Origin of the sequence: Congzhengia sp., assembly GCF_037235575.1 — a bacterium.
Classification (GTDB): Bacteria; Bacillota; Clostridia; order UBA1381; family UBA9506; genus Congzhengia; species Congzhengia minquanensis.
The window spans coordinates 1-56,864 of sequence record NZ_JAXUNN010000036.1; the positions used below are offsets into that span (position 1 = coordinate 1).

Here is a 56,864-nt window from a genome sequence, read left to right on the forward strand (position 1 = left end):
TGTGGAAATGGTAACCACCTGCCACGGAATAAATTTTCCGCTGTTTTGCAGCGCCGTCTTTGCAGCAAATTCCAGCCCGCCGCAGCAGGGCACCTCCATGCGGACAACCGTCACGCTTTTTATATTGTTTTCACGGATAATTTCCGTCAGTTTTTCGGCATAGTCGCCGTCGTCTAACTTCGGGCAGCCAATCAGCGTTACCTTGTTCTTCATAAAATCAGCGTGGAAATTACCATAGGCATATGCCGTGCAGTCCGCTGCTATCAAAAGATTTGCATTTTCAAAATAGGGCGCGTTTATAGGAACCAGCTTAATTTGAACCGGCCACTGGTTCAGCTGGGAACAAACAGCCTGGGCAGATGCGGCTTCAGCCTTGCGCTCCGGCGCTTCCCTGTTTAGCCGTTTCACCTGCGTGCCGGGACAGCCGCAGGCGAGCTTGTTTGCCTGTTCCTTGTTTTTCAAAACCGCCTGCTCATCATAAGCCGCCGCCTCACGCTCAACAAAAGAAATTGCGTCTGTTGGACAAACAGGAAGGCAGTCACCCAGCCCGTCGCAATAGTCATCCCGCAAAAGCTTCGCCTTGCCGTTTACCATGCCAATGGCTCCCTCGTGGCATGCCTGGGCACACAAGCCGCAGCCGTTGCATTTTTCTTCATCAATATGAATAATTTTTCGAATCATGTTTCATTCCTCCTGTAATTTCTTGACTTTTCAATCTGATTATACTATAATCAATTAAAAAAGTACGTTGTTAAAACAACGAAAAGAGGATTTTTATGATCAATTATTCTTTGCTTTCAAACACCATTTTATTTCGCGGAATTGCGCCGGAAGAAATTGCATCCATGCTCAAGTGTCTGGGCGGCAAAACAAAGCGTTTTCAAAAAGACAGCGTCATTTACCCGGCAGGCGGGTTTGCCAAGGCAATGGGCGTGGTGCTTTCGGGCGGCGTAAACATTGAGCAGGGAGATATTTGGGGCAACTGCGCCATCATCGGCAACATCGGCCCCTATGAAACCTTTGCCGAAACCTATGCCTGCCTGCAAAGCGAACCAATGCCCGTCAGCGTCACAGCCGCCGTGTCAACCGAAGTTTTGTTCTTAGAAATCAGAAAAATGATTGACACCTGCACCTCCGCCTGTCCTTTTCACAGCCGCTTGATTCACAATCTGCTGTGGGCCATGGCAGAAAAAAATTTAATGCTCACCCGCAAAATGAACCATATCACGCCCAAGTCCATCCGGGCGCGGCTGCTTTCATACCTGTCCGGCGAGGCGGTGCGCCGCGGGAGCTATCAGTTTAACATTCCCTTTAACCGCCAGCAGCTGGCAGACTACCTGTCTGTTGACCGCAGCGCCCTTTCAAACGAGCTGTCCAAATGCAAGCGCGACGGGCTGTTGGATTTTTATAAAAACTCCTTCAAATTAAAGGTTTAGTCTTGTTTCTTTTGCTGTCTTTCGTTCACCAGCGTCACATTCCCCTGCCCGTCGGTGATAAATTCCGCCGGCCCGGTTGTTTTCGGCAAGCTGCCCAAGGCCGCTGCGTCCAAGCGGGACAAAAGCTGTTTTACCACCTGTCTTTCGTGCCGCTCTCTTTCATAGTCAGCGGTTCTGTCCGCCATCGGGTCATAAACCTCGCTTGTAACGCAAACGCCGCAAATTGTGTGCCTGCTCAAAGGCAATCCCCCCTTTTTATTTAAAATATGAACGAAAAACGATAATAAGACGGCAGCGGAAAAAATAAAATGGATATATACCCAAAACGGAGGCCAAACCATGAAAAATGCCTGCGCATATATCCGTGTTTCCACAGAAGACCAAACGGAATATTCTCCCGACGCACAGCTCGCCGCAATTAAAGCCTACTGCAAAACAAACGGCTACCGCCTGCTGCCGGAATACATTTTTGCCGACGAGGGCAAAAGCGGCCGGGTAGCAAAAAAGCGGCCCGCATTTATGAAAATGATTGCCGCAGCCAAGTCCACCCCGAAGCCCTTTGACGTGATTTTGGTACACAAGTTCGACCGGTTTGCCCGAAACCGCACCGACAGCGTGGTTTACAAATCACTGCTGCAAAAAGAGTTCTCAATCAGCGTCATATCCGTCACCGAAACCATTGAAAACAACAAAATGTCCATCATTATGGAAAGCATGTTAGACGCCATGGCGGAATATTACTCCATTAATCTGGGTGAAGAGGTAAAAAAGGGCATGACGCAAAAGGCCGCCCGGGGCGAGCCGCTCACCACTGCCCCCTTTGGCTACCAAATGGTAAATAAGCGGCTGGTGCCTGTCAGCGCCGAGGCCGAGCTTGTAAAATTCATGTTCCGCACGTTTATAAAAACAAAAAACTACCGTGCCCTGGCAGAAACGCTGAACGAAAAAGGCGTTAAAACCCGCCGGGGCAACCGGTTCGAGTCCCGGGCGGTGGAATATATCTTAAAAAATCCTGTTTACTGCGGATATATCCGCTGGAACCCCGCCGGGCGCACCCGCCGAAACTACAGCCACCCAGACCTGATGGTAGTGAAAGGAACGCACGCCCCATTAGTGTCTGAAGATGTGTTCCGTGCCGCGCAGGACGCCATGTATGAAATTAAAAAACGGTATCCGCCTCACAGGGGCAAATCTGCGGAAGCCAAAACAAAATCTCACTGGCTTACAGGGCTGGTGCGCTGCGGCACATGCGGCGGCGCAATGGTAAACAGCAACGGTTACTTTGTTTGCAATGGCTATGTCCGCGGAAAATGCACAGAAAGAAACGCAATTCATAAAGATGTTCTAAGTGAAATCGTTTTAACCAAGCTAAAGCAGGACTTCCACAAAACCCACACCTTTGCGTATGCTCCGCCTAAAAAAAGCGCCACAGAAAATGTCGAAACCGGTATCAGCCATCTAACACTCCGGCTCGCCCGGGCAAAAGACGCATACCTTGCCGGCGTGGACACCTTAGAGGAATATACTGAAAATAAAACTTGGTTAACAGCCGCCCTTGAAACCGAAAAGAACCGGCTGTCACGCCTTAGCGGTGATGCGCCTGCCGTTTCGTTTTACGGTCAGTTTTCCTACCTGCACCCGCCGTTTGGCGGTGGAGCCAGCGCTGGGCTGTTTCTGAAATCTATCACCTACAGCAAGCAAAAATCGCAGCTTTCCATCGCTTATTTCTTGTATTAAGCTTTTTTTATATCAAACGCCGTCCGGCGGTCCTGACGGTGAAATGGGCGCATCCATGCGTTATCTTTCCCAGCGTTTTGCAATGCAGAACGACGAAGTGAAAGCCATTTTAAACGACATTGGCACAGAAGAATTGGCGCACCTTGAAATGGTGGGATCCCTCGTACATCAGCTGACAAAAAATGCAACTTCTTCTGAAATTGAAAACAGTCCCTTTGCAACCTATTTCATTGACCACGGCAAGGGCGTTTGGCCCACCTCTGCCGCAGGCCAGGCATTTACCTCAATGAGTTTTGCAGTAAAGGGCGACCCGATTACAGACCTTGTTGAAGATTTGGCAGCAGAACAAAAAGCAAGAACAACCTATGACAACATTTTAAGGGTTTCGGATGACCCCGACGTAAACCGCGTTATCTCCTATTTAAGAATGCGTGAAGTGGTTCATTTTCAAAGATTTGGCGAAGCGCTGGACATTGTTCAGTCTCAATGTAAAAAATAGAGAAACCAAAAAAGGGCAAGCCTCAGAAGTAAAAAATCACTGATTGAGGCCACGCCCTTTTTAACTTTTATTAAAAACAGATACAAAAATCCCCCTTACCGCGTTTATGCATTTCGTTTCGGGTTATCCGAACGGCCGACAAGGTAATCAAGAGATATGTCGTAAAAGTCAGCAAGCGCAATTATCGGTTCATGTTGGGGTTATTCGTTCTTCCGACAAGATAGTCGATTGAAACATCAAAATAATCAGCCAAAGCTATCAGCATTTCGTAATTTGGCTTTCGCTCATCTAATTCGTAATTCTGAATTCCGCGCTCACTCGCCCCAACCTCAATTCCAAGTTGCCTTTGGGTAAGATTATGAAACGCCCTTAACGACTTTAAATTTTCACTAAAAACAGACACAAAAAATCCCCCTTGCCGCGTTTATGCATTTCGTTTTGGGTTATCCGAACGGCCGACAAGGTAATCAAGAGAAATGTCGTAAAAATTGGCTATTGCAATTAATGCAGTGGCTGTCGGCACTACTTTTCCATATTCGTAATCCTGATAATTTCGAATTGAAATATGCGCGTTATCCGCAACTTCCTTTTGCGTGATATGTAACTCATTTCTAAACCGTTTTAACCCCTCTGACAAGTTCATCATAAACTCCCCTATCGGTAAATTTTTGGGTTGTCCGTTCTGCCGACAAGATAATCAATTGAAACGTTATAAAACTCGGCTATCGCGATCAGCACGGTGGCTGAGGGCACAATTTCGCCGTATTCATAATTTTGATACGTTCTTACATCAACATTTGCGTGTTCCGCTACCTCTTTTTGTGTTTGGCCAAACTCGTTGCGAAAGCGTCTAAGCGCTTTTGATAAATTCATCCTAAACTCCCCTATCGGTAAATTTTTGGGTTGTCCGTTCTGCCGACAAGATAATCAATTGAAACGTTATAAAACTCGGCTATCGCGATCAGCACGGTGGCTGAGGGCACAATTTCGCCGTATTCATAATTTTGATACGTTCTTACATCAACATTCGCATGCTCCGCTACCTCTTTTTGTGTTTGGCCAAATTCGTTGCGAAAACGTTTAAATGCACCTGATAAATCCATTAAAAACTCCCCTATCGATAAAATTTTGGGTTGTCTGTTCTGCCGACAAGATAATCAAGAGAAATGTTAAAAAAATCGGCAAGCGCAATTAAAACCTCAAATGCTGGGCGCTGCTCGTCTGCTTCATATCGCTGATAGTTCCGAACTGCTACGCCCACTGCGTCGGCAACTTGCTTTTGTGTGCTGTGCTTCCCTGCCCTAATTTCACGCAGGCGTCCGCCGAATGTCATAAAAAATTCCTCCGTGCAATTATCGGTTCATGTTGGGGTTGTTCGTTCTTCCGACAAGATAATCGATTGAAACATCGTAAAAGTTAGCAAGCGCGACTAATACGTCTGCTGTAGGTTGACGCTGACCATACTCATATCGCTGGTATGTGCGCAATGAAAGCCCTGCCGCAGCAGCTACTTCAGTTTGAGATATGAATATGGAGAAAGACAGCCAACGGCAGATGTGTTAGTCGCTCTTGCAGATTATTTTAATGTATCTATTGATTATATTGTAGGCCGGACAAATAATCCAAAAATTTACCGTTAATAGTTGGGGAGACATTAGATGATTGATTATGCAGACCGTTTAAAAAAAATAAGGTTAAAAATGGATTTGAAACAAATATGTACGCAATGGTATGCCAACTTCTTCAGCAATATCTTTTTGTCTTAAATTCTGTTCCTGTTTTAGTTGTTGCAAACGCTCACATAATTTTTTCATAATAATTCTCCTAAATCATAAAAAAACACTTGACATGCCCGATTGGTCGTGTTATAATATAAACATAATATGCCCATTCGGTCATATTTGTAATCAAAAAAAGTGCAGAAATGCAGACAGACCGGGGCCGTTTTCAATTGTTCGTGACAGTTCAATTATAACATCTGGCTCTTTGTTTGTCAATCTTTGATTGCGCCCGGGCGGCCCTCTGACGGGAAAAGCCGCCCAAACAAACTCAACTGAGTGCGGGGGACGGGTGCGTCCAAATTTGGATATGCTCAATAATTTATGTATCTGTGTGTGTGATTAAATATAAACATAAGACACGCCCGCCCCTTTGCGCGCGTTGTAAAACGCTAATCCCTAAATAATAATCCCCCTGAAAAGGCTGCTTCCTATCCTTTGGCGGCCTTTTCGTCCTGCTTTCATTTACGCGGTAAACACCACAAACTGCTGGCCGTCTTCATAAAAAATATGCTTTTTTACGCCGAAAACGTCCTCTAACACGCGCTGCTCTAAACACGCCTCAACGCTTCCGGAAAAGGCAACGGCGCCGCCGGAAAGCACCACCAAATTGTCGGCATGGCGTACCGCCTGCGACAGGTTGTGCATCACCACCATCAGCGTTTTTTTGTGTCTGGTTTTCAGCTCGGAAAGGGTTGTTAAAAACGACGTTTCATAGGCCAAGTCCAGATAGGTAGTAGGCTCGTCAAGCACAATGAGCCGCGTTTCCTGCGCCAAAATCATGGCAAGATAGGCCCGCTGCCGCTCGCCGCCGGATAGGCTGCTCACAAACCGCCCCGCCATATGCTCTAACTTCATGGCGGAAATTGCGTTTGCCACCGCCTCAGTGTCCTGCTTTTGGGGACGTTTGCCAAAATCGAGATAAGGCGCCCGGCCAAACATTACCAGCTCCTGCACCGTAATGCGGGGGCTGGTCAGCATTTGCGGCAAAATAGAAATTGCCTTTGCCCGCTCGCCCGGGTACATGAGCGTTATATTCTGCCCGCGGAACAAGATTTCGCCGGTATAGTGCAATTGCTGGCCGATTGCCGCGCACAGGGTAGATTTTCCGCATCCGTTTTTCCCCACAACCGCCGTAAGCTTGTGGGGCGTCAGCGAAAAGCTGACGTTTTTTAACACCTGATGTGCGCCGAATCCGGCGCATAAATTTTTCACTTCAAGCATAGTTCCCCCCACTTTTTTTCAGCAGCAGTCCAAAGAAAAACGGCGCGCCAATGGCCGACATAACAATTCCCACCGGAATTTCGGTTGGCGCCAAGGCCACGCGGCCCAGCAAATCGCCCAACAGCACCAGCACAGCGCCCAAAATGGGTGCAGCGGCCAAAAGGCGTTTTGTGTTCATGCCAAACAGCCTGCGGGCAATGTGCGGTACCACCAGCCCCACAAATCCCAAAAGGCCCGCAAAGCTTACCACCGCCCCGGCGGAAGCGCTGGCCAAAATGAGGCACACCGTGCGCAGCAGGCGCACCCGCACCCCCAAAGACGAGGCCAGTCCGTCGCCCAGGCACAGTAAATTAATTCTGCGCGCAAGGCACAAGCACAGCCCAATGCACACAAAAACCACTGCGCCGGGCACAATTAGGCTTTTTGCCTGCACACCGGAAAGGCCGCCCACACTGAAATAGTTATAAGCTGTGAGCACGTCGGCGTCTAACAGCGAAAGAAACGAAATGGCGGCGTTTAGAATTGCCGTAAACGCAATGCCCGCCAAAATGAACGTTTGTTTGCCGCCGCCGATTTTGTTTGCCGCCGTTAAAATGAGCAATGTGGTGCCAAACGCGCCGGCAAACGCCGCGGCAGGCACAAAAACAAACGCCGCCGGAAAAAAGCTAAGGCACAAAATTACCATAAAGCCCGCGCCGGAGCTAACGCCGATAATGCCTGGGCTTGCCAAATCGTTGCCCGTTACGCTTTGCAAAAGCACGCCGGAAACAGAAAGTCCCGCCCCGGCAAGCACCGCGGCGGTTAGGCGCGGCAGACGCACGGCATAGAGAATGAGCGTTTCGGTTTCAAACCCCTTTTGATGAAAAAGACCGCCGAAAAATGCGCTCCACGAAAGGTGTGCGCTGCCCAGCCGCAGGGACAGCACGGCCACAGCCAGCAAAATAGCCATAAGCGATGCCAGTTCCAGCGAAAAGGGCAGGCGTTTTTTTATTGCTTTCATCAGCTTAGTCCCGTGTAGAGCAGGTCGTAAAGATATTCATAGGCCTCGCCCCACCGCGCGTTGGGCTTAAACTGGAACAGGTCTTTGGGCAAAAAGTGCACCTGTCCGGTTTGCACGGCGGAAAGCCCCTGCCACAGGCCGCCGGCAAGCACACTTTCCATATAGGCCTTTGCCGCGGCTTCGTTTCCCATGGTGGAAACAAAAATGTGGGCCGGGTTTTCGGCCAGAATTTCTTCAATGCTTAAGCCGTCCAGCAGCACGGCGGCGTTTTCCGCTATGTTGCGTGTGCCCAGCTCGTTTAACATAACGCACACAAAATTGTCTTTTGCGGTTTTCGCCTTGGTGGCGCTGGCTGTGGAGCCTGCCCGCACAAACAAAATGCTGTCCTGCGGCACAGACATCGTATCTTCGGCCCTTTTTTTCACTTCGTTCACCTTTTCCTCCACATCTGTTCCATAGGTTTTATAGTTTTCAAAATTGCCTGTGATATCAGTGCAGATTTTCAGCATGTTCAGATAGTCGGAAAACGTTTCTACATGGAACACCGCCGCCGGAATGCCGGATTGGTTTAACAGCTTTGCCGCTTCTGCCTGGGCCGCTATGTCCGCCGAGCAGATAACAAAATCCGGCTTATAGGAAAGCAGCCGCTCGGTATCAATGGTTTTGCCTGCGCCGCCGTCAACCAACAGGGCAGTTTCGTCTGCAAACCCGCGTTCTACGCTTTCACCAACGGTGACGGCTGTTTCGCCTCCAGCCAGCTTCCACACCTCCGCGAAAGAGGAAAACAGCACCGCCGTCCGCTTCGGCGCTTCGTTTAACACAACTTTTGTGCCCGCATGGTCCACAAAGGTGTAATAGGCGCCACCACCGGAAAGCTCGGTTGTGGTTTTGCCTTTCCCACAGGCGGCAAGAGGCAAAGCCGCCACTGCCGCCATGAGCAGAATAAAACAGTTTTTTATAAATTTCATCAGCAAGTCGCCCCGCCTTTTAAGTGTTTTTGCGCCGAAATGTTTTCGGCCTTGCGCTGTAACAATTCGTCAGACAACAACTGCTCCTCCACAGTTTCAAACCCTAAGCGGGCCACCGTGTCGGAAAACCGCTCGCCGGTAATTCCCTGCTCGCGGAACAAAAGAATGGCCTTTTCCACAACGGAAAGCAATTCTTCTTCGTTTGTGAACACCTTGCCCAGCATCTGACCCCGGGCAATTTTTTTACCCCACCGTCCGCCGATGTAAACCCGGTAGCCGGTTTTCGCGCTGTCAAACGCGCCGAAAGGACATTTTTTCACGCATCTGCCGCAGTTGTTGCAGCTTTCAGAAAGGACAATTTTGCCGTCTGTAACTGCCGCCGCTTTCATAGGACAGACGTTTTCAACGCGGCAAACCTTACAGCCCCGGCATTTTTCCAGGTCGATTTGCGGCACGTTTGCACCCACAATGCCCAAATCGTTTAAATCGGGCTTTACGCAGTTGTTGGGACACCCGCCCACAGCGATTTTAAATTTGTGGGGGAGCTTTACCTCCCGGTAGCCCTGGTAAAACCGGCGGTGAATTTCGTCCGACAGGGCAAAGGTGTCGATGTTGCCATACTGGCACGTTGTCCCCTTACAAGACACCACAGGCCGCACCTTAGAGCCTGTTCCGCCGGTTTCTAAGCCTGCCCGGCTCAAAAATTCCCGCAGCGGTTCAATGTTTTCATAAGGCACGCCCTGAATTTCCATTGTCAGGCGGGTGGTCATGGTAATTTCGCCGCTGCCGTAAATTTTGGCCGCTTCTGCAATTGCCTGGCTCTCCTCCGCCGATATTTTTCCGTTCCGGGTAATTACCCGGCAGTTAAACTTGTTTTTTGTGGTTTTGTCCCGCAAGAAACCCAACCCTTTCACCCGGGTTACGTCTTCGGGGGAAACTTCCGCCTCGCCGTCTGTTTTTAGCACGTTAAAGCTGGTGGAGCCCTCTAACACCTTTGTGTTGGTGTAGCCAAAATGGCGCAGCCTGTTTTGCAGGAAATAGGCCCGTTTGCCCCTGGCACAAACCAGCAGCAGCTTGTCGTCTTTATTTAAACCCTCCACCTCGCCGTTTACTTTTGTCAGGTCTACAAACTTTGCGCCGGGAATGGCCGGCACGCCGGAGGCGTCAATCACGCGGTAACCCTCTGCCGCGCCCCGCATATATTCCGCCGGGGTAAAGCTCTTAAGTGCGCCGTTTAACTTGTTTTGCAAAACATACACCGCCTGCACAAAGGGGTGAATGGCAGTGGAAAACGGCGGCGCATAGGCGTAGTCTGCGTTTTCAAAGTCCTCAAGCCTTGCGCCCATATTCAGTCCCGTTACCGCAATGTCTATCATTTTGTCCACAGCGCCGGGGCCCAACACCTGCACGCCCAACAGCTTGTGGGTTTCCTTTTCAACAATGAGTTTGGTGGCAAAAAACGCCGCATCGGGATAGTAGTGCGCCTTGTCATCGGTTACGGCAACGGCGCAGACAGCGTTATACCCCAGCTCGCGTGCCTGGGCCTCTGTCAGCCCCGTTCTGCCGCAGTTTAAGTCCGGCAGTTTCACCACCGAGGTTCCTAAAACGCCGGGATAGGTTTTTGGCTCTCCATGGTCTTTTCCGCTTAAAATCTGGGCCAGGGTGCGGCCCTCCAGATTTGCCGAAGAACCCATGGGCGACCACTGGGGCGCGCCGGTCAGCCTGTTTTTCACCATTGCGCAGTCGCCGGCGGCATAAACGTCCGGCAAATTCGTTTCCATTTGCCCGTTCACCACAATGATTCCTTTCACCATTTCCATTCCCGTGCCGTTTAAAAACGCGGTGTTGGGACGCACGCCGGCAGCGGCAATCACAATTCCGCAGGAAAATTCTCCGGCTGAGGATTTCACGCCGGTAACGGAACCGCCGCCCAAAATCTCCTCCGCTTTGGTGCTCAAATATACGCGAATTCCCTTTTTCTCCAAATGACGATAGATAAAGTCTGCCATTTCAAAATCGAACACGCCGGGCATCACCTGGTCTGCAAACTCCAGCACCGTGACGGAAAGGCCCTGCTTCTGCAAATTTTCTGCAACTTCAAGGCCAATGAACCCCGCGCCAATTACCACCGCCTGCTTCACATTGTGTTTTTGAGCATAGTCACGGGCAGTTACAGCGTCTTCCGGGGTGCGCATTTTAAACACGCCGGGAATGTGAATGCCAGGGATTGGCGGAACAGCCGCCGACGCTCCTGTGGCAATGACCAGTTTGTCGTAGGAAAATTCCTCTTCGGCCCCTGTGTCTAAATTTTTTGCGGTAAGCACTTTTGCTTGTGCGTCGAGGCCGGTGGCCTCCATGCCCGTGATAACATCCGCTCCGGTAAGGGCGGCAAATTTTTGCGGAGTGTTTACCACCAGCTCTTCCTCGGTTTCAATCAGGCCGCCCACATAATAGGGCAGGCCGCAACCGGCATAGGAAATATCACGGTCTTTTGTTAAGAGGGTAACATTAATGCTTCTGTCTTCCCGTTTCAGCTTAGCCGCTGTTTTGGTTCCTGCGGCAACGCCGCCAACAATTACTACATTCATTTTGGTTTCTCCTTATTTTTGGTATCGGCGGCAGCAGTGCGCGGCGCCTGCACATTCAGGTTTTAATGCTGTGCAGACCGCTGCGTTGCCGCCCTTCACTTCGATTTGTTTTCCATTCATATTCTAATTTACAATTCGATATCTACATAATAACTTTCATCAATCAAAATGTAATCACAGTTGTGCTGTTTGCACATATCGCGATAATAAGCGTTTTCTTCAAGGACAGAATTCGTTGTACACCACGAATCATCAACGCGCTGCTCAACTGCATTGGCGTAATATTTAATATCCGAAAAGTGATTTTTTATATATTTTTCGCTCATCACGAGGCAGTAATATTGAATTTCTTTCACATATTCGCCAGTAAAATCATTTTTCCAGTCAAAGGGAATATAACCACCCTCTACCACAAGATTCTGTTTGTTTTCAATAGCAGTTTTCATCATTTCTCGAATGATCGGCCACATATAGGCTTCTAATTCTCTGTCATCTTCGGGAGTTAAATCTGTGTTGCCGCTTCGTATTAAGCCCATTTTCAAATGGTCGATAGAAAAATAAGGATATTTATATTTTTCAAGAATTTTCTGTGCCAGCAAAGTTTTCCCTGTATGAGAGGCACCTGTAATTAAAAGAATCATTTTGTCATCTCCAACAAACAAGGTTTTATATTATTTATTTGTGATTGTAATACAGATATGGGCATATGTCAATAACTCCAGCAAAAAAACCGCTTGTTTTTTTCCGTTTCATTTGATACAATGGCAGCGAGGTGAACAACTTATGCTAATTTGGATTAACGGCGCATGGGGCAGCGGAAAAACTCAGACAGCAGCGGAACTTTGCAGGCGGACGGAGCACTCATTCTTTTACGACCCGGAGGAGGTTGGATATTGCCTGCGCAAAACAACGCCGAAAGCACTGTGGCACGACGATTTTCAGGACAATCCCCTGTGGCGCGCCATGAATATTACCATGTTAAAAAAGCTGTGCCGCGACTATGACGGCGTGATTGTCGTTCCCATGACGGTGATGAACAAAGCTTATTTAAACGAAATTCTTAGCGCGCTCAGGGCGGATGGCGCAGCAGTGCAGCACTTTACGCTCATTGCAAGTGAGCAAACCATTTATAAGCGGCTGAGAAAGCGGTTTGAGGGGAAAAACTCCTGGGCGGGACGCAGGGCAAAGGACTGTGTAACCGCGTTTTTAAGCCCTGTGTTTGAAACGAAAATTGAAACGGACGAAATAACGATTTCTCAGGCCGCGGAAGAAATTGCAAAAAAAGCGGGACTTGCGCTTTTGCCCCGGGACAGAGCGTTGAAACGTCAAATCAGGCGGCTGAAAACCCAGCTGAATGCCATAAACAAATAACCCGCCCGGATTAATACCCCGCAAAAGGCGCAGCAGTGCAGGCAAACGCTTTCATAAATTCGAAAAAATTTGGGAAAATAAGAAAAATGACTTTACCAAATATGAAAAATCTGATATAATAAATAGGAAGAAATTGCTAATTGGGAGGCCGCGTTTTGAGAAAGGATTTGCTAAAGAAACATTTTTCCCATTTGGATTATGGGGTAATTGCACTTGCGCTTCTTCTCACAGGCGCTGGGCTTATTTTTATCTACAGTGCCACCCAAAGTGCAGAAAGTGTGCGCAAAATTGCGGTGCAGGCCCTTGCAGCGGTTTTGGGCATCGGGCTGATGCTGGCCCTTTCATTTGTGGACTACCGCGTTTATAAAAGCTATGCAACCCACATTTACATTGCAAGCCTGGCTGTTTTAATTTTTGTTTTAATCTTTGGCAGCGGACGGGAGGAAACCGGCGCAAACAGCTGGATTCGGTTCGGCGGCATTGGAATTCAGCCTTCTGAACTTATTAAAATTGCGTTTGCCGTGGTGTTTGCCTACAAGCTGTCTGCGGCAAAGGAAGCGGGAAAGCTCAACGACATAAAAGAAGTGTTAAAGCTCACCGCATTCTACGCCGGTATCACGGGCCTTGTAATTTTGCAGAATGACACGGGCACGGCCTTAGTGTTTACGTTCATGTTTGCGGCCATGTTTTTTGTAGCGGGAATCTCCATGAAATATGTCCTGTCGGCCTTAGGCGCCGCCTGCCTGCTGCTGCCCCTTTCATGGCTGGTAATGGCGCCCTATCAGAGAAACCGGATTATGGTGTTTTTTAACCCCGAATTAGATCCCACCGGGGCGGGCTATCAGGTTTTGCAATCGAAAATTGCCATTGGCTCCGGCGAGCTTTTGGGACGGGGCTATTTAAACGGCCCTCAGAATCAGCTTTCCCTGCTGCCCGAGAAAGAAACAGACTTTATTTTCGGCGTTATCGGCGAAGAATTTGGTTTTTTGGGCTGCGCTATTGTGGTAATTTTGCTGTTTTTGCTGGTGCTTCGGGTGTTTGGCATTTCCAAAACCGCAAAGGACGACGCAGGCAGCCTCATCTGCGTGGGTCTGGGGGCTATGCTGTTGTTCCATGTGGTGGAAAATGTGTGCATGTGTTTAGGGCTTTTGCCCGTGACCGGCATACCGCTGCCCTTTTTAAGCTATGGCGGCTCGTCTTTGGTGACAAACTTTTTGGCCATTGGCCTTGTTTTAAACGTTCATAACGTTTCAAAAGAACTTAGTTTTAATAAATATGATTGAAAGGAAACATAAAAATATGGCAGACATTCAAATTATTACCGACGCCGGGTCGGATCTTTTAAAAGAGGAACAGGAGCGGTTCGGCATTGAGGTTATTCCCATTAAAATTACAGCAGACGGCAAGGACTATCTCTCCGGAGTAGACGTGTTCTCTGACGAGTTTTACGAACTGCTGGAAACCTGCAAGGAAATTCCTCACACGTCCCAGCCCTCCACGGCGGACATTTATGACGTGTTTCAAAAACACATTGAAGCGGGGAAACAGATTTTGGTTATTTCCCTTTCGTCCAACGCCAGCGGGTTTTATAACAACATGCATCTGGCAAAAAATATGATTTTAGAGGAAAACCCCAACGCGGTTATCGAAATTTTAGACAGCAGGTCCTTTGCCTATATCTACGGCCAGGCGGCAATAAATGCCAGCCAGATGGCGAAAGATGGCATGGGCATTTTAGAAATTAAAGAAAAAACAAAAGAATTCATTGAAAGCTACGGCGTGTTTGTCATTCCGAAAAGCCTGACCTATCTGGAAAAAGGCGGCAGAATTAACAAGGCCTCGCTGATTTTCGGCAACATGCTGGACCTGGCTCCTGTGCTCACCATAAAAGACGGGCTGATGGAGGCTGTGGGAAAGGTGCGCGGCAGAAAGAAGCTGGCTAAAAAGCTATTTCAATATTTAGTAAGCCACGCCCCGGATCAAACCGGAAAAGACCTAATTGTGGTAAACGGCAAAATGGACGAAGAAACAGAAGAGCTGCTGGGCTATTTAACCGAGCAATTCCCCGGGGTAAACATTACCAGGGCCAAGGTTGGCCCCACCATTGCCACTCACATTGGGCCAGTGTTCGGGGTGTTTTTTCAAAAATAAAACCGGGCATTATTTAGGCTTAAGGAAAAGGGTGTGAAAAAACTGTCAAATTTGAAAATTGCTGTCCTGCAAAAGCGTGCAGGACAAAATTGTGAGCAAAACACAAAAGATGGGCTGGCGTATTTAAGGCAGGCAAAGCAGATGGGGGCAGACCTTTTGTTGTTCCCCGAGTGTTTCATCACCGGCTATGCACTTCCTATTACAAACGACGAGGCGCTGGGCGGTGACAGCCCATACATAAAACAGTTCTGCCAGGCGTGTTCCGAGCTTTCCATAGGAGCGGTGGTCACTGCGTTTACCAAAGGGAACGCAAGGCCGCAAAACAGTGCTTTTGTCATTGGCCGCGACGGGCAGATTTTAATGAAATACAGCAAGGTGCACACCTGCGCCTTTTCCGACGAGGCCTGCTTAGAGCGCGGAACCGGTTTTTGCGTATGCAACTTCGATGGCGTTACCCTGGGTGTGATGATTTGCTACGACAGGGAATATCCCGAAAGCGCCCGGGAGCTGATGCTTATGGGCGCGGAGCTTATCTTGGTTCCCAACGACTGCGGCGCTATGGAGCCGCGGCTTTGTGCGCTGAAAACCCGGGCCTATGAAAACATGTGCGGGGTTGTTATGGCGAACCCGCCGGGCAAAGGGGCCGGCCAGTCCTGTGCGTTCTCCCCCATTGCGTGGGATGATGATGGGGAATGTCTAAATATGGAGATTTTTGTCGCAGGAGAACAAGAGGAAGGGTTGTTTCTGGCGGACTATGATTTATATAAACTTCGAGATTACAGAAGCAGTGAAATGATGGGCAACACCTTTCGGAATGTACCCGCTTACAGACATTTGATGGATGAAACTGTCACAGAACCCTTTATAAGGTGACGAATTGTGACATAAAAAGGACAAGAGCGGTGCTGTTTGAATAGAATCGCTAATTATAAATTGGCAAATCACTTGCTGTCTTATGCGTCTTTATTCAAATTCTTCATCAACCTCTTTAAACGAATCTGCAGAGAAAAACTCTCCAAGGCCAATTCCTAAACCATCGCAAATTTTCTTAATGGTGTCAACCTGAGGCCGCTTACTGCCTGTGTTTATGATGTTGTTTAAAGTAGACTGCGTCATTCCGCACATTATGGAAAGCTTGTTTATGGTGATTTGCCTCTGCTCGCAAAGCTCCAAAATGCGTTTGGCTATGGCTTCTTTCAGTGTCATTCAAACTCAACTCCTAAATATAGAGATAGTATCACAAAAATACGGTACTATATTCATTTTAATTGTTTCATTTGAAAAAATTTAACTATATGCAGTTTACTTTATGAACTTTATGTGATATAATAGATTACGTGATAGCGATATCTGCCGTTTTTTTAGGCGCGTTACGTCTGAAAATAGTTAAGGATATGCTCTTTTCGTGTATCTTGTGTGTGTGATTATATATTAAATATTTTTCGTCCTTTTATTTTCAGACGTAAGTTAATAATAGGACAAAATTTTGTTCCGCGCCTAAAAAAGCGACAGATAAAAATAAGCGGGTGAACCGATACGGTTCGCCCGCTGTTTTCATTTGGCAAGCAGTTCGCCCAGCTCAAAATCCACACATCTGTTTATTCTGCCGTGGGGTGTGCCCGCGGTTAATGTCTGTTTGTCATCGCTGGTAAAGGTTGCGGAAAAGCCCGCAGCCCGCAGGGCCTTGTCGGCCTCTTTCGTCCAAATCCCGTTGGGATAAGACATGGTTTTCACTTTTTTCCCCGTAATTGCTTCAAGCCGGATTGCATTTTCCTGAAAATCTCCGGCAATTTGTTTTACATCTCCGCTGTCAAAAACGCTCCGAATTTCCTTTGCAGTTTTGTCGTGCAGGTGATGGGAGTGGCTCCCAATTTCCACCGCACCGGAAGCAGAAAGCGCCGCAAGGTGCTCCTGTTTTATATGGTCCTCTGTGCCAATTTTCGCAGTAACAATAAAAAATGTTGCCTTTGCACCATATTTTTCTAGCACGGGCAGGGCGCAAAAATAATCGCTTTCATATCCGTCGTCAAATGTCACAGCCACATAGTGGGCTTTGGGTAACTCCCCATTTAAAACCGCGTCTACTTCCGACGCAAAACAGAACGAATATCCGTTTTCCTTTAAAAACCTAATGTCTGCTTCAAACACGGCGGGCGGCACACAAAATGCGTTTTTGGCCTCCGCCGGGTCGTCTGAAAGTTTGTGGTACATCAACACCGTCAGGCTGGATTTTCCATAAGACTCCGCCGCAACGCCTGCGGCGGGCAGCGCAAACAGCGTCAGCACCAGTGTCAGCAAAAAAATTGCTTGTTTTTTCAAAGCATGTCCTCCCTAAACATAGCAAACTGCCGCCACGTTTAGTTTTGGGTTATTTGCGTATTTTATGCAAAACATAAAAACGCAAAAGCGGCAGGTAATTCCTGCCGCCTTTTCTAAAATTTTATAATTTTATGTCTGGAATCGTTGCAAAGCCTTGTGCCAAATCGTCGTCTGAGGGAATATAGTCGGACATTTCACCGTTATGATATTTTTCATAGGCCACCATATCGAAATAGCCCGTTCCGGTAAGGCCAAACACAATGGTTTTCTCCTCTCCGGTTTCCTTGCACTTCATCGCCTCGTCCACCGCTGCACAAATGGCGTGGGCGCTCTCTGGCGCAGGTAGAATTCCCTCTGTGCGCGCAAACTGCTCTGCCGCAGCAAACACCTGTGTTTGCTCTACCGAACGTGCCTCCATCAGCCTGTCGTCAAACAGCTGGGAGAGCACCGAGCTCATGCCGTGATAACGCAGGCCGCCTGCGTGGTTGGGCGCAGGAATAAACCCGTTGCCCAAAGTATACATTTTTGCCAAGGGGCAAACCATGCCCGTGTCGCAAAAGTCGTAAACATATTTTCCCCGTGTAAGGCTGGGGCACGATGCAGGCTCCACCGCAATGATACGGTAGTCCGCCTCACCTCTGAGTTTTTCCCCCATAAATGGCGCGATAAGGCCGCCTAAATTCGAGCCGCCGCCGGCACAGCCAATAATGATGTCGGGCTTTATGCCAAATTTATCCAGAGCGGTTTTCGTTTCCACACCGATAACTGATTGATGCAAAAGTACCTGATTTAACACGCTGCCTAAAACGTAGCGGTAACCCTCTGTGCCAACCGCAACCTCCACAGCCTCGGAAATGGCGCAGCCTAAGCTGCCCGTGGTGCCAGGGAACTCCTCAAGCATCTTCCTGCCAACATTGGTAGTATCAGAAGGCGACGGCGTAACCGAAGCGCCGTAGGTGCGCATTACCTCCCGGCGGAAGGGCTTCTGCTCATAAGACACCTTTACCATGAACACCTTGCAATCCAGCCCAAAATAGGAGCAGGCCATGGAAAGAGCCGTGCCCCACTGCCCTGCACCCGTTTCTGTTGTAACGCCTTTTAAGCCCTGTTTTTTCGCGTAATAGGCCTGGGCAATAGCGGAGTTTAACTTGTGGCTGCCGCTGGTGTTGTTGCCCTCAAACTTATAATAAATTTTTGCCGGGGTACCCAGCTTTTTTTCCAGGTTATACGCCCGCATTAACGGCGACGGGCGGAACATCTTATAATATTCCCTAATTTCTTCGGGAATTTCAATCTGCTGTGTTTCGTTGTCCAGCTCCTGCTGCACCAGCTCTTCACAGAAAACGCCGGACAGCTCCTGGGCCGTCATGGGTTTCAGCGTTCCCGGATTTAACAGCGGCGCGGGTTTATTTTTCATGTCCGCCCGGACGTTGTACCAATATTTTGGCATCTCACTTTCTTCCAAATAAATTTTGTAAGGGATTTTCTGCATGGTTCGTTCCTCCTAAAAAATATTTTGAAGAGCGTTGGTGAGAAATAAAAAACCTGCCTTTAAAATAAGTTTAAAGGCAGGATAAAATACATCATAAAAAACATATTCACTCTGCTCATCTCAGCTAAACTTATCTCAACTCAACTGCTTCCGCCTGCGCGGAACATTCTCTTCTATTAATTAAGATAGCACACTTTTCAAAAAATGTCAAGACTTTTTTTAAAGTTAGGCTCCTGTTTCCCAAAATTCTTGAATTGCAATTTCAAAGTTTTCCATTCTGTCTTCAATTTCCTTAATTACCTTGTGATCTTCCTTAGTTATTTCACAAAAATTCAATTTTTTATTTTGCTGTTCTTTCAATTCAGCAGTAAAATAATAACTTCCCGGAATAATACCAATGAACTTAACATCATTTTCCTGCATGGCGTGAAATGACTCTAAAAGCATAATTTTTGTTGCAACTTTATAATAATGCACACTAAAGCCAAAGGGTGATGTGTCTATCCCTTTTGTCCCTCTCCAAGCCGCGCTCTGATCATAGCGATAGTAATGTTCAAAATTCAGTCCCGCTGTTTGAATCAGGTTTAAAAATCCCCTTTCCACTTCCTCTGCAGTAGGGTATTCGTTATATACATATTCTGTGTCTGACGTCAATTGAATTTCAATAATCCGGTCTGTTAATAAATTGTTCCATACCTTCTCCGCAAACTCGCCGGCAGCAACAATAGAGGATTCAAGTGTCGTTTCAAGATATGCCGCTTCATTCCGCACGGCTTCCGGAAGAATATTGAGCTCATAGTCAGCCCTAATTTGGGGCACTTGATCCAGTAAGCGCAGCATATCCTCATTGCTTAAAGTTCCAAAGCTTAGGGTGTGTTTATCTTGTGGCGTAGTAATATAATCATCATTTTTAGAATCCGCCGGCAAAGGCTGCTTGGTTGGCAGTATTGTTACAATCTGCACCATGCGGCTTGCCTCGTTCCAGTCCACTTTTGCACCCATTCCTTCCGACACGGCGCGCACAGGAACCAGCGTTCGTCCGCCAATGAGTCGTGCAGGCGCGTCTAATGCAACGGCTTTGCTGTTTTTCATCAGTTCTGCGCTGTCAATAGTGATGGAAATTTTCACGTCGCCCTTCACCGCCAAAGCTGTACGGGTTGCTTCGTCCCAATCCACCTTTGCGCCCAGCGCCTCAAAAATCAAACGCATAGGTACCAGCGTTCTGTCGTTTTCAATTACAGGATCCACGTCGAATGCAAGCTCTGCACCGTCTACCATCACACGGATGGGCCTGTCCTCCGCCCCATACACCGGCACGGCAATCAGCACAAGAGCCATACACAAGCTAACAAAAAAAGCAACTGTTTTTTTCATTTTTCAATCCCCTAAAATGTTAATATTTTATATATTGTCATTATATATCGAAAAAAGTCAATTGTCAACCATTAACTTTAAATAAAAATGATAAAAGCAGTTGCAGCATAGCTTTGTTTTTTGGTATAATGAAAAAAGAAAGGGGTGCAATGTTATGGACCGCGCAGAATATCACCGTTCCTCCAGCAGGCTAAACCGAATTCTGATAGAAACCGATACCGTTTTGGGACACATTAAATCGGCCTGGTGCAGAATTGTGCGTGCGGAATTTGAGCCAATGGAGGTGCCCAGGCACCGCCACTCGCTGTTTGAACTGCACTTTTTTTTGACCGGCAGCGGCACAGCCACTGTAAATTGCGGCACGGCTGTTTCAAACGAAACCTACCCCATTGGCTCGGGCGAATTTTTATTGGTGCCGCCCATGGAAGACCACGCCTTTTTGGGAATTGCACCCAGCAGCACAAAATTTGTGATGGCCTTTTCTGCTGAAAACGATGGAGCATGTTTTGGCAGATGCAGGGTGTTATCCGGCACGCGGCAAATGGAAACTATTATTGAAATGATGCAAACAACCGCTCAGAAAAACGACCCCGGCGCAGACTACACCATTTGCGCCCTTGCCGGTGCGCTGATAACCGATGCTTTGCGCATTGCCTGCCCCGGCCTGTTTTCAGCACGCCCCCAGAAGTTTATTCAAGCCGAGAATTTGGCGGACTGTGTTGAACAGATTATTCGTGACAACATCGACCGTGGTATTACTGCAGAATTTGTTTCTAACCAACTGTTTTTAAGCCTAAAACAGTTAAACCGTCTGACTCTGGAACGCCGGGGAGCAAGTGTTTCCCAGCTCATCAGCAAAATCCGGCTTGAAAAGGTGAAACAGCTTTTAGCCGGCGGGAACGACACCATGGCGGAGATTGCGGAAAAAACCGGGTTTTCCAGCGAATACAGCCTGAGCCGCTTTTTTGTTCGGAGTCAGGGCATTTCTCCGGGCCGGTACCGCAGGGAAATCCGAAAATAACGCTGCTTAAAAATGCTTTGCCAAATAGGTTCCTAAATTTTGCCCCATGGTGAAAGTGTTGCCCGAAACGCGGTAGCTTGCATGGGCCAGATAGTCTCCGCTGATGCACCGTCCCGCCATATAAAGATTTTCAATGCCCTTTGCTTTCAGCGCCCGGAGGGGAATGTCATAGGGCTTCATTTTAACATCTGCGTTTTCATAGCCGCCCTTTGTGTGCACGTCCACATTAAAGGTAACGCGGCAAACGCTGTCTTCATGTTTGGCCCCGGTAATTAAATCGTCCACCGTTACGGTGTATTCGCCTTTTAATCTTCTTCCGTCCCGCACGCCAATATAGGTCGGCGTGGCGATAACGGAAATGTTCTTCCAAATGCCGCCTAAGGATTTCAGTGCGTTCACCGCCTGAAACACTTCGTGACGGCCCTCAATGGTGGCTTTGGTAAGTGTTTTACTGTCAATTCCGCTGCCATATTGGTGGTTCACGCCAAAGTTATAAACCCCTTCGCGGATGTAGGAAAGCGTGGGCATTAAATAGCTTGGCGTAAATCCTGCCCGCTTTAGCTCGGCAAGCATATTTTTTTTGCCTGCTTCAATGGGGAAACCAGGATAGTTGTTGGTGAAAAACTTAACTTCCTCCCGGTCTAACCCGGTGAGCAGGGCAAGATAGCTCATGGGCTGGCCCTCTTTTCCGTCTGCTCCAAATTCAAAACCGCACCCGGCAAAAAAGCCAACGTCGCCGTCGCCGGTTGCATCTACAAATATTTTCCCCCGGATTTCTAAAAATCCGTCCTTGTTTAAAACGCTCACAGCGGTAATTTTGCCGTTTTCTACGTCAGCGTCAAAAATTTTGGAGAAATAAAAAATGTCTACGCCTGCATCAACCAAACGGCGCTCTAAGTAATATTTCATTTGCTCCGTGTCGAACTTAAAGTTTTCCGTTTCCGGCTCAAACTGTGTTCCCACAGCGGCCCTTAAGGTTTCTACAAACCCTTTTTTGTCCTTTGCGTCCATCACGTAGCCCAGACAGTCGGAGGTGAGTATCCCCCCCAGCTCGCCAAACTGCTCAATCAATGCTACGTCTTTTCCGCCCTCCGCGGCAAACAGTGCCACAGCGGCGCCCGCGGAGCCTCCCCCGCACACTACGATGTCATACATAGTAAATCCCTCCTTTGGTTAGGCCCATTATATCAAAATTTATGGCCTTCTGCAAATTTTTTTTGAGTTTTAATGTTGATTTAATAAATGGCCGGTATGATAAGTAGTAACGAAACACAGAAAGGAAGGATGAACATGAAAAAAATTGCGATATCCACGGCGCTATGCCTGCTGATGCAAACCTGTTATCTGCTTTCGGCCTGCGCCTCTTATGAAGACAATTTAGGCACAATTGATTTAACGGCCATGACTGTGACAGGTGCGGGCATCGCCGTAACGGACAACACCATATCCATTACCGAAGGGGGCGACTTCACCGTAACAGGCGAAAATAACAACGCCATGATTTATGTAAACGCTCAGGACAAGGTAAAGCTCAGGCTCTCGGGCGTTTCGCTAAAAAATGAAAGCGGCCCGGCCATTTTCTTTGACAACGCGGAAAAATCGCTGATTACCGTAACGGAAAACACCGAAAACATTGTAGAAGACGGTTCGGACTACGGCGACACAGACGCCAAAGCAGCCATTTTTTCCAACGACGATTTGGAAATTAAGGGAAACGGCAGTCTCACCGTTGTGGGAAATTACAAACACGGCATTGCCTCGGACGACGACATCTCCATTGAAAACGGCGTGCTCAATATCACGGCAAACGTAACAGACGGAATTCACGTGAACAACACCTTTAAAATGAGCGGCGGCACGCTGAATATTTCTGCCGTAAGCGACGGAATTCAGGCGGAGGAGGACGTGGTGATTGACGGCGGCGTGATAAACATTACCAAAAGCGAGGAAGGCATTGAAAGCGGCACCACGCTCACCATTAACGGCGGTGAAATTCACATTGTGTCCACAGACGACGGGCTGAACTCCGGCGGCGGACTGGGTACAGGCGGATTTGGCGCAGGTGGGTTTGGCGGAATGGGCGGCCGCGGCCAGCGGCCGGACGGCGCGCAGTCAAACGAAACGCCCCCTGAACTTCCAAACGGTGAACAGCAAAATGGAACACCTCCTGAGGGAACACCGCCCGAGGGCGCTGTGCAAGACCGCAAAGCGATGACGCCTCCCGACGGAGGCAAGACTGCCGGAAGCGGCGCAGACACCTCAAATACCGAAGCCAATTCAAGTATTGAAGCCACAGACCGCAGCATTTATATTAACGGCGGCATGATTAAAATTGACGCGTCCGGCGACGGGGTGGATTCCAACGACTCCATCTATATGACCGGCGGCGAACTTTATGTTGATGGCCCCACCTCAGGCGGAGACAGTGCAATTGACACTGAGGGACGGTTTGAAGTGTCCGGCGGCACGGTTGTGGCCGTGGGCAGCAGCGGCATGGCAATGGGCGTTACCAGCGGTTCCGACCAGTGTGCATTTTTAGTAAATCTCTCCGAAACCGCCCAGGCAGGCTCTGTTGTGTCGCTTGTCGGACCGGACGGGAACACGGTTTTTGAATATACTGCAAAAAAAGCCTTTTCTTCTGTAGTGTATTCCTCTCATAAATTAAAAGAAAACGAAACCTACACGTTATACATCAACGGCGAGGAGAAGCAAACCGTTGAAATGACGCAGAAGCAGGTTACGCTGGGCAGCCGGGGTGCAGGCGGTTTCGGCGGCCCGAACGGCTCTGGCGGCGGACGTTTTCCCGGCGGGGCAAACGGTGCTGACGGAGCCGAAGGATTTGGCGGAAAAGACGGCGGTGTCCGTCCCCAAAACGGCTGGGGCGGAGCACAAAAGCCCATTCAGGTGGTATTAAACGGCGCGGCGCTCACCTTTGACGCATCACCCACCATTGAAAACGACACCACCTTAGTGCCTTTTCGCGGCATTTTTGAAGCGCTGGGTATGGAGGTAACCTGGGACGAAGCCACGCAAACCGTTTCAGCCTGGAAAGACGGCGTTACTCTAACGCTCACCATTGGCAACGCCGAGGCGGACAAAAACGGCGAAAAAATAGGTCTTTTGACCGCGCCGGTTCTCTCGAAAGAGGGCAGAACGCTGGTTCCCGTGCGGTTCATTGCAGAGAGCTTAGGCCTAACTGTCACATGGGACGAAGCAACCCGCACGGTGAACATAACCGCATAGAAAGGAGGAATGAATTATGGCAATTGAAGTATTTAATCGGTATGAACAAAAATATCTTTTAACCCGCGAAACCTTTTTAAAGGTAAACGAGGCGGTGAAACAGCACATGGAGCCGGATGCTCACAGTGTGGGGGACGTGTTCTACCCCATTTGCAACATTTATTACGACACAGAAGACTGCGCCCTAATCCGCGCCTCCGTTGCCAAGCCGGCCTATAAGGAAAAACTGCGTTTGCGTTCTTACGGCAGAGCGAAGCCCGACGATTTGGTCTATCTGGAAATTAAGAAGAAATACCGCGGTTTGGTAAACAAGCGGCGCACCGCAATTCCTCTTTCCTGTGCGGCGGAGTTTGTTCAAACCGGCGCCCTGCCCCAGGTTTTGCCCTGCATGAACCGGCAGGTAATGGGCGAGCTTTCTTACTTTGTGCGCACCCATACCCTTATGCCAAAGGCCTTTGTGGCCTACGACCGCATTGCCTATTTTGACAGGGAAACCCACGACCTGCGCATTTCGTTTGACCGCAACCTCCGCGCCAGGAGCGACAGGTTGTCGCTAACCTCCGCCGACACAGGCACGCCGATCATAAGATCCGACGTTTATGTGATGGAGGTGAAAACCAGGTTTGCCGCTCCCCTTTGGCTGACAGATTTGCTGGCAGACCAAGGACTATATAAACAGAGTTTTTCAAAATATGGCAGCTTTTATTTAGACGCGCTGACAGCGCCCGCGCCCGCCGTCCAGACGGATGCGAAAAAAACAGCTTAACGCTAATAGTTTACCAAACGCCCCAAATGCGGCCCGCCGTTGAGGTGCAAAAATACAAGCGGGCCGGAAAGGATTTTACACGATGAACGACTTTCTCACTTCACTTACCGCCGGTTCGGGCGAAACGCTGACGGCTGCAGCCGTGCTGCTTGCATTGTTGGTTTCCGGCCTGAGCGGTTTCATGATTGGCTTTACCTACTTGAAAACCAACGACAGCGAAAATGTTCAGCGCAACTTTGTGTTAACACTTTTTATGCTGCCTGTGATTATGAGCGTGATTATCCTGTTTGTGGGCAGTAACGTTGCCCGCGCGTTCAGCCTTGCGGGCACAGTTTCTATCATTCGCTTCCGCAGCGCCCCCGGCGACCCAAAAGACATTGGTTACATCTTCTTTTCCGTGGCGGCGGGTCTTGCCTGCGGTATTGGCTTTTATTTTTACGGCCTCGCCTTTGTGGTGATTTTGTGCATCATTATGGCTATTTTGGAAAAATCGAAGTTCGGACGGCCCCGGGCACGGGCACGTATGCTGAAAATCACCATTCCGGAGGATTTAAACTACACCGGCGCCTTTGCAGACGTGTTTGAAGCCTATACCAAACGTATTAGCCTAAACGCCGTAAAAACGGCGGACTTAGGGTCTGTGTTCGTGCTGACATATCACATTGTTATGGCGGAAGGAGCAGACGAAAAGGAACTGATTGACCAGCTTCGGTGCAGGAACGGGAACTTAACCATTTCTATTTCCGAAATTCCCGCCATTGCAAAATAGGTTGAAAAAACCATCTGCACATGATAAAATAAAGAAAAAAGGAGGCGGGGCAAATGCGCATTTTGGTTGCAGAGGACGAGCGCGACTTAAACCGGATTATCACCAAGCGTTTAGAAAAGGCGGGCTACAGCGTTGACAGCTGTTTCGACGGTGAGGAGGCTCTGGACTTTTTAGACGCCGGCGAGTATGACGGCGTAATTTTAGATATTATGATGCCCCGGCGGGACGGGCTTTCGGTGGTGGCGGCCATGCGGGAGAGAAAAGACCATACTCCCGTGCTGTTTTTAACCGCCCGCGACACGGTAGAAGACAAAGTTACCGGCTTAGACGCCGGTGCGGAGGACTATTTGGTAAAGCCCTTTGCTTTCGATGAGCTACTGGCCCGCATTCGGGTGATGACCCGCAAACGCGCAGGTCATAGTACCAATGTGCTTACAGCCGCCGACTTGACGCTTGATGCCGGCCGCCACACCGTTACCCGGGGCGGAAAATCCATTGACCTTTCCGCAAAGGAGTTTGCCATTTTAGAATATATGCTGATGAACAAGGGGCTTGTGCTGTCCCGGGAAAAAATTGAAAACCACATTTGGAATTTTGACTATGCAGGCGGTTCAAATGTGATTGACGTGTATATCCGCTATCTGCGGAAAAAGATTGACGACGGCGAACAAACAAAGCTGATTCATACCATTCGCGGCAAGGGGTATGTGCTGAAGGAGGAATTTTAATGCGCGGCATGAAAGGGCGGCTTTCCATAAAGGCCCGGGTAACGGCTTGGTTTGCCGTGATTATGTTCTGCATTGCCACAGCGGTGTTTTATGTGATGATTGTGCACCGCACGTCTCAGGTGAAGGCTGACGCGAAACACAGCTTAGAAGCTTCTGTGGCAGGCTTTGCAGATATGGCGGCACGCACCGGGGGCGATTTTTCCGAGTTCGACGGCCAGCGCCTGTCGCAGGACAGGGCCACGCTGTCACAGGACGAAACTAAGCCGTCGCAAGATGGGACAGCTCCGCCACAGAATGAGGACGCGCCAGCCCAGGAACCCCCGGACAACCCCGGCGGCCCGTCCCGAGGCAACAGCAGTTCTCCCCAGGGCGGCCCAGACGACGGCAGGTTCACAGGCGGCAAAAAGCCCCGCACCTATGCCGGCGGCGTGCACATGGCAGTGTTTTCAGAAGACGGCGAAACCCTGCTGGGGCAAATTCCATTTGAGTTTGACGAAATTGACTTTCAAAACGGCGAGTTAAGAGCCGTCACCTCCAACTCTGAACGGTATTTCATGTTAGACCGCAAGGTTGCAACAGACAGCGGCGATGTGTGGGTGAAAGGTGTTATCAACATTTCCGGCGCTTTAAATGCCGTAAACTCCACCGTGGCGGCGGACTATGCGTTAATTATCGTGTTAATTCTCATCGCGGCGGCAGGCGGATATTTCATTGTAGGAAAGGCTTTGGCGCCCATTGCCAAAATGCGCAGAACCGCCCAGGAGATTGCCGACAGCAGCGACCTTTCCCGCCGCATTCAGCTTGGCGACGGCAAAGATGAGGTTTATCGCCTGGCTGCGGTGTTCGACGAGATGTTAGGCAAAATTGAACACTCCTTTGAGGCGGAAAAACAGTTTACGCAGGACGCGTCCCACGAGCTTCGCACCCCCGTTGCGGTGATTTTGTCCGAGTGCGAATTTGCCTTAGACTGCGCCAAAACCGACGGCGAGTTCCGGGACTCTTTAAGCGTTGTAAAGCGTCAGGGTGACAAGATGGCCAAGCTCATTTCCGAGCTGCTGACCATTTCCCGCATGGACAAAAGCAATGTTGCACCCAGCCTGGAAGAGACCGACCTTTCAGAGCTTTTAGAAATTGTGTGCGACGAGCAAAAGGAGCTTTGCCAAACAGGAACAGCCTTTTCTTTAAACATTGAGCCAAACATTGTGGCAATGGCTGACAGCGGGCTGATTGCCCGGCTGTTTATTAACCTCATTTCCAACGCCTGCCAGTATGGAGCGGAAAACGGCACGGTGGCCGTGTCGCTGAAAAAGGACGGCGCAAACGCGGTGTTTTCCGTAACCGACGACGGCATGGGCATTGCGGAGGAGGACATTCCAAAAATATGGGAGCGGTTTTATCAGGTGAACAAGTCCCGCACCAACGAAAACGGCAGCATGGGGCTGGGACTTTCCATGGTGAAGCAAATTGCCCGTCTGCACCGCGGCCGCGTGTGGGTAACAAGCACTTTAGGCCAGGGAAGCACCTTTACGTTTACCATGCCTCTGGGGTTGTAGCAGACTTATTTCTTTAAATCATAAACCGGCGTTACCAAAAGGTAGCGCCGGTTTTGTTATTTACCGTAATAACCCTATTTTTTATTCATATATACTTCAGCCATTAACTGTGCCCCGGCGCAAAAGCCCTGATGAAAGGCATTTTCAACCTCCACCCAGTTTGCTGCATTCATATCATTAAAAATGCTTTCAAACTTTTCTAATTCATCTTTTGTAAAATTATTCTCTTTTTCACAAACATTCTGTAGTAATGACCAATACTTTGAGCCTTTCGAAATAAAATTTGGTGTGCCTAAAAATAAGTCGCGCAGGTCGTTCAAAATTAATGTCATATTTTTTATATAATAAAAATTTTTATATTTATAGCAGTTATAATTCTATTTCGGAATTATGATATCTCAAAAATAATATATAATGGCTTTATAGTGATAGGAGGTGATAAGAATGGAATCGGTTTTACACAGAATTTATATTGGTAGCTTAGGTCCCGTAAAATATTATGAGCCTAGGAGCGTAGAATTTTGGAAACAGAACGAACAGGTAAACGCCATTTTGGAAAAATGGGCAGCAAAGCTGGGAAATGAAGACCAGCTGGACATTTTTGACGAAATGCTTACGGTTTATATTCATATGTCCGATCTGGAACGGGAAGAAATGTTTCAACGCGGCTTTAACCTCGCCGCGAAGCTGATGAGTGAGGTTTTCTTTGAAAACACCCACGAAGCTAAATAAATTCAAACAAAAAAAGGAAGGCCGCCCTCAGGCGGCCTTTTTTCCGTTTACATTGCGCAGGTCACGGTGGGGTTCGAGTTATAGCCCGAGCCGGTGAGTTGTGTCATGTGTTTTAAATATCCGTTTTCATACCGTTTTTTCATATAATCCGAGTCCACAGCGTCAACGTCGCCCCAAATGCGTACCTTTGTTTCGCCGGGATAATAGCAAATGAGCTGTTCACCGGGATAGCCGAAGAGCTTTGTCAGGTTCATTTTGGTTCCGCCCGGGCGGCACAGCACCTTGCCGTCTGTGTCATACAGCACGCCTTCGGCAAAGAATTCATGAAATCCGTCACCGTTTAAGTCCACCGGCACGCACTTATGCAGGGGAATGGGAAAATCATATGTAACGGGCTCGCCCGTCAGCGCGTCGAACAGATAGGTTTCCGACGGAATGTGCATGGCAATGGGCTCAATTTTCACAGCCAGGGCAATTTTGCGGTAGTCGGGCTTTGTGGTCATCACCCAGCCAATGTGCATGTGGTTGGTGTTGTAACCCGTCACTTCGCTCTGCACGGCGCGCCAAACCACGTTTCCCTGCGCGTCGTAGGTCACAACGCGCCAGCAGCCTACAAAGTCCTTATCTTCACGGCAGGTGTAAATATACATGTTGCCGTCAGGCGCCCGGAACGGAAGAACCGTGTCGCTGTGACCGCGGAATTTCCCGTCGGTGCACACCACAACGTCGTGACCGTCGTCAATGGAGATGAGGCGTTCGCCCCAGAACACTTCGTCAACGCCGTCTTCATTAAAGTCGAACACGGAAATAGCGTGGGAAGACCTGGGCCCCGGCTCGTCTGCACCGATTACCCGTTCCCACCGAAGCGACATGTCGGAGTTGTAGGCCTGCAAAAACATGTCCCCATAGGTTCCCTGGGCGGTGATTAACACCGGCTGGCCGTTGGCATAGCCCGCCGTCATGTTCTGGCGGTAGGCGTGGGTTAAGGGTTCCATTACCGTGTTTTTCACCGGGAATGGCCACGTGCCCATGGTGGAGCCGTCCCGGGGGTCAATTTTTTCCAAAACGGTGCTCAACACGCTGAAGGGGCGCTTGTCGTCTGTGTTGTGCACAAAATAAATCTCGTCCATTCCGTCGTTGTCCAAGTCAAAGGCCAAAAACGGCGAAAACCACGTGCCGGGAATAACGCCAATGCCAAATTCCCGCCGCCAAATACGCTGGCCCTGTTCGCCGTAGAGCGCCAAGTTCATGCGGCCTGTGGGAAAGTGCAGCGACTCCTCCCAGGGGTCAATGTTGTCCGACTCGGAATATCCGAACAAAATATATTCCGGCTCGTCCTTCGAAATGTGCAGCTGAACAGACTTCACCTGTCCCAGCTTCATTCCCAAATCAAACTCTTTTAATATTTTCACGTTCATATTAAAAAGCCTCCAAATATAAATTTCAAGCTTATTTTATCGCAAAGCGAACCAAACCGCAACACATATTTTGCAAAACGCCCCACTTTTTTATGATGATTGTTGCAAAACAAAAAGGCCTTTGCACAAAGCGGTGCAAAAGCCTTATCATTATAAAATACAGTTTAAAAACGCCTGGGTGCGCTCGTTTTTCGGATTTTTAAAAATCTCCTCCGGCGTGCCTTCTTCCATAATTACGCCTTCGTCCATAAAAATCACCCGGTCGGCCACGTCCCGCGCGAAGCCCATTTCATGGGTCACCACTGCCATTGTCATGCCGCCTTTGGCCAGCTCTTTCATCACAGCCAGCACCTCGCCTACCATCTCGGGGTCTAAGGCCGAGGTGGGCTCGTCAAACAGCATAATGTCGGGTTTCATGGCCAGTGCGCGGGCAATTGCCACACGCTGCTGCTGACCGCCGGAAAGCTGGTGGGGATAAACGTGAGCCTTATCTGCCAGGCCAACCCGGGCCAACAGCTCTTTGGCGTTCTCTTCAGCCGTTTTTTTGTCCATCTTTTTTAAATCCACCGGGGCCAGCATCACGTTTTTTAACACCGTGAGATGGGAAAACAGGTTAAAGCTCTGAAACACCATGCCAATGTTCTGCCGCACGCGGTTAATGTTGGTCTTTTTGTCGCAGATTTCAAATCCGTCCACCACAATACTGCCGGAGGTGGCCGTTTCCAGCTGGTTTAAGCAGCGCAAAAAGGTAGACTTGCCCGAGCCGGACGGCCCGATAATGCAAACCACCTCACCCTCGGCAATTTGTAAATCAATGCCGCGGAGCACCTCTAACTTCCCAAAGGATTTATGCAAATTCGTTACGTTAACTTTTATGTTCATAATTCACTTTTTTCTCCAAATATTTTGACACCAGCATTAAAATGGAAATTACCACAAGGTAATAAACCGCCACCAGAATATATGTAGCGAAAAACTGGTAAGACTTGCCCACATACACCTTTGCCCGGTTCACAATATCTGCCAGGCCGATAACCGACAGGATGGAGGTGTCTTTAATGGTGATGATAAACTGGTTCACCAAAGACGGCAGCGTAATTTTAAAGGCCTGGGGCAGCACAATTTTCGTCATGGTGCGCCAGTGGGAAAGGCCCAAGCTTCTGGCCGCCTCCACCTGTCCGCGGCTCACGGCGTTAATTCCGCTTCTAAAAATTTCGGAAAGGTATGCCCCGGCGTTTAAAGACAGGGTGATAACCCCTGCCAGAAACGGTGAGATGCGCACCGTATCCGTAATTTGCATGGCTGTCAGCATCAGCTGAATGAGCTGGGGAACGCCGAAATATACGATAAACGCCTGCACAATCATTGGCGTTCCGCGGACAATCCAGACATATGCGCCCGAAAGGCCGCGCAGCACGCGGAACTTTGAAATGGCAAAAAAACAGGTGATCAGCCCGATGATAATACCAATTATAATAGACAGTAGCGAAATTGCCACCGTCATTTTAATGCCTTCTAATAAAAGAGGCGTCGCTTCCTGAATTGTTCTTAAAAAGTCCATAAATCTTCTCTCTGATTTCTAAAATATTGCCGGCCGGATAAAAGCGCGCCTTTAAAGAAAACGCGCTTTTATCCCCGGCGCACAGCGTCTGTTAAGACTGATAGCCGTATTTTTCTAAAATTTTGTCATATTCGCCGTTTGCCTTAATGTTGGCAAGGCCCTTGTTAAACATTTCAATCAGCTCGGGATTTGTTCCCTTTTTCACCGCAAAGCCATAGTCGCCGGGATTGAGCACCTCGCCCACGGTTTTCAGGTCTAAGTTTTCTGAGTCGATGGTATATTGAATTACCATGCGGTCTTCAAAGCAGGCATCGTCCGTGCCGTTCTTTAGGGCTGTGTACATGGTGGGCGAATCTTCATAATACACCAGTTTTAAGTCATATTCATCCTTTTTGCTCTCGGCATAGGCCGCGCCCTGGGTGCTGGTTTTTACGGCAATCTGCTTGCCCTTTAAGTCTGACAAATCTTTTGCATCGCTGTCCTTTTTCACGACCAGAATCTGACCGTCTTCAAAATAGGGTTCGGAAAAATCAAAGGTTTCCCGGCGTGCGTCGGTAATAGTCATGCCGGCAATCATTGCGTCGGCCTGGCCTGCCTGCACCGCGCCCATAGAGGCGTCGAACCCCTCGTTTTTCACTTCATATTGAAAGCCCTGGTCTTTGGCAACCGCCGCCAAAATGTCCATGTCAATGCCCACATAGGTGTTTGTGGACTGGTCTAAGAACTCATAAGGCGGGAACGCGTTGTCCGAATAAATTACATAAGTTTTGTTGCTGGCTGCGCCGCCCGGCGCAGAGGATGCAGAAGTACCTGAATCAGAATTTCCGCAGGCAACAAGGCTTAACGCCATCACAGCCGCCGCGGCCACGCATAAAAATTTTTTCAATTTCATCATACCGCTTCTTCTCCTTTATTTTTAAATTATTTGTATAGGCTTTTATTTTACCACATTTTCACAAAAATTACAAGCCCAATCCGCAATTTTCTGTGAAAAAAATAAAGCGGCGGCTTAAAAAAAACCTGCAAATCCGCGGCAAACTTGACAAATTCAGCATCGGGTGGTATAATCATTACAAAATTGTTAAATTTAAACTTGAATAGAAAAAAAAGGAGTATGTTTTATATGAAAAAAATAATCAGTATGCTGGCGTGCTGCGTCATGCTGCTGGCGTGCACGCAGGCGCTGGCGGCAGAACCCATCACCGTGGTTTTAGACTGCGCGCCGGTGGAATTTACCCAGGAGCCGGTAATTCTAAACGACAGAACGCTGGTTCCCGTCCGTGCCATTTTCGAAGCTATGGGCGCTTCCGTGGACTGGAACGGCGAAACCCAGACGGTGACCTCCGTGCTGGGCGACACCACCGTGGTGATGGTGGTGAACAACAAGGTAATGACGGTGAACGGCGCGTTTAAAACGTTAGACGCCGCGCCCCAGCTGGTAGAGGGCAGCACCATGGTGCCCACCCGGGCCGTAGCTGAAAGCTTTGGCTGCACCGTGGAATGGAACGCGCAGGACCGCAGTGTAAACATTTTCTCTCAGGCATTTTTGGCAAAAACAGCTGCGGCAGAGAGCTTCAGTTCCGTAAAGAAGCTGACCCAAAGCGGAAAAACCGCGGTTTCGGCCTTTAACATTCCCTATTTTGAGGGGTATGACGTGAAGACCGACGCGCCCGACGGCACGGATTTTGAAATCAGCACCACCACAGACGCGGGCCACGCCTCGCTCTCGGTGCGTTCTGACCTTTACACCGGCGAGGACGCGCGCTTAACCGACGAGTATGTAAAAAGCGTGGCAGACGGCATTGTCACCGTGGTTTCCGGCACTTTGCGCTCCTACGGTGTTGTGCTTTTAGGCGGCATTGAGTTTATGAAAATTGAATATACCGCGCCGCGCACCGTGTTTGGCATTACCGACCACGAGCCGGACATTACGGTTTACATGGGCCGGAAAAACGGCGTCGTTTACACCGTGACCTATTCAATCTACGGCGAAGTTGGCAGAACGGCAATCGGCGACTTTAACTACATGTTAAACGCGCTTTTAATCGCCTGATAAAAAAGGAGGGAACCCCATGAAAAAGAAGCTGTGTTTGTTTTTGGCCTGCTTGGTAAGCGTTTGTCTGCTCTCTGGCTGCGGCGGGCTGGTGTTTTTAAAGGGAGCAGACGGCCCCACTGCTGCAAAAAGTACTGAAGAACCGAAGAACGGTCGGCGTTTTGCCCGGGACTATTTAAACCAGACCAAGTCGGAAATTGAGGCCGCCCTGGGCGAAAAAGACCAGGAGACCTATTACGGCGGGGCGACGGTTTTTAAACTGAAAAACGCTGACATGTGGTTTTGGTTTGGCGGCGACGAACAGCAGTTTGAAGACGTTCCTCAGGACGCAAAATGCGTTTTCGTCCTTGCTACCCTGCGCGACGCGGCGGATTTTGACGACAGCGTTGTGACAAAAGATGTGCTGTCTGCAAAGCTGGGGTTTAACTTTTCTGAGCCGGAATTAGACGAGCACGACGGCGTGTATGAATACACCGCCCAAAAGGACGGAGTGCAGTGTACCGTTTCCTGCGCGGAAGACGGCACCGCGCTGGCCCATGATGACTATGTGATTTATAAACTGATAAACGAATAAAAATAAAAGGCCGCCCATTTGCTATCGCCTGATCAGGAAGTAAAAAATCTTTTTATACTAGTCTTCCGACTGAGCGAAAGCTTAACGGCTTGCTGACATTAATGGACAGGCGGAAAGTATGTTTTCTCGGCTGGTAAATGAAATGGTCAAATGGCAGGCGTAACGGAACGGTTAAAGTCCATGAATACAATGGCGTGAGCAGGTAAAATGAATGCCGTCCGTAGTACAACGATTTAGAGCATCAATGTGGACTTAATCTTCACATAATAATTGATGCCCGCAGACTTGTTTTAGTCTGCGGGCATTACTGTTCGTAGTATTGTTATTATTTCAGAATAATATATGTAGTAGGAAGAGTTGTATTCCCGCTATAGGGAAGCAGATATTTATGTTCAACTAAATTGGTTACCGGAGCTGATATAGCATCCTCAAATAATCTAAGATATGCCATATCTTTTGCATACTTTTTAAGGTGAACTGGTATGTGATTTGTTAGTATTTCTTTAACCGTATCCATTAAAAGCTCCGTTTCATCAGAGATTTGAGTTGCTGTGTCTAATAAAATTTCTTTGAGCTTTTGATGTTGTTCTTTAGTGAATACGGGTACATTTACAGTCAGTTTGTTTTCATTTTGAAGCACAAAGCCTTTCCTAACCATGTCTGCAGCAGTAGCTAAATCATTTTCACTAAATTGAACAGTATTGCCTTTTGCAATATCCAAAAACACATTGGTTACATTCTGTCTGTTAAAACAATACTGATGCACCATCTCCCCGTTGATTGGAAAGTCCATAAATTGCACATAATCGCCGCTGTTGTTCTCAACATGTGCAATACCGAACCTGAATTGTAAATTCCAATCGCTTGTTCCGCACTTTTCTTCGCCCCAAACAAAACATTCTGTGCCGAACTTATCTTTGGGATACACCACCTTAATTTTATTTTGCAGAATTTCAATAACTGCACGATAAAGAATAAAACTCACCATTTGCCAATTAAATGAATTCTTATTCATATCTGAACCGATAAAACCAATATTTCTGATTTCAGTTTCATTTTTCTCGATTGATTCAATGATAAGTTCAGCTACTCGTTCTTTTAAGTCAGCGGTTTTTGTCATTACCTCGTTCGCAAAATCTTGTGTAAAGATAATAATATTTGTATAGTATCTGTTTCCAACTTTTTTTAAGAGCTCGTATTCATACAACTCGCTGAGTTTATCTTCTATATAAGGGAGGGGGACTCCAATTTCCAAACTAATTTGCTCAGCAGTAATTTTGTCGTTATAACAGGCAAACAAGATGTTTTGAGAAATTTTGCTATCACACAAATGATAATACCGGTTTGCGCCATTGCCCCAAAACAGGAGTGATAAACCTTTCGGGTTGTAACTCTGTTGTCCGTAATTTCTTTCCATAACCATACCTCCTTTCAAAATTTGTCGTGACTTGAATAGTAGATATTTAGCCATACTTTCGCTAATGGAGAGTATGCAGGATATTTCCGAACAAGATTTATTCTCGATATAATACAGAATAATAGCTCTACGATATTTTTCTGCAAGAAGTGTCAATTCACGGCGTAATATATAAACCTCTGAAGAATCATCTTCAGGTATCAAATCTTCAAGTTGCAAGTTGTCATTCAACTCACACATTTTTATTTTTGCTTTATTCTTACACCACTGTTTATAAACATTTCTGGCAACCGCCCACATAAACCCATAAAAAGCGTCTGTGTTTTTTATATTATCAGCTGATTTATAAATTTCCAATATAATATCTTGGGCTAAATCTTCTGCTTCAAAATGGTTCGATGTACGAGCAGTGCAATATGAAAAAAGCGACATTGCTGTTTCCGTTATTCGAGAATCAAGTTCGTGCTTATCCACGCTAACACCTCCTTTTGTTTTATCCTCACCGGCGATTTCACCAATATAGTGTCTGAAAAGGCGATATGGTTAAGGTTTGGAGGAAAATAATTTTATTTTTTAAAATGCCGCACACATAAAGGTGTCAGCTTTTTCGTCACCTAAAATTAGACGATAATGAATGATATGCAGTTTGTGATAATGATAGCATTGGATTTTGATACCAAAATTCAAACAGGCAGGGCTACCGCTTTGTAGCATAAAAAGAAACGGTGCAACCCCTTTTGAGGTTGCACTGTAACTTACATAGGAATTACTTCCTTCATGAGATTTACCCATTTTGGGACGGCCTTGTTCATTTTATTTTCCTTTCACCAAAGCTTTCAGCCGTTCGGTGTCTTCTTTTCCGCAGGCCTCTTTGCCGTAGCGCGCCTTTTCATAAATTGCCTGCACGTCGCCGCCGCCTGCCTTTTCGCTGATTTCACCGGGGGTTGCCGACTGCGCCACCCCTTCCGGCAGAGCAGACTGAACAAACCGCCGGTAAAGCTTTCTTATTTTCACGTTCTCCGCCGGGCCGGAGATTGCTGCTTTTTTCTGCGCCTTTGCGCCCCGGCGCACGAATGCGCGCTCCACCTTGTCCGGCACAATGCGCTCGGTTACGTCTTTATCCGTCTCTTTCGCACCGGCAAACAGGGCCTTCACCCTGCCATAAACGAACACCGCCAGAGCAATTGCACCAATTATAATCGCCGCATAAACCAAAATAAACACAATGTTGTCTAAAATGTCCCAAATGGGCGAAATCTCGCCGCTCTTTTCAAAAATGCCGGCATTAAACACGCCGCCCAAATCAATCTGCTCCGCCTGCTGAATTTCAGAGGGCTTTCCCACATCTATTTTTCCCAAAACCATTCTAATTAGAAACAAAATGCCGTTTTGCACAGCCGTCACGGCGCTCATCAACACCGTTTTCGGCACAACCGCCATCACCGCCGCAGTCACCGCGGCAAAAACGAACAAAACCGCCCCCGCCTGAGAGCGGATTTTTACAAACGGCACGTTGGAAAGCTCCTTGTTGTCCTCTAAAAATGAGTCGGTGCGCAAAAGCCCCGTCTGCAAAAAATAGAGGGACAAAAAGCAAACCACGCCGTAAAAGCAAATGGTGGTGAACTGCTTCATGCCATAGGCAGCACCCACAATGTAGAGCACACACAAAAACACAGCCAGCGCCCAGTGCACCGCATATTCCTCCGGGCCGCTTTTTTTCAGGCGGCAGTAGAACGAGTCTGCCAGCAAAAACACCAGCCCTGCGGCAAACCCAAACGTGAACCCTGCGGGAATGACGAAAAACGCCACCGCCGCCACGCCGATATGGGCGGCGCAAAACACCAGTGGGTTATAAAAAAGCCGCCGGAAGATATAAAACAACACCGCGGTGCAAAGCACAAGCCCAGCGGTCACAGCCGCAGCGGCGCCGTCCATCGGCCTGCCCAGGCACAAAAACGCCGAAATAACATAACACAGCGATGCCCGCGAAAACAGGCTTGCCAAGTCGAACATCAAATCCCGTTTCATTTTAATAGTGCACCTCCCACCGCGTTACGTTCGCTTCGCGGATTTCCGGCAGCGCCCCTGCGTCTGGCCGCACAACAAAAATGATATGCAGGCCGCCAGGCCGGGCAAGCTGCTCATAAAAGGCGGTCTTAGCCGTTCCTTTTGCACCGGTGATTAAAACCGTTTCTTGTTTTTCGCCTACGTTGTCTAAAAGGCGCTGTGCCGTCTTCTGAAACGGCGCGCAGCCCTTTTCCAAATCAATGCGGGCCAGCGTCTCTTTCATGGCCGTTAAATGCCCCGGGCCGCAGCCGCTTTTCATGTTTGCCGAAGCCTGTGTGACAATGTCACGCCCGTTGGAGGCAAGCGAAACCTCTTCCCCCTTTTGCACAAACAGGGAGGCAAGGGTGGCCGCAATGCGGATTTCTTCCTCCCGCACCCCATTGTCCGCCCAGTCGGAGTCCGGCTCTAAATCAAGGGCCAGCCGCACCTCCCCGGCGCGGGTGCTTGCGTGAACGTTCACCTTCAAATCTCCTGTTTTGGCGGTGGCTTTCCAGTTAATATCCCGCATGGGGTCAAACGGTGCATAGTCGCGGATGCCGCGGAACGCAAAGGGATCTGGCTGCTGCGCCTTCGCCTCTCTCTGACCCATAATTTTTGAAAAAACAGGCAGTAGCCGCGCCACGTCCGCCCGGGCGGGATAAACAGAAAATTCAGCACACTGCCCTCCGTTTGGGCGCACGTCTGTGAATTTGGCGGACATTAAAAGGTCAGACGACGTGAGGCTTACGCTGTCAACGGTGTAAAACCCCCGCTTTTCGCACAAAAACTCGTGGGTTCTGATAATGCGCATATAGGGCATGACGGAAAATATATCATTTTTATAAACCTTGTCCGACCGGGTTACATTTTCGCCGCCGGTGAGCGAAAGCCCCCGGGCAAAAGAAAACTTCACCCTAAGCACGGGCACCGGAAAGGCCTTTTTATTTTCAATCACTTCGCTGAGGGCGCTGTTCTCGCCTTCAACGGCAAAAGGCGTCACAAACGAAACTGTGACGCCGAGATTTTTCTTCCAAATGCGTTTATAAATGTACCTTTGAATGTAGAATAACAGCAGGGCGCAGGCCGCAGACAGTATCATTTTCATGCCACGCCCCACTCCTCCGTGGGCACGGGCACGGCCTCCAGCACATCGCCAATGATATGCTCCGCCGATGTGTCGGCTGTTACAATCAGCCTGTGACACAGACATGCCGGGGCCAATTCCTTCACGTCGTCCGGCGTTACAAACTCCCGTCCCCGGCACAGCGCATAGCCCCGCACACAGCCAAGCAACCCCAATACCGCTCGGGGGCTGATGCCGGTGCACAAGCTTGTGAGCCGGCGGGTGCGGGCCGAAAGCTCTGCAATATAATCTAAAACAGCCGGGTGCACAAACACCTGCTTTGCCGCGGCCTGAATTTCTACCAGTTCCGAAACGGAAACCACCGGCTCCAGTCCGTCTAACGGCGAGGCCGACATAAACCGTTCCATAATGGCAAGCTCCTCCTCTTTTGAGGGATAGCCCAGGCTGAGTTTCATCAAAAAACGGTCAAGCTGGGCCTCGGGCAGGGGAAATGTGCCTGCCGTTTCCACCGGATTTTGGGTGGCAATAACGAAAAACGGCTCCTCCAGCCGGCGCACAACCCCATCGGTAGTAACCTGCCGTTCCTCCATGCACTCTAACAGGCCGGACTGTGTCCGCGGCGTAGCGCGGTTAATTTCGTCCGCCAGCAAAATGTTGCAAAACACCGGACCGGGGGAAAACACAAATTCTTCGGTTTTCCGGTTATAAATGCTTAAGCCCGTCACGTCGGAGGGCAAAAGATCCGGGGTGAACTGAATTCGTGAGAACGCCGCCCCAAAGGATTTTGCCAAAGACTTTGCCAGCACAGTTTTGCCCGCTCCCGGCACGTCCTCTAAGAGCACGTGCCCGCCGGCACACAGGGCTGAGAGGATCTTTAAAATTACGTCCTCTTTTCCCACCACAACCTTAGAAATATTGTCCGCAGCGCTTTTTATGCGCTCCTGCGCCGATTTTAAATCCATTGTCACACAACTCTTTTCTAATTATTATGAATAGGACTGAATTTGCCGAATTGCGTCCTGCACGGCCGCCTCGCTCTCCAGCGGCTGGGAATAAATCACACTGCCGCCGCAGGTTGCCGTGGCAAGGTAGATAGAGCCCGCCTTTTTAATGACGCAGGAAATGGGCTTGTTTAAATACTGGCTCACACCCATCTGTTCGGCATAGGGGCCAATGGCCACCATCTCACCCGTTCTGGGGTGTTTCACCTTTGTGCTGGACGAAATCACCACCGTGGACGAATATACCACGTCCCCGTCCGCCGCAGAATCAGCCGGGCTGTCGGATGATTTGCCGTCTGTCCCGCCCTGGGGCTTTGCCGGCGGAATCGTGTCAAGCTCCTCTGCAAACTTTGCAAAGTCCTCCGGGGTGTTAGTTGCGGTTTCTGCCGCTGCACCAGCCTGTTTCATCACGTCGTTCCGTTTTAGCACAAACGTGTCGCCGCCGGTTTTCTCCACCGTAATCGTATTCACGTCTGAAAGCAGACTGAACAGCACCGCCGCGTCTTTCGTCAGCTTTGTTCTGTCAATATTTGCTTCTTCTGAAAACACTAATTTTAGCCCCTCCGGCGATTTTGCCGCAGAAACGGTTTTCATTTGGTCGGGCGTTAAAATCTTTTCTAAAATCTGCATTACCGACTGGTCGGTGCTCTCGGCGGTTTTCATCGCCACCAGCGCTTCAGCGTTGTCGCGGTAGAGATTTGTAGGGATTTCCAAAAGCCGGGACGTTTCTGTTTCGCCGGTTTTCAGGCGGTAAGAGGTAATGCCCTTGTCTTTTACAATTTCTTTGGTTAAGCCGTCAAAAATAACCGGATTGTTGTCATAGGTATAAACACCGTCTCCCCGGTCGTAATAGGAATATAAATAGCCGCGCCCTGCATCGCTTTCAATGTGGGACCAGGTTTTTAAAACCGCACCATCGGCTGTGGTTTCATAGCTTAAAATGTCCAGCCCGGTTCGCTCGCCTTTCTTCTGGCGGCTGATAAAGGCATCGATTAAGCTCACATTTTTCACCGCGGTGCTGCCATCTGACAGAGTAATCTTTGCGGTTTTGTCGTCGCCAATGTCGTAATAGCCCACTGCCGCAATGTTCTTTTGCGGCGGCTTTGAGCCAATTTCAGGAATTTTCAGGCTTGCCGCAATCCGCTCCGCCGTCATGGAGCTTACCCCCGTGCGGAGCAAGGTAATTGAAATGGCATAAGGCTCGGGGTTGGGTATGTTTTTAATAAAATACTGCACGGCCCTTCCGCTATCTGTTTCAAAGGTGTTTTTTAAAATCACCTCCGTTTTATTTTCGGTTTTCACATTGCCTTTGGCCTCAAAGCCCGAATAGGCAACTGCGTTATTTGCATCCGGCTCCTCGTTTACCAAAACGAATTTACCTACTGCAACGCCATTTTTGTCGGTTAACGTGCCGTTTGCGTCGGAGCTCCAGCCCTTTGGCACCGAAATTTCATATCCCTTGGCAGAAATTGTTTTCACCAGCGGCTTGCCAACGGCAAACCACACGGCGCAGGCCGCCGCGGCAACAACCAAAACTGCGGCAATCACGCCAACCGCTATTTTTCCTTTTTTCATGTTTCTCACTCCAGTTTTTAACGGGGAAATGCGCTCCCCATTTCCAATTTAATTTTTATGTTCCTCTGTCAGCTCGCCAATGGCAAGCCCGTCTTTCTCACCGGTAATGGCAACGGTATGAAACTCCCCGCTAACATCCCTTTGGCTTTTGGCCAAAACGGTGATGTAATTGTCCGTTTTCCCCTCATAAAGATTGGGAATTCCCTTATGCTCCTGCTCAAACAGCACCGAAACGGTTTTTCCAATGTAAGATGCCACAAACTGCTGGTTTAAAGTTTTCACAAGACCAATCAGCCGGTGGCTGCGATCTTCTTTCACTTCGGGAGCAACCTGACCATCCATCTTTTCAGCCTTCGTGCCTTTGCGCACAGAATATTTAAAAACATGCGCGTCGGCAAAACCAATTTTTTCAACAAAGGCCAAGGTGTTTAGAAACTCCTCCTCCGTTTCACCGGGAAAGCCCACCATTATGTCGGTAGTAATAGCCGCGCCGGGCAATGCTCTGCGAATTTTTAAAACTGCGGCTTCATAGTCCGCCGTGGAATAGTGCCGGTTCATTCTAAAAAGCGTTTCGTCACATCCGCTTTGCAGAGACAGGTGAAAGTGCCGGCAAACTTTTGAAAGCCCGGCAATTTGCTGTGTAAATATATCGTCAAACAAGGTTGGTTCCAGCGAACCCAAACGAATTCGCGCAATTCCGTCAATTTTGTTTAATTCAGCCAGCAGGTCAATTAAATATGGCCCGCCCCGCTCTTTGCCGTAGGAGGCCAAATGAATTCCCACCAGCACAATTTCTGAAAAGCCGCTTTGGCTCAGGCGCTTAGCCTCGACAACGCAGCTTTCCAGCGAGCGGGAACGAATTCTGCCCCGGGCGTAGGGAATAATGCAGTAAGAGCAAAAGTTGTTGCACCCGTCCTGCACCTTTAAAAAGGCCCGGCTTCTGCCCTCGTAGCTGGTAACACAAAGTTCTTCAAACTCGTCTTTTTCGTCCAAGCCCGACACAAGGCATACCCGTTTGCGGGTTAATAAAAATTCCTCCACTACGTCCGCCGTGCGGCCCTTGTCCCCCGTGCCTAAAATTAGGTCCACCTCTGGGATAGCCGCAACCTCCTCCGGTGCGGTTTGGGCATAGCACCCCATCACCACCAGCACCGCATTGGGGTTTAACTGTTTTGTCCGCCGAATCATCTGGCGGGACTTGCGGCTCGACAGGTGCGTCACCGTGCAGGTGTTAATTATGTAAACGTCGGCAGCCTGGTCGAAGTCAGTTAAGAAAAAGCCCCTTTTTGCAAACTGTTCTGCCACCGCCTCCGACTCGTAGGCGTTCACCTTGCATCCCAGCGTGCAAATGGCAACGGATTTTGTCATACTTCCTCCAAAAGATTATGATTTTTCACGGTAATATTATACCATGCTCCACCCCAAATGGCAAGTAAATTGCCTCAATCGTAAAAAAAGTTTAAAATTTAGCGCATTTTTTTTATAAAAAATACTTGCAATTTATCGCAGATTGTATTATAATAATCAAGTACGCAAAAACGGGATGTAGCGCAGTTTGGTAGCGCACTACGTTCGGGACGTAGGGGCCGCAGGTTCAAATCCTGTCATCCCGACCAGTCGGAGCAAAGGAAAGCCTTGCTCCGTTTTTCTTTGTCAGGAAAAACAAACGCCCGCTTTCTTGCTTCTCCTCTTTCGTAAGAAGTCCCGCTCGGTTCGCCTGCTCAGTTGTAAACGCCTTCGCGGCGGTTCTCTGTCGCTATCAACTTTTCACGACTTTGCGCTTCGGTGCTGTCAAGCCCTTATTTTACTGTATTTTTACGAAAGTCCAATAAAAATACTTACAACAAATGTGAACGGTAATTTTGATAAAAAATTATCGTTCTTTTTGTTTGCCCATGCCGAGCAAACAAAAAGAGTAACCTTTTTTCTTGGCTACTCTTAAAATTCGTATTCAATTTTATTTTGCAATAATGTTTACTTTTAAAGTGCATATCGCATATACAGGGGGAGGATAATTCAAAGGTCCTGTATGTATTAAGCCGCCCCCATTTATAGATCAAAAAAACTATTGCAGATTTTTATAGCTTCTAAGGGACATGACTAGTGCCTGCTCTCGCGTAGCATTTGCATATCTTTCTGCTTCCTGTTTAGAATTTGTGTTTCTGGGTGCAAACAATTCATCCCCTATGCCGCTGATGACACCGTATTTTGTCATAAAATAAACGCTTGGCTTTGCATACTCAGAAATTTCTTCATCATCAGCATATTTGGGAACGCCGGAATAATTAATCGTAAACTGCTCATCCGTCGCCAAGGTCCACTCTGGCCATTCGGAGCGTTTATACACCCTGCAAAGCATAGTAGCCAGCTGTTCTCTAGTAATCCATTCATCCGGTGCAAATTGCTCTTCACTATAACCAGCCACTGCACCGATGTTATAAGCTTTTAAAATATAATTTCTGTTTTCATTTTCTCCAATATCTTTAAATTTGCACTCGGAAGACATTACTGCACGTCCGTCTGTCATGGATTCAAATAGCTCAACACAAATTGCGGCAAACTCGCCGCGTGTCACGGGCTGTGTCATATCCTTTCCTACTAATACGTCTGGAATCAGACCGATATCCGCCGCTTCTTGAAGTTCTGAAGTGGACCATTCCGCAGAATCTGCCCAGGTCTCCCACTCGCAGATAAAGCCGATTGTGTCTGCGGAAAAATTGTCTTCTTCGCCGGGATAAGTATTGTCATTATACATATCATTCCATGCAAATCGCCTGCTGCTTCCAACTGCAGGGTTTGCCGTGTTGTAGATCTGAACATACTGCTCCTTCTCTCCGTCGGAGCGAGTGTGGCTGTTGGGTTCGATCGAGTCCCAGTTGGAATAAGAAAACACCTCGCCTGTAATCCATGCAGGCGAACCTTCCGCTGTCGTTGCACCGATCCAATATTGTTTCTTAGAACCGCCTTCTAATAGTCCCTCTACAAATTTCTGTTCCGCTTCGGAGGTAATGGTTACCAGATGTCCTCCAAGTTCTTCGCAGCGTGCCTTTGCCTGGGTCCAGGTCAACCCCTCATCAAAACGTTGATAGCTGTGATTTTGATAAATACTATCTGTCAGCTGCTGGTAGCTTTCATTATTTCGGATCAGAACAAATTCCCAGCTGCTGTTTTCACTCACCAGTCCCGTATATACCCCGTCAGCCAAAGTTCCTGACAAAGAAACAAACGAATAGCCGGAAGGATGATTGATCCATTCGTCCCCCTCTACTACATATTGTCCCCCGTCATAGGACACATAAACAGTATAAGAACCATCCTTCGCATTGGATTTCCCAGGCATATTATAAAATTCAAATATTCCTGTACCATCTTCATTCACAGTAAGCGTCAGACCTGTTTGCCCCTGATTGGCGTAGTACCAACCTTCATAGGTGCCCGCAAAAGTGGTAACTTCATCAGACGCTGCTGTACATACCAGACATGTAGCGAACAAAAAGAATGCAGCAAAAAACAGGCAAGCGATTTTTTTCATTATTATCTTCCTTTCTAAACAGATCTAAAATAGTTTATTTTAATAGAATTTATTTTATCACATTTATGAATTAATGTCAATTCATATCGGGAAACAGTTAGTGTCAAGTAAAAATTAACAAGCTATTCAACGAACCATAAAAAACTTACCGATTTTTACTTGACATTATATTTTACCCTGCAGCAGATTACATGCACCCCTGATTTTGGTTATCTTTTATTGTCATTATTGATATGCTGAATTTGGAGATGTTCAAATGTAAATATTAGGAATTAACGAACCCTGTTCAGCGGCTCAAATAGTCTCCGATGGCAGACGATACACTTGTCCCAATAAAAAATAAGTGGTGAAATGTACTTTAAATTTAAAAATAGATAGCACAGTAGCTAATTTTTCTGAGTTCAAAGATTAAGCCTCCATAGAGTAATTATATCGAACTTACAAGGGAGTGCAACTTTCTTGTAAGGGTGATGCTCGAAATGACAAGGGGTACATTTTATCAAAATTAGCATTCTTTGTCAAAACGAAGCAAAAAAGTTCTGCTCTGTTTTTTGTCAAAAAACATCCGCCAGTTTTTTTATTAGTGCAGTCAAGCCCCTTATTTTTGATAACCTTTATAAAATCCTCTATCAAAAGTAATTGTTATACTTTAATAAATAATGTTACAAATAAAATTTTAAGATAAAATAAAAAAATTGATAAACTTTGAAAAATATTATTGACAAATTAATACTGTTGTTTTATAATACTAAATATCAAGAAAGTTTAAAGATTACATTATATAAATTTAATTAAAGTATTGTAATTACTTTTGAGGTGATTTAAATGGAAACAATGAGTTCGATAACCAAATTTTTTTTGGAGCCCATATTAAAAAAATCTCCAAATTCACTTGAAACACTGAATCAGGGATTGCTCGTATGTTTTGCTGCATATGTAATAAAGAAAAAACAAATAAGCGAACATGACAGCTATTTTAGAAAAAACGTACAAACAAATACAGAAATATACATTCGTGATTTGATTTATGATGTAATTCACCCAAACGTTCCCAAAGAGCTGAGAGAGGCAGTAGATGTAATAACGGCTGAAAATAAGTATTGCGACATAACAGAAATGACGGAATTTTTATTGAACAACAAATTAAATATAGAAGATTGTCAGAAAATTGCTAACGATTTAGCTGTCCACTACTATCCCATGGTGATTACAGAATCTATCACTACCCCTGCCCCCATTAACGAATTATGCCTGTCTATTTTAAACCCAATCAACGGTTCCTTTTACGATGGTGTAGCCGGTCTTTGTTCAACCTGTATTGCCGCAGGTCGATATGCCAAAGAACGAAACGGAGAACTCTTTATTTATGCGCAGGAAAAACTGGAAATATTGTGCGCCGTTTCTACAATTCGGGCATATATAAATGAAATTGAGTTTTCGCAGATACTGAGCGGAGATGTGTTTACAAATCCCCGTTTTAAAAATGATTTTGGAGAAGGCCTGATGAGATTTGATTACTCCATCATGTTTCCTCCCCTCGGCTCCTCCTGGTCTGATTTAGAACAAACGATTGTTAACGATTCATATGACAGGTTCAAATTTAGCTACGCGCTGCCAAAATCCAATTCTGAGTGGCTGTTTATTGAGCACCAAGCGGCTTCTTTAGCCGATACCGGCCGAGGTATTATCGCAGTTTCAACAGGAACCTTATACAATTCCTCATACAGCTGGATTCGGCGTCATGTAATTGAGGAAGGATATATAGAATGCATTATCACATTGCCATCAAAAATTTTATCTTACACAACAATGCCGCTGAGCCTAATTGTAATCAATAAAGCAAAGAGAAACTCCGCTATCACAATGATACAGGCTGAAGGCCTATTCTCAAAAAACAATTCTACCCGTGTTGTAGACCAGCTGGACAAGCAGGTTATTAATAAAATTGTATCAATTTATAACGGAACATGTATGGATCAACAAATCGGAAGAGTAATAAACGAACAAGAACTTTTGCAGAATGATTGTATCTTATTGCCCAGCCGTTATATATCGTCCTCCTCTATTGAATCTGAACTGGGCCGGGTATTTGTGGATCTTAGCAAAGTTACAAATTGGCCCGTACTTAAAAATATTTCTGATAAAATATACCGAGGTATGAACGTTTCAAAGACGGCAGAAGAATGCCCGGATGGGAAGTATAGAATCATTAATTATGCAGATATCCAGGACGGAAACATTATTTTAGAGAATTTAAAAACCTATCATATAAATGCTGATGTTTCAAAATATGTGGTTCAACCAGGAGATGTTCTCGTCTCGTGTAAAGGTGTTACGATTAAAACCTGCGTCGTACCTGATGGCATTCATAATATCTTATTATCCATCAATTTTGTCGGGATACGGCTCAATAAAGAAAAATGTGATCCGTATTATTTGAAATATTGTTTAGACAGTCCAGTTGGACAAGCATTTTTAAAAGGCCGTCAGGTCGGAACCTCCATTATTACCTTAAAAAACAAAGATTTTGAAGAATTTCCAATTTCTTTAGTGCCTATAACGGAACAAAAACGTTATATTGCTGAGTTTGAAAAAACAAACCGTTACATTTGTAACGAGATTGAACAGTTACATCGCCATTTAATTCATGAAAAATGGCAATTTTATCAGCACCTTGGATTAGGCGAAATTATTACAAGAATTGGGGAGGACTATCAAGATGAATCAAATTAGAACCGGCGATATTTTTTTGGTGGACTTTAAAGCAGATACTTCAAGCAACATAATTCGTGGGTTTCGGCCAGCGATTGTTGTAAAAACCTCGAACAATTCACCTCTGATTCATTTAGTACCTTTAAGTACGAGTGTAAGAAAAAAATTGAATTGTTTTCATATTAAAATCACTGGTTATGGATTGGATAAGCCGAGTATTGCCTTAATTGAACAGATTTGTCCAATGGATAAATTAAAGCTTGGCAAAAAGATTGGATCAATATCTGAAAAAAGTGAACTTCAGCACATTCTTAATAGTGTAAAGCATTTTTTTGAACTTGATGCGGCATAGGTAAACGGTATTTTAAATAAAGAGAGCTTGAGTATAATTGGGAGGGCCAGATGTGCTGGCTGCCCCCTATTGTAATTTTGGAGCGGAAGCTAAAACTGGCGCCTTAATGGCCCGTTTGGTTTGGAAAATATAACAACGTGCCCCCCCTGCTAACAAAGCAGGGGGGCTTTCACTCTCTTTAAACAGACTTATCATAGACAAAAGGCATAGTGATCTATAAAAGATGAGTATTTGCCATTTTTGCCGCTATGCGTTATAATAAAGACAGTAAAATGAAACAGACATGGAGGAACAAGCTATGAAACTGATACAAAATCAAACGTTCGACGCGGAGCGGGCGTTGTATGGCGAAAAGGAGCTTCATTTAAATAACTGCACGTTCGATGGTCCGGCAGACGGCGAAAGCGCATTAAAAGAGTGTGAAAACATTCAGGTTGAAAACTGCCGGTTTCACCTCCGCTACCCTTTTTGGCACGACAGCGGCCTGAAGGTGAACGGCTCAGAACTTACGCCCCTATGCCGTGCCGCCCTATGGTATGACAATCGTGTAGAAATCAAAAACAGCAAGCTGCACGGCATTAAAGCCCTGCGGGAATGCAGCGACGTTGCGATTTCCGGCTGCGACATTTGCTCTGCCGAATTTGGCTGGTCGGTGCGGAATTTGCAAATGCACCATTGCACCGCCGAAAGCGAATATTTTCTTATGCGCTCTGAGAACATGCGGCTGAGCCATGTGCGGCTGAAAGGAAAATATTCGTTTCAATACATAAAGAACGCGGTTTTTGAAGACTGCGAGTTTGACACAAAAGACGCATTCTGGCACGCCGAAAACGTAACGGTGAAAAACAGTGTTATTAAGGGGGAATATTTGGGGTGGTATTCAAACGGCCTGACGCTGGATCACTGCAAAATTATCGGCACCCAGCCCTTATGCTACTGCAAAAACCTGACGCTTTTGGATTGCGAAATGTCCGGCACCGACCTGTGCTTTGAAAAATCCCAGGTCAACGCAACCATAAAGACACCGGTAGACAGCATAAAAAATCCTTTGTCCGGCACCATATACGCGCCATCGGTGAGCGAAATTATTATGGACGACGAAAACGCCCGGGGAAAAATCATTGTAGATAAAGCTGTATTTGATAGTCCCACTGCAAAATCCCCGTCACCACAATGCTGTGCACAATGAATTCCGGCCTTGCACCATATGCTTCTTTCGCCCGTTTTAAAAGCACCTGAAGCACTTGGTCTTTATTCTCCTCTGTACAGTTTGCGCAAAGGTAATCCCCCTCCGGCAAAACCGTAAGCCCCTCTAACGAAGGGAAACTGCAGCACACGGCAAACAGCCTGGTTTTGCCCTTTATTGTAATCATGCCTGCCGCGTCTTCAAACAAAAACTTTGGCCGCTGCTGTTCGTTTAACTGCTCATAAAAGTGGCTGTGGTAGCTCCACAAATTTTTTAAATTGGGACGCTCTAAATTGTCCGACAGCAAAATCACCCGTTTGGGCATGTGCTTCACAAACCAGTCTTCTTCGCCGCCTTGCGCGGCGCTTTTCTTTTTTTCATAGTCCAGCCGGGCGCGCTTAATTTTTTCTTTCGCATATTTTAAGCGTGCAATTTTTTGATCTGCGCTCTGTTCCGCCTGCTTTAAACGCGCAATCACGCAGGACAAATCCTTTTGCTGCAAAAGTTCTTTTATGTCTGTGAGCGAAAAGTCCATTATTTTTAAAAGCTCAATGGTTTTTAACTGCACAATCTCCTGCTGAGAATAATAGCGATACCCCGAAAATTTGTCCCTCTGGCACGGCTTTACAAGGCCAATCCTGTCATAGTGCCGCAGGGTTTCGGTGGTGGTGCCTGCAAGTTTTGCCGCCTGTTTTATGGTAAATTCCTGCATAAAAAATTCCCCCTTGACTTTTGTGTTACACAAAGGTGTATAATGTAATTATACCATAAAAAACAACATTGTGGGAGGAATATTTTATGAAAAAAATATTAAAAAATCAGATTGTAACAATTTGCCTTGCGGCGGTCGTGGCTGCCGCCGGCACGTTGCTCACCGGCTGCGGCGCAAAGCCTTCCGGCGAGGAACATGAATTTGTGGAAAAAAACTACACCGCCCCGGCAGAAGACGTGAACACCCTGACTATTGACGTGAAAAACCGGAAAATTGAACTGCTTCCATCGGAAAACGAGCAAATCTGCATTACCTATTATGAAAGCGACAAGGAATTTTATGAGCTGAACCGAACGGAAGAAAAAGAGCTGCGCATGACCTATGCCGAAAACAAACAATGGGGCGACTATGTAGGCAGAAAAACCGCTCCGGAAAACAGAACTGTCCGCATTGAGCTTCCTCAGTCCGCTTTACACAGCCTTACGCTTAACACCACCAATGCAGACATTTCCCTGCCGCCCCTTTCGGTTTTAAATTCTGTAACGGTGTCAGTAAACAACGGCAACATTGCGCTGGAAAACCTAAACCCAGGAAACTCCGTTACGTTAAACGCGAAAAACGGCAACATCAGCGGAACCATTGCAGGAACAATGGACGAGTTTGCAATTCACACACAGGTGAAAAAGGGAGAAAGCAATTTGCCGCCAGAAAAGGAAACCGGCACAAAAACGTTGCTTGCCTCTGCCAACAACGGTAATATTCAGTTAAACTTTCTTGGACAAAATGAATAAAAAAACACGGGCAGGCAATTGCGCCTGTCCTTTTTTGCGCTTTTGGTTTCCTGTACCGTTGTGTCAGACAAGCAGGCCAGTGAATATAATGTTAGTAGGAAATTCTATTTTATGTAAAGGAGCAAAAAAATGGCAACAATATCAGGAAGAGTCATTTTCGACAGGGACAGAAACGTCACAGTCACCTCGTCAGATTCGCCGTCGCTTTGGGTTGCCACAATTACGGCAATTGAAGAAAGCCCTGCGTCCGCCTTGACAATGGACAAAAATGTATAACCGTCCATCACGGGCATAACAAGGTCCAGCAGGATGATGGAAATGCCCTCCTTGTAGCGCCGTGCGATTTCAAGTGCTTTCTGGCCGTTTTCGGCCTCCAAAACTTCATATTCCGTTGCCAAAATCCCACACAGCAGCTCCCGGTTGAGCATGTTATCTTCCACAACCAGGACCTTTTCCTTGAATACATTGGACAATCCCCTTTCGGACATTTTTCAGCATAATATATGTAACTCATTCTATCACCGTGCAGGATAAAAAGCAAATAATCTTTTTAAGCAAAAAGCAAAACTTGACGCGGTTAACAATCAAGTGCTATAATCATAAAAAAGGAGGAATATTATGGACATTTTAGACACCATGAATTCACGGCATGCAGTGCGCGCATTTAAAAATACACCTATAGACCTTGGCAAAACCACTGCCTTAAATGAGCTGATTGAGAGCATAAATAAACGCAGCGGACTGCATATTCAATTAATTACAAACGAACCAGAGGCGTTTTCCGGCATTATGGCCCGCATGGCTGGCTTTCGAAACGCAAAAAACTATATAGCACTGATAGGAAAAAACGCCCCTGGCCTTGAGGAACGGTGCGGATATTTTGGGGAACACATCGTGTTAAAAGCGACTGAGCTTGGGCTAAACACCTGCTGGGTAGCCCTGACCTTTAACCGGGGCAAGTGCCGTAAAAAGTGCGAAATAGATTCAGAAAAGGGTGAAAAGCTTTTAATGATCATTGCTCTGGGCATCGGTGAATCAAATGGCACGCCTCACACCTCAAAACCCCCAGAATCCTTTTATACTCCCACTGGGAACGAGCCCGAATGGTTTGTCCGCGGCATTAGAGCTGCCGCTCTGGCTCCAACCGCCATGAACAAACAAAAATTTTTCTTCACTTTAAGCGGCGGTTTCGTTTCCGCTGAATCACCCAAAGGCTTTGAGGTGGATTTGGGAATTGTGAAATATCACTTTGAAGCGGCGGCAGGAAAAGGGAATTTTCAGTGGAGGTAATTTATAATTGACAGTTTTTGTCGATTTATGATATACTGAAAACACAATTAACATCCAAAGATATAAAGGAGGATTATCATGAAAATAAAGAAATTGACAAGCATTATTCTTGCGGTTGGTATGCTGCTTTTTAGCATGAAACTGCCCGCACTGCGCGCGGAGGATTTGCCTTCTGCGCCCATGGCTTTTATGGTGGAAAAGGGTATTTTTCAGGGAGATGAGACCGGAAATCTGAATGAAAACGGCCTGATTTCAAGAGGTGAATTTTGCAAAATTGTGTCGATTGCTTTTGGTCTTTCGGCGCAGGAAAAAGCAGCGCCTTTTCAGGATACGCAAAACCACTGGGCTAAGGAATATATTGACATCTTGTTTTCAAACGGATATGTCAGCGGCGTAAGCGAAACTGAGTTTGAGCCGGATGAAACGGTTACATATGAGCAGGCCTTTGCCATAATCCTGCGGATTGCGGGATATTCTACGCAAGATTATCCCTATGGCTATCTGACCGCTGCAATGAATTTAGGCATCAGTGACCGCGTCCCCGCTTTAACGGGACAGCCAGCAAGACGAATTGACGCTGCCCAAATGCTTTTCAACGTTTTAACAAATAGTGACGAGAGCAATTGGAATTATTCTAACACCTATTTTTCCGACGGCTCTGCAGGAGGATCGTCAGGCAGCGCCACTGCCGGAGGTACCAGCAGGCCGGCTTCCTCCTCAGATTATGATGCAAAAGACGGCTATTTTCCCTCTTATCCGAGCTATCCAATAAATACAGAGGAATATGCATACAATCCCGAAAACGGATACCGCTCTCCGGTTACCAGCCCCCTTTCCACCTTTTCTTTGGACGTTGACACCGCCTCCTATAGTAATGTGCGGCAAAAGTTACTGCGGGGTCAGCTACCTGAAAAGGGCGCTGTAAGAACAGAGGAAATGGTTAACTATTTTGACTACGATTTTCCCGTTCCGAAAGATAGTGAACCGTTTTCGGTTTATACCGAGGTCGCAGCCTGCCCCTGGAATGAAAACAACAATCTTGCAATGATAGCCTTAAAAGGATATGAACTGGAGAAGGCCCAGGCACCGGCGAGTAATCTTGTATTTTTAATTGACGTTTCCGGCTCCATGTTTTCGCAGAACAAACTGCCTTTGGCGCAAAAATCTATGCTGATGCTGGCAGATACCTTAAATGCTGACGACAAGATAACCATTGTAACTTACGCAGGAAGCTCCGACGTTGTGTTAGACACGGTCTCCGGCAGTGAAAAAGAGACCATTAAAACCGCCGTTAATTCTCTGCATGCCGGCGGAAGCACAAACGGCGCAGGGGGCATTATAACTGCCTATGAAAAAGCGCAGGCGGCATTTATTGACGGCGGTAACAACCGGGTTATTATTTGTTCAGACGGCGATTTTAACGTCGGTATAACCGCAAACGCAAGCTTAGAAGAATTAATTTCTGAAAAGGCCAAAAGTGGCGTATTTTTAAGCGTTTTGGGCTTTGGTATGGGAAATTATAAAGACAGCAAGATGGAACTTCTAGCTGACTGCGGCAACGGCAATTACGCCTATATTGACAGTTTAAAAGAAGCCAAAAAGGTGTTGGTGGATGACATGACGTCAACCATATTCACCATTGCTAAAGATGTGAAGCTGCAAGTTGAGTTTAATCCCGCCAGAGTTTCACAATATCGGTTAATTGGCTACGAAAACCGGCTTTTGAATCCGGAAGATTTTACCGACGATACAAAAGACGCCGGTGAAATGGGCGCGGGTCACACCATGGTGGCGTTTTACGAAATTGTTCCCAATAAAGACGGAACCGTTGATGGGACAGATTTCAAATATCAAGACGTAACCGTAAAGGATAGCGGCGATATTTTCACCGTTCATTTAAGATACAAACTGCCCGGCAGCGATACAAGTGAACAAGCGCAGGATATTTCTGAAACTGAAATCTCCCAGCTTCCCAGTGAAAACTTTAATTTTGCCTCGGCAGTTGTAGAATTTGCACTGATTTTAAACAATTCAGAATTTAGAGCAGATGCAAGTTTAAACAATGTTATCGCCCGTGCACTCGAAAACCGCGGAGCGGACGAATTTGGCTATCGCGCAGAATTTCTGCAACTTGCAAATTTAGTAAAACTGCTAATTGAATAACATAAAAAATCGAGCTGGAAAATGTTTTCGGCTCGTTTTTTTATGTGTTTAAATCTTGACAACCCTGCCAATTTGTGCTACTTTTAATCTAATAAGTCAATTCTCTTGAAAGGACGGAAAAAACAAATGAAAAAACGAATTTTAACACTGCTGCTTGCCATTACATTGGCGTTGGGCGTTTGTACGCCTGCGGTTTTTGCCGGGGAGGACAACGCGGCGGTTACCATTATCCACACGACCGACGCCCACGGCAGAACGCTGGGCTATGCGGCCATTGCCAATTTGGTGAAACAGCACGAAAGTGCAGGAGAAAATGTGCTGCTGTTAGACTCCGGCGACATTTTCCACGGCCTGCCAGCGGCGAACTTAGAGCGCGGCGGCAGCATAGCGCCGCTTTTAAAAGCGGTGGGCTACGACGCTGTGACCACAGGCAACCACGACTATAACTTCGGCACAGACCGCTTAAAGGAGCTGGGCGAACAGGCCGGGACGCCCATTTTAGCCGCCAACGTGGTGGATGAAGATGGTAATCTGGTGTTTGAGGATTATAAAATTTGGAACTTTAACGGCTTTAAGGTAGGTGTGTTCGGCATTGCCAACGACCACACAAAGACCAAAACTGCCCCGGCCAACACCGATGGCATTGAATTCCGTGACGACATTGAAACCGCCAAAAAAATGGTAGACGAATTAGAGGACCAAGCAGACTACATTGTGGCGCTAACCCACATCGGAAGCCAGATTGAGTCTGAGGGCACCAGCATTGATTTGGCAAACGAGGTTAAGGGAATTGACCTGATTTTAGACGGCCACTCCCATAATACCAACGACGGCATTATAGTTGGCGAAACCATGCTGGTAAGCGATGGCTATAACCAGGAGAGCGCCGGCGTGGTTCGTGTTTACAGCGATAAAAAGGAGGAATTTTCTCGCTTCTCCATCACCGGAGATACGCCTGGGGACGAAGAAATTCAGGCCCTTGTCGATGCGACTGACAAGGCCCAGTCTGCGCTGTTAGAAGAAGAGGTCGGGGAAACCAGTGTGTTCTTAAACGCAGAATATCCCTTTGTCCGCACCCAGGAAACCTACATGGGCGATCTCATCTGCGACAGCTACCGCCTGGAAACCGGGGCGCAGATTGCTGTTGAAAACGGCGGCGGAATTCGCGCGTCAATCCCGGCGGGCAAAATTACCCGGGGCCAGGTTTACAAGGCGTTTCCTTTTGGGAATTACATCGTGACAAAAGAAGTAACAGGGGCAGATTTTATTCAGATTTTAGAAGACTCTGTGAGAGAAGTTACCGAAATGGGCGGTTCTTTTCTGCAAATTTCTGGCGCAGGCTATGCTTATGACGCAGCGAAAGAGCCCGGCAAGCGCATTAGCGGCGTTACCGTTGCGGGCCAGCCAATTGACCCAGCCGCGACATATACCGTTGCCACCAACAACTATGTGGGCACAACATTTTCAAAATTTGCAGACTATCCGGTGTTAAACGAATATTGCGCTTCTGACGAGGCGCTGATTTCCTACCTGGCAAAGGGCGCCGTAGCGTTTCATGATGAAACTCCCCGCATAACGGTGCTCGGCGGCATTGGGAATGACTACCGCATTTGTATCGACGCATATTTAACCGAGAACGACGTTGCCCCCGTTGTGAGCGGCGAGTCTGTTCTTCTTCCTTTCCGTGCGGTGTTTGAGCTGTCGAACTATACCGTGTCGTGGGACGGCGCACTGCAAACGGCAACCGCCGCTAAGGACGCAAGTACCGTCAGCGTTTGCTATTCAGACGGAACGGTGGCCATTGACGGCGTGCCTGTTGACGCAAAGGTCACTATGGTGCAGGACAGGGTGCTGATAGACAGCGCAGCCATTGCAAAAGCGCTGAACAAAGCCGTTTATGTTGATGAATTTACAAAATCTATCGTATTATTTTAAAGGAACTAAAGCCGCCCAAAATGGGCGGCTTTTTTATTCTCTGACATCACTTTGAATTCGTGTACAACCTTTTTCTATGCTATACTGTTTTTAAAGAAAAGTAAAAAGGAGGAAACTCATGAACATTTTAGACGAATTTCGGGACTTGTGCTTTGATCGTCCAAATTTTCTATCGAAAAATTCGGACTATTGGAACTATTCCCAAAAAATCATTGAAAAAGAAGAACACCTGACCAGCGAAGAAATGGAAAAATTAGAAAGCATATTGGCCGACGTGAACAAATCAAACCGCATTGAAGTTGAAAACGCATTTAACCAGGGTTTTTGCGCCGGCGTAAAGTTAATGGCGGAAATATTCTCAAAAAAATAAAAAAAACAAGAAACTGTTGATTAACAGTTTCTTGTTTTATGCATAAATTTTTGTATACAAAATTTAAGTTTTCGATTAAACCAGCTCAATTACTGCCATTTCAGCAGCGTCGCCGCGTCTGGGGCCCATTTTTAACACTCTTGTGTAGCCGCCGTTACGGTCTTGATATTTCGGAGCGATTTCGTCGAACAGTTTGAAAACAACCTCTTTATCCGTAATGTAAGACAGTGCTTGTCTTCTGGAATGTAAGGTGTTCTTTTTGCCAAGTGTAATCATTTTATCAGCGATGCTTCTAAGTTCCTTTGCCTTCTGCACTGTGGTAACCAGTTTCCCGTTTGCCAAA

General features: G+C 47.3%; 57 protein-coding genes, 1 tRNA gene and 1 pseudogene (1 of these 59 running past the window's edge). 26 read left to right on the top strand and 33 right to left on the bottom strand.

Features of this window, described 5'->3' with window-relative positions:
• Positions 1–681 (bottom strand): 4Fe-4S binding protein (locus WIG73_RS08265; protein ID WP_337400090.1); only part of this gene is annotated, 681 nt, incomplete at its 3' end.
• A 95-nt stretch (positions 682–776) separates the two neighbouring features.
• Between WIG73_RS08265 and WIG73_RS08270 the strand changes: the two genes are divergently transcribed.
• The gene (locus tag WIG73_RS08270) at positions 777–1,436 is read left to right on the top strand and encodes a Crp/Fnr family transcriptional regulator (protein ID WP_337400091.1); all 660 of its coding nucleotides are present in this window, start codon (positions 777–779) and stop codon (positions 1,434–1,436) included.
• Here WIG73_RS08270 and WIG73_RS08275 read toward each other — a convergent pair.
• Entirely contained in the window at positions 1,433–1,675 is a 243-nt protein-coding gene (locus WIG73_RS08275; RefSeq protein ID WP_337400092.1) for a hypothetical protein, read from the bottom strand. The two genes, WIG73_RS08270 and WIG73_RS08275, sit on opposite strands and share 4 nt — an antisense overlap.
• A gap of 100 nt (positions 1,676–1,775) precedes the next feature.
• Here WIG73_RS08275 and WIG73_RS08280 point away from each other — a divergent pair, with 100 nt between their 5' ends.
• The gene (locus WIG73_RS08280; RefSeq protein ID WP_337400093.1) at positions 1,776–3,173 is read left to right on the top strand and encodes a recombinase family protein; all 1,398 of its coding nucleotides are present in this window, start codon (positions 1,776–1,778) and stop codon (positions 3,171–3,173) included.
• Complete coding sequence (locus WIG73_RS08285; protein ID WP_337400140.1) at positions 3,160–3,672, top strand: manganese catalase family protein; 513 nt, start codon at positions 3,160–3,162, stop codon at positions 3,670–3,672. The genes WIG73_RS08280 and WIG73_RS08285 overlap by 14 nt, the downstream gene beginning before the upstream one ends.
• A 181-nt stretch (positions 3,673–3,853) precedes the next feature.
• On the opposite strand, the gene WIG73_RS08290 is transcribed toward WIG73_RS08285, so the two are convergent.
• Genes WIG73_RS08290 through WIG73_RS08315 form a run of 6 tightly spaced genes read right to left on the bottom strand, consistent with a single transcriptional unit; the run spans position 3,854 to position 5,228 of the window.
• Positions 3,854–4,075: a helix-turn-helix transcriptional regulator gene (locus tag WIG73_RS08290; RefSeq protein ID WP_177677298.1), complete on the bottom strand. Its 222-nt coding sequence runs from the start codon at positions 4,073–4,075 to the stop codon at positions 3,854–3,856.
• A gap of 21 nt (positions 4,076–4,096) precedes the next feature.
• Entirely contained in the window at positions 4,097–4,318 is a 222-nt protein-coding gene (locus tag WIG73_RS08295) for a helix-turn-helix transcriptional regulator (protein ID WP_177677296.1), read from the bottom strand.
• An 8-nt stretch (positions 4,319–4,326) separates the two neighbouring features.
• Positions 4,327–4,545, bottom strand: coding sequence for a helix-turn-helix transcriptional regulator (locus tag WIG73_RS08300; protein WP_337400094.1), 219 nt, complete (start codon positions 4,543–4,545; stop codon positions 4,327–4,329).
• A gap of 11 nt (positions 4,546–4,556) precedes the next feature.
• Positions 4,557–4,775: a helix-turn-helix transcriptional regulator gene (locus tag WIG73_RS08305; RefSeq protein WP_337400095.1), complete on the bottom strand. Its 219-nt coding sequence runs from the start codon at positions 4,773–4,775 to the stop codon at positions 4,557–4,559.
• 11 nt (positions 4,776–4,786) lie between these two features.
• Positions 4,787–5,005, bottom strand: coding sequence for a helix-turn-helix transcriptional regulator (locus WIG73_RS08310; RefSeq protein ID WP_337400096.1), 219 nt, complete (start codon positions 5,003–5,005; stop codon positions 4,787–4,789).
• Positions 5,006–5,024: 19 nt separating this feature from the next.
• Positions 5,025–5,228 (bottom strand): helix-turn-helix transcriptional regulator, encoded by a 204-nt coding sequence (locus WIG73_RS08315; protein WP_337400141.1) that lies wholly within the window; start codon positions 5,226–5,228, stop codon positions 5,025–5,027.
• Between WIG73_RS08315 and WIG73_RS08320 the strand changes: the two genes are divergently transcribed.
• A complete protein-coding gene (locus tag WIG73_RS08320) occupies positions 5,229–5,312 on the top strand; it encodes a hypothetical protein (RefSeq protein ID WP_337400142.1) in 84 nt (27 codons plus the stop codon).
• Between the two features lie 603 nt (positions 5,313–5,915).
• Here WIG73_RS08320 and WIG73_RS08325 read toward each other — a convergent pair.
• The 5 genes from WIG73_RS08325 to WIG73_RS08345 form a co-directional block, all read right to left on the bottom strand.
• Positions 5,916–6,674: an ABC transporter ATP-binding protein gene (locus tag WIG73_RS08325; RefSeq protein ID WP_337400097.1), complete on the bottom strand. Its 759-nt coding sequence runs from the start codon at positions 6,672–6,674 to the stop codon at positions 5,916–5,918.
• Complete coding sequence (locus WIG73_RS08330) at positions 6,667–7,674, bottom strand: iron ABC transporter permease (RefSeq protein WP_337400098.1); 1,008 nt, start codon at positions 7,672–7,674, stop codon at positions 6,667–6,669. Before WIG73_RS08330 ends, WIG73_RS08325 begins: the two co-directional genes overlap by 8 nt.
• Entirely contained in the window at positions 7,674–8,642 is a 969-nt protein-coding gene (locus WIG73_RS08335) for an ABC transporter substrate-binding protein (protein ID WP_337400099.1), read from the bottom strand. Before WIG73_RS08335 ends, WIG73_RS08330 begins: the two co-directional genes overlap by 1 nt.
• On the bottom strand, positions 8,642–11,230 hold the full coding sequence (locus tag WIG73_RS08340; protein WP_337400100.1) for an FAD-dependent oxidoreductase: 2,589 nt from the start codon (positions 11,228–11,230) through the stop codon (positions 8,642–8,644). Before WIG73_RS08340 ends, WIG73_RS08335 begins: the two co-directional genes overlap by 1 nt.
• 128 nt (positions 11,231–11,358) lie before the next feature.
• On the bottom strand, positions 11,359–11,871 hold the full coding sequence (locus WIG73_RS08345; RefSeq protein ID WP_337400102.1) for an adenylate kinase: 513 nt from the start codon (positions 11,869–11,871) through the stop codon (positions 11,359–11,361).
• Between the two features lie 142 nt (positions 11,872–12,013).
• Between WIG73_RS08345 and WIG73_RS08350 the strand changes: the two genes are divergently transcribed.
• From WIG73_RS08350 to WIG73_RS08365, 4 genes are all read left to right on the top strand, one after another.
• Positions 12,014–12,601 (top strand): AAA family ATPase, encoded by a 588-nt coding sequence (locus WIG73_RS08350; RefSeq protein ID WP_337400103.1) that lies wholly within the window; start codon positions 12,014–12,016, stop codon positions 12,599–12,601.
• A 155-nt stretch (positions 12,602–12,756) separates the two neighbouring features.
• Entirely contained in the window at positions 12,757–13,884 is a 1,128-nt protein-coding gene (rodA, locus tag WIG73_RS08355; protein ID WP_337400104.1) for a rod shape-determining protein RodA, read from the top strand.
• 16 nt (positions 13,885–13,900) lie between these two features.
• On the top strand, positions 13,901–14,752 hold the full coding sequence (locus WIG73_RS08360) for a DegV family protein (protein ID WP_337400105.1): 852 nt from the start codon (positions 13,901–13,903) through the stop codon (positions 14,750–14,752).
• 33 nt (positions 14,753–14,785) lie between these two features.
• Positions 14,786–15,625 (top strand): carbon-nitrogen hydrolase family protein, encoded by an 840-nt coding sequence (locus tag WIG73_RS08365; protein ID WP_337400107.1) that lies wholly within the window; start codon positions 14,786–14,788, stop codon positions 15,623–15,625.
• 90 nt (positions 15,626–15,715) lie between these two features.
• On the opposite strand, the gene WIG73_RS08370 is transcribed toward WIG73_RS08365, so the two are convergent.
• The 4 genes from WIG73_RS08370 to WIG73_RS08385 all read right to left on the bottom strand — a co-directional run bounded on the left by WIG73_RS08370 (position 15,716) and on the right by WIG73_RS08385 (position 19,937).
• Positions 15,716–15,958: a helix-turn-helix domain-containing protein gene (locus WIG73_RS08370; protein WP_177677267.1), complete on the bottom strand. Its 243-nt coding sequence runs from the start codon at positions 15,956–15,958 to the stop codon at positions 15,716–15,718.
• A 348-nt stretch (positions 15,959–16,306) separates the two neighbouring features.
• On the bottom strand, positions 16,307–17,071 hold the full coding sequence (locus WIG73_RS08375; protein ID WP_337400108.1) for a polysaccharide deacetylase family protein: 765 nt from the start codon (positions 17,069–17,071) through the stop codon (positions 16,307–16,309).
• Between the two features lie 121 nt (positions 17,072–17,192).
• Entirely contained in the window at positions 17,193–18,563 is a 1,371-nt protein-coding gene (locus WIG73_RS08380; protein WP_337400109.1) for a TrpB-like pyridoxal phosphate-dependent enzyme, read from the bottom strand.
• Between the two features lie 225 nt (positions 18,564–18,788).
• Positions 18,789–19,937, bottom strand: coding sequence for a copper amine oxidase N-terminal domain-containing protein (locus WIG73_RS08385; RefSeq protein WP_337400110.1), 1,149 nt, complete (start codon positions 19,935–19,937; stop codon positions 18,789–18,791).
• Between the two features lie 154 nt (positions 19,938–20,091).
• On the opposite strand from WIG73_RS08385, the gene WIG73_RS08390 reads away from it, so the two are divergent.
• The gene (locus WIG73_RS08390; protein ID WP_337400111.1) at positions 20,092–20,958 is read left to right on the top strand and encodes an AraC family transcriptional regulator; all 867 of its coding nucleotides are present in this window, start codon (positions 20,092–20,094) and stop codon (positions 20,956–20,958) included.
• 6 nt (positions 20,959–20,964) lie between these two features.
• On the opposite strand, the gene WIG73_RS08395 is transcribed toward WIG73_RS08390, so the two are convergent.
• Positions 20,965–22,113, bottom strand: a complete 1,149-nt coding sequence (locus tag WIG73_RS08395; RefSeq protein WP_177677259.1) for an FAD-dependent oxidoreductase — start codon at positions 22,111–22,113, stop codon at positions 20,965–20,967.
• A 135-nt stretch (positions 22,114–22,248) separates the two neighbouring features.
• On the opposite strand from WIG73_RS08395, the gene WIG73_RS08400 reads away from it, so the two are divergent.
• The 5 genes from WIG73_RS08400 (at position 22,249) to WIG73_RS08420 (ending at position 28,017) form a co-directional block, all read left to right on the top strand.
• Positions 22,249–24,201 carry a carbohydrate-binding domain-containing protein gene (locus WIG73_RS08400; protein ID WP_337400112.1) on the top strand — a complete coding sequence of 651 codons (1,953 nt, stop codon included), beginning with the start codon at positions 22,249–22,251 and terminating at the stop codon, positions 24,199–24,201.
• A gap of 16 nt (positions 24,202–24,217) precedes the next feature.
• Positions 24,218–24,967: a polyphosphate polymerase domain-containing protein gene (locus WIG73_RS08405; protein WP_337400113.1), complete on the top strand. Its 750-nt coding sequence runs from the start codon at positions 24,218–24,220 to the stop codon at positions 24,965–24,967.
• Between the two features lie 82 nt (positions 24,968–25,049).
• Complete coding sequence (locus WIG73_RS08410) at positions 25,050–25,736, top strand: DUF4956 domain-containing protein (RefSeq protein ID WP_177677253.1); 687 nt, start codon at positions 25,050–25,052, stop codon at positions 25,734–25,736.
• Positions 25,737–25,789: 53 nt separating this feature from the next.
• Positions 25,790–26,464, top strand: coding sequence for a response regulator transcription factor (locus WIG73_RS08415; RefSeq protein WP_177677251.1), 675 nt, complete (start codon positions 25,790–25,792; stop codon positions 26,462–26,464).
• A complete protein-coding gene (locus WIG73_RS08420; RefSeq protein WP_337400114.1) occupies positions 26,464–28,017 on the top strand; it encodes a HAMP domain-containing sensor histidine kinase in 1,554 nt (517 codons plus the stop codon). The genes WIG73_RS08415 and WIG73_RS08420 overlap by 1 nt, the downstream gene beginning before the upstream one ends.
• A gap of 74 nt (positions 28,018–28,091) precedes the next feature.
• Here the strand turns inward: WIG73_RS08420 and WIG73_RS08425 are convergent, their stop codons facing one another.
• Positions 28,092–28,337, bottom strand: a complete 246-nt coding sequence (locus WIG73_RS08425) for a DUF6809 family protein (protein ID WP_337400115.1) — start codon at positions 28,335–28,337, stop codon at positions 28,092–28,094.
• A gap of 124 nt (positions 28,338–28,461) precedes the next feature.
• On the opposite strand from WIG73_RS08425, the gene WIG73_RS08430 reads away from it, so the two are divergent.
• A complete protein-coding gene (locus tag WIG73_RS08430; RefSeq protein WP_249311121.1) occupies positions 28,462–28,749 on the top strand; it encodes a DUF6809 family protein in 288 nt (95 codons plus the stop codon).
• A 47-nt stretch (positions 28,750–28,796) separates the two neighbouring features.
• Here WIG73_RS08430 and WIG73_RS08435 read toward each other — a convergent pair whose 3' ends face one another.
• From WIG73_RS08435 to WIG73_RS08450, 4 genes are all read right to left on the bottom strand, one after another.
• Positions 28,797–30,167, bottom strand: a complete 1,371-nt coding sequence (locus WIG73_RS08435) for a hypothetical protein (protein WP_337400116.1) — start codon at positions 30,165–30,167, stop codon at positions 28,797–28,799.
• A gap of 150 nt (positions 30,168–30,317) precedes the next feature.
• Positions 30,318–31,049: an amino acid ABC transporter ATP-binding protein gene (locus tag WIG73_RS08440; RefSeq protein WP_249311123.1), complete on the bottom strand. Its 732-nt coding sequence runs from the start codon at positions 31,047–31,049 to the stop codon at positions 30,318–30,320.
• Positions 31,033–31,728 carry an amino acid ABC transporter permease gene (locus tag WIG73_RS08445; RefSeq protein ID WP_177677565.1) on the bottom strand — a complete coding sequence of 232 codons (696 nt, stop codon included), beginning with the start codon at positions 31,726–31,728 and terminating at the stop codon, positions 31,033–31,035. The genes WIG73_RS08440 and WIG73_RS08445 overlap by 17 nt, the downstream gene beginning before the upstream one ends.
• A gap of 91 nt (positions 31,729–31,819) precedes the next feature.
• Positions 31,820–32,623, bottom strand: coding sequence for a transporter substrate-binding domain-containing protein (locus WIG73_RS08450; protein WP_249311124.1), 804 nt, complete (start codon positions 32,621–32,623; stop codon positions 31,820–31,822).
• A 228-nt stretch (positions 32,624–32,851) separates the two neighbouring features.
• Between WIG73_RS08450 and WIG73_RS08455 the strand changes: the two genes are divergently transcribed.
• On the top strand, positions 32,852–33,781 hold the full coding sequence (locus WIG73_RS08455) for a copper amine oxidase N-terminal domain-containing protein (protein ID WP_249311125.1): 930 nt from the start codon (positions 32,852–32,854) through the stop codon (positions 33,779–33,781).
• Positions 33,782–33,800: 19 nt separating this feature from the next.
• Complete coding sequence (locus tag WIG73_RS08460; protein WP_337400117.1) at positions 33,801–34,355, top strand: hypothetical protein; 555 nt, start codon at positions 33,801–33,803, stop codon at positions 34,353–34,355.
• Positions 34,356–34,680: 325 nt separating this feature from the next.
• Here WIG73_RS08460 and WIG73_RS08465 read toward each other — a convergent pair whose 3' ends face one another.
• The 6 genes from WIG73_RS08465 to mtaB form a co-directional block, all read right to left on the bottom strand.
• Positions 34,681–36,246 (bottom strand): RNA polymerase sigma factor, encoded by a 1,566-nt coding sequence (locus tag WIG73_RS08465; RefSeq protein WP_337400118.1) that lies wholly within the window; start codon positions 36,244–36,246, stop codon positions 34,681–34,683.
• Positions 36,247–36,585: 339 nt separating this feature from the next.
• A complete protein-coding gene (locus tag WIG73_RS08470) occupies positions 36,586–37,800 on the bottom strand; it encodes a hypothetical protein (RefSeq protein WP_337400119.1) in 1,215 nt (404 codons plus the stop codon).
• 1 nt (position 37,801) lies between these two features.
• Positions 37,802–38,923 carry a DUF58 domain-containing protein gene (locus tag WIG73_RS08475; RefSeq protein WP_337400120.1) on the bottom strand — a complete coding sequence of 374 codons (1,122 nt, stop codon included), beginning with the start codon at positions 38,921–38,923 and terminating at the stop codon, positions 37,802–37,804.
• On the bottom strand, positions 38,920–39,864 hold the full coding sequence (locus tag WIG73_RS08480; protein WP_337400121.1) for a MoxR family ATPase: 945 nt from the start codon (positions 39,862–39,864) through the stop codon (positions 38,920–38,922). The genes WIG73_RS08475 and WIG73_RS08480 overlap by 4 nt, the downstream gene beginning before the upstream one ends.
• A gap of 24 nt (positions 39,865–39,888) precedes the next feature.
• Positions 39,889–41,478 (bottom strand): hypothetical protein, encoded by a 1,590-nt coding sequence (locus tag WIG73_RS08485; RefSeq protein ID WP_337400122.1) that lies wholly within the window; start codon positions 41,476–41,478, stop codon positions 39,889–39,891.
• A 48-nt stretch (positions 41,479–41,526) separates the two neighbouring features.
• Positions 41,527–42,846 (bottom strand): tRNA (N(6)-L-threonylcarbamoyladenosine(37)-C(2))-methylthiotransferase MtaB, encoded by a 1,320-nt coding sequence (gene mtaB, locus WIG73_RS08490; RefSeq protein WP_337400123.1) that lies wholly within the window; start codon positions 42,844–42,846, stop codon positions 41,527–41,529.
• 171 nt (positions 42,847–43,017) lie between these two features.
• On the opposite strand from mtaB, the gene WIG73_RS08495 reads away from it, so the two are divergent.
• A tRNA-Pro gene (locus WIG73_RS08495) sits at positions 43,018–43,094 on the top strand.
• 449 nt (positions 43,095–43,543) lie between these two features.
• On the opposite strand, the gene WIG73_RS08500 is transcribed toward WIG73_RS08495, so the two are convergent.
• Positions 43,544–44,971, bottom strand: a complete 1,428-nt coding sequence (locus tag WIG73_RS08500) for a lectin-like protein (RefSeq protein ID WP_337400124.1) — start codon at positions 44,969–44,971, stop codon at positions 43,544–43,546.
• Between the two features lie 864 nt (positions 44,972–45,835).
• On the opposite strand from WIG73_RS08500, the gene WIG73_RS08505 reads away from it, so the two are divergent.
• The 3 genes from WIG73_RS08505 to WIG73_RS08515 all read left to right on the top strand — a co-directional run bounded on the left by WIG73_RS08505 (position 45,836) and on the right by WIG73_RS08515 (position 49,263).
• Complete coding sequence (locus WIG73_RS08505) at positions 45,836–47,743, top strand: N-6 DNA methylase (RefSeq protein WP_337400125.1); 1,908 nt, start codon at positions 45,836–45,838, stop codon at positions 47,741–47,743.
• Entirely contained in the window at positions 47,730–48,074 is a 345-nt protein-coding gene (locus WIG73_RS08510; RefSeq protein ID WP_337400126.1) for a type II toxin-antitoxin system PemK/MazF family toxin, read from the top strand. Before WIG73_RS08505 ends, WIG73_RS08510 begins: the two co-directional genes overlap by 14 nt.
• Positions 48,075–48,372: 298 nt before the next feature.
• A complete protein-coding gene (locus WIG73_RS08515; protein WP_337400127.1) occupies positions 48,373–49,263 on the top strand; it encodes a DUF3737 family protein in 891 nt (296 codons plus the stop codon).
• Here WIG73_RS08515 and WIG73_RS08520 read toward each other — a convergent pair.
• Complete coding sequence (locus WIG73_RS08520) at positions 49,193–49,972, bottom strand: MerR family transcriptional regulator (protein ID WP_337400128.1); 780 nt, start codon at positions 49,970–49,972, stop codon at positions 49,193–49,195. The genes WIG73_RS08515 and WIG73_RS08520 overlap by 71 nt on opposite strands.
• Positions 49,973–50,058: 86 nt before the next feature.
• Here WIG73_RS08520 and WIG73_RS08525 point away from each other — a divergent pair, with 86 nt between their 5' ends.
• Positions 50,059–50,763 (top strand): DUF4097 family beta strand repeat-containing protein, encoded by a 705-nt coding sequence (locus tag WIG73_RS08525; RefSeq protein WP_337400129.1) that lies wholly within the window; start codon positions 50,059–50,061, stop codon positions 50,761–50,763.
• 182 nt (positions 50,764–50,945) lie between these two features.
• Here WIG73_RS08525 and WIG73_RS08530 read toward each other — a convergent pair.
• A pseudogene (locus tag WIG73_RS08530) lies at positions 50,946–51,251 on the bottom strand (response regulator); the annotation flags it as partial.
• Positions 51,252–51,381: 130 nt separating this feature from the next.
• Here WIG73_RS08530 and WIG73_RS08535 point away from each other — a divergent pair.
• The 4 genes from WIG73_RS08535 to WIG73_RS08550 all read left to right on the top strand — a co-directional run bounded on the left by WIG73_RS08535 (position 51,382) and on the right by WIG73_RS08550 (position 56,521).
• On the top strand, positions 51,382–52,053 hold the full coding sequence (locus tag WIG73_RS08535) for a nitroreductase family protein (RefSeq protein ID WP_337400130.1): 672 nt from the start codon (positions 51,382–51,384) through the stop codon (positions 52,051–52,053).
• Between the two features lie 78 nt (positions 52,054–52,131).
• Positions 52,132–54,216: a von Willebrand factor type A domain-containing protein gene (locus WIG73_RS08540; protein WP_337400131.1), complete on the top strand. Its 2,085-nt coding sequence runs from the start codon at positions 52,132–52,134 to the stop codon at positions 54,214–54,216.
• A 126-nt stretch (positions 54,217–54,342) separates the two neighbouring features.
• On the top strand, positions 54,343–56,151 hold the full coding sequence (locus WIG73_RS08545; RefSeq protein WP_337400132.1) for a 5'-nucleotidase C-terminal domain-containing protein: 1,809 nt from the start codon (positions 54,343–54,345) through the stop codon (positions 56,149–56,151).
• 118 nt (positions 56,152–56,269) lie between these two features.
• A complete protein-coding gene (locus tag WIG73_RS08550) occupies positions 56,270–56,521 on the top strand; it encodes a DUF6809 family protein (RefSeq protein WP_177679839.1) in 252 nt (83 codons plus the stop codon).
• Between the two features lie 75 nt (positions 56,522–56,596).
• Here the strand turns inward: WIG73_RS08550 and rplQ are convergent, their stop codons facing one another.
• A protein-coding gene (gene rplQ, locus WIG73_RS08555; protein ID WP_177679838.1) for a 50S ribosomal protein L17 crosses the window boundary here: on the bottom strand, positions 56,597–56,864 show its 3' portion. 74 nt of this gene lie beyond the right edge of the window; the window shows 268 of its 342 coding nt (coding positions 75–342); its start codon lies beyond the right edge, outside the window; the stop codon is at positions 56,597–56,599.

Excerpts from the sequence above, each read along its gene's own strand:
- WIG73_RS08270 (WP_337400091.1), top strand. The coding sequence starts at position 777 with ATGATCAATTATTCTTTGCTTTCAAACACCATTTTATTTCGCGGAATT.
- WIG73_RS08280 (WP_337400093.1), top strand. The coding sequence starts at position 1,776 with ATGAAAAATGCCTGCGCATATATCCGTGTTTCCACAGAAGACCAAACG.
- WIG73_RS08295 (WP_177677296.1), bottom strand. The coding sequence starts at position 4,318 with ATGATGAACTTGTCAGAGGGGTTAAAACGGTTTAGAAATGAGTTACAT.
- WIG73_RS08300 (WP_337400094.1), bottom strand. The coding sequence starts at position 4,545 with ATGAATTTATCAAAAGCGCTTAGACGCTTTCGCAACGAGTTTGGCCAA.
- WIG73_RS08305 (WP_337400095.1), bottom strand. The coding sequence starts at position 4,775 with ATGGATTTATCAGGTGCATTTAAACGTTTTCGCAACGAATTTGGCCAA.
- WIG73_RS08310 (WP_337400096.1), bottom strand. The coding sequence starts at position 5,005 with ATGACATTCGGCGGACGCCTGCGTGAAATTAGGGCAGGGAAGCACAGC.
- WIG73_RS08325 (WP_337400097.1), bottom strand. The coding sequence starts at position 6,674 with ATGCTTGAAGTGAAAAATTTATGCGCCGGATTCGGCGCACATCAGGTG.
- WIG73_RS08330 (WP_337400098.1), bottom strand. The coding sequence starts at position 7,674 with ATGAAAGCAATAAAAAAACGCCTGCCCTTTTCGCTGGAACTGGCATCG.
- WIG73_RS08335 (WP_337400099.1), bottom strand. The coding sequence starts at position 8,642 with ATGAAATTTATAAAAAACTGTTTTATTCTGCTCATGGCGGCAGTGGCG.
- WIG73_RS08340 (WP_337400100.1), bottom strand. The coding sequence starts at position 11,230 with ATGAATGTAGTAATTGTTGGCGGCGTTGCCGCAGGAACCAAAACAGCG.
- WIG73_RS08345 (WP_337400102.1), bottom strand. The coding sequence starts at position 11,871 with ATGATTCTTTTAATTACAGGTGCCTCTCATACAGGGAAAACTTTGCTG.
- WIG73_RS08350 (WP_337400103.1), top strand. The coding sequence starts at position 12,014 with ATGCTAATTTGGATTAACGGCGCATGGGGCAGCGGAAAAACTCAGACA.
- WIG73_RS08360 (WP_337400105.1), top strand. The coding sequence starts at position 13,901 with ATGGCAGACATTCAAATTATTACCGACGCCGGGTCGGATCTTTTAAAA.
- WIG73_RS08370 (WP_177677267.1), bottom strand. The coding sequence starts at position 15,958 with ATGACACTGAAAGAAGCCATAGCCAAACGCATTTTGGAGCTTTGCGAG.
- WIG73_RS08380 (WP_337400109.1), bottom strand. The coding sequence starts at position 18,563 with ATGCAGAAAATCCCTTACAAAATTTATTTGGAAGAAAGTGAGATGCCA.
- WIG73_RS08385 (WP_337400110.1), bottom strand. The coding sequence starts at position 19,937 with ATGAAAAAAACAGTTGCTTTTTTTGTTAGCTTGTGTATGGCTCTTGTG.
- WIG73_RS08390 (WP_337400111.1), top strand. The coding sequence starts at position 20,092 with ATGGACCGCGCAGAATATCACCGTTCCTCCAGCAGGCTAAACCGAATT.
- WIG73_RS08395 (WP_177677259.1), bottom strand. The coding sequence starts at position 22,113 with ATGTATGACATCGTAGTGTGCGGGGGAGGCTCCGCGGGCGCCGCTGTG.
- WIG73_RS08400 (WP_337400112.1), top strand. The coding sequence starts at position 22,249 with ATGAAAAAAATTGCGATATCCACGGCGCTATGCCTGCTGATGCAAACC.
- WIG73_RS08405 (WP_337400113.1), top strand. The coding sequence starts at position 24,218 with ATGGCAATTGAAGTATTTAATCGGTATGAACAAAAATATCTTTTAACC.
- WIG73_RS08410 (WP_177677253.1), top strand. The coding sequence starts at position 25,050 with ATGAACGACTTTCTCACTTCACTTACCGCCGGTTCGGGCGAAACGCTG.
- WIG73_RS08415 (WP_177677251.1), top strand. The coding sequence starts at position 25,790 with ATGCGCATTTTGGTTGCAGAGGACGAGCGCGACTTAAACCGGATTATC.
- WIG73_RS08420 (WP_337400114.1), top strand. The coding sequence starts at position 26,464 with ATGCGCGGCATGAAAGGGCGGCTTTCCATAAAGGCCCGGGTAACGGCT.
- WIG73_RS08430 (WP_249311121.1), top strand. The coding sequence starts at position 28,462 with ATGGAATCGGTTTTACACAGAATTTATATTGGTAGCTTAGGTCCCGTA.
- WIG73_RS08435 (WP_337400116.1), bottom strand. The coding sequence starts at position 30,167 with ATGAACGTGAAAATATTAAAAGAGTTTGATTTGGGAATGAAGCTGGGA.
- WIG73_RS08440 (WP_249311123.1), bottom strand. The coding sequence starts at position 31,049 with ATGAACATAAAAGTTAACGTAACGAATTTGCATAAATCCTTTGGGAAG.
- WIG73_RS08445 (WP_177677565.1), bottom strand. The coding sequence starts at position 31,728 with ATGGACTTTTTAAGAACAATTCAGGAAGCGACGCCTCTTTTATTAGAA.
- WIG73_RS08450 (WP_249311124.1), bottom strand. The coding sequence starts at position 32,623 with ATGATGAAATTGAAAAAATTTTTATGCGTGGCCGCGGCGGCTGTGATG.
- WIG73_RS08455 (WP_249311125.1), top strand. The coding sequence starts at position 32,852 with ATGAAAAAAATAATCAGTATGCTGGCGTGCTGCGTCATGCTGCTGGCG.
- WIG73_RS08460 (WP_337400117.1), top strand. The coding sequence starts at position 33,801 with ATGAAAAAGAAGCTGTGTTTGTTTTTGGCCTGCTTGGTAAGCGTTTGT.
- WIG73_RS08470 (WP_337400119.1), bottom strand. The coding sequence starts at position 37,800 with ATGAAACGGGATTTGATGTTCGACTTGGCAAGCCTGTTTTCGCGGGCA.
- WIG73_RS08475 (WP_337400120.1), bottom strand. The coding sequence starts at position 38,923 with ATGAAAATGATACTGTCTGCGGCCTGCGCCCTGCTGTTATTCTACATT.
- WIG73_RS08480 (WP_337400121.1), bottom strand. The coding sequence starts at position 39,864 with ATGGATTTAAAATCGGCGCAGGAGCGCATAAAAAGCGCTGCGGACAAT.
- WIG73_RS08485 (WP_337400122.1), bottom strand. The coding sequence starts at position 41,478 with ATGAAAAAAGGAAAAATAGCGGTTGGCGTGATTGCCGCAGTTTTGGTT.
- mtaB (WP_337400123.1), bottom strand. The coding sequence starts at position 42,846 with ATGACAAAATCCGTTGCCATTTGCACGCTGGGATGCAAGGTGAACGCC.
- WIG73_RS08505 (WP_337400125.1), top strand. The coding sequence starts at position 45,836 with ATGGAAACAATGAGTTCGATAACCAAATTTTTTTTGGAGCCCATATTA.
- WIG73_RS08510 (WP_337400126.1), top strand. The coding sequence starts at position 47,730 with ATGAATCAAATTAGAACCGGCGATATTTTTTTGGTGGACTTTAAAGCA.
- WIG73_RS08515 (WP_337400127.1), top strand. The coding sequence starts at position 48,373 with ATGAAACTGATACAAAATCAAACGTTCGACGCGGAGCGGGCGTTGTAT.
- WIG73_RS08520 (WP_337400128.1), bottom strand. The coding sequence starts at position 49,972 with ATGCAGGAATTTACCATAAAACAGGCGGCAAAACTTGCAGGCACCACC.
- WIG73_RS08525 (WP_337400129.1), top strand. The coding sequence starts at position 50,059 with ATGAAAAAAATATTAAAAAATCAGATTGTAACAATTTGCCTTGCGGCG.
- WIG73_RS08535 (WP_337400130.1), top strand. The coding sequence starts at position 51,382 with ATGGACATTTTAGACACCATGAATTCACGGCATGCAGTGCGCGCATTT.
- WIG73_RS08540 (WP_337400131.1), top strand. The coding sequence starts at position 52,132 with ATGAAAATAAAGAAATTGACAAGCATTATTCTTGCGGTTGGTATGCTG.
- WIG73_RS08545 (WP_337400132.1), top strand. The coding sequence starts at position 54,343 with ATGAAAAAACGAATTTTAACACTGCTGCTTGCCATTACATTGGCGTTG.
- WIG73_RS08550 (WP_177679839.1), top strand. The coding sequence starts at position 56,270 with ATGAACATTTTAGACGAATTTCGGGACTTGTGCTTTGATCGTCCAAAT.